Genomic DNA, 57,671 nt, shown 5'->3' with positions numbered 1-57,671 from the left:
TTAGAAAACGTTCCTTTGAAACGATCAATAAAAGCGCGATTTTCTGCAATCATTTTTTGTTGCTCATCGTATGCTTTCTGCTGATGAATTCTACGATCTTTTCTCAATTCTAAATAATGAGAATATTTTGCTTTGTAATCGTAAATTCTTCCCATCGTAACTTCGATAGTTCTGTTTGTAATGTTATCTACAAACGCTCTATCGTGCGAAATTACCACAACTGCTTTTGCTTGAGTCAATAAGAAATCTTCTAACCATTGAATACTTTCAATATCCATGTGGTTGGTTGGCTCATCCAGCAAAATTAAATCTGGCTTTCTCAATAAAATTTTAGCCAATTCAATACGCATTCTCCATCCTCCTGAAAATTCAGAAGTTTGACGTGTAAAATCTTCACGTTCAAATCCAAGACCCGTTAATACTTTTTCAACTTCAGCTTCGTAGTTAACTTCTTCAATTGCATAAAATTTTTCGCTTAAGTCAGAAACTCTTTCGATCAATTTCATGTATTCGTCACTTTCATAATCTGTTCGAACTGTCAATTGCTCATTGATATTATCGATTTCAGCTTTCATTGTAAAAATCTCACTGAACGCTTTTGATGCTTCTTCCATAACCGTCGCACCATCTTCAGTAAGTAAATGCTGCGGCAAGTAAGCGATTACAGCTTCTTTTGGAGCAGAAATGCTTCCGGTTGAAGGTTTGTTTGCACCAGCAATTATTTTTAAAAGTGTCGATTTTCCTGCACCATTTTTACCCATAAGGGCAATTTTATCATTTTCATTAATAGCAAAAGAAACATCGCTAAAAAGTGTAGTTCCGCCAAACTGAACCGAAATATCGTTAACTGTAATCATTTGTTCTTGTTAATTTGTTTAATCGGTTAATCGTTTATTTGACTACCCATTTTTTTTCGTGCTGCAAAGATAGATTTAATTAGATAATGTCCCAATTTGATAATTAGATAATTTTGAAAATGTGCTAATTAGATAATTTCTTTTATGCCAAAGATTAAAGGATTTTAACTGATTATTTTTTTTAAAGAATCCATATTCTAAAAAAAAATCTTTTTAATCTTTTAATCTGTGGCAAAAAAAAAAAAGAAGCTTGATTGATTTTTAAACCTGACCAGATTTTCCAATTTCAAAATTTTAGCCTTAACTTGTACTATAATTTTAAAAATCAGCAAAATATGAGATCGAAATTAAAACTGACTATTTACTTAATTGCAGGATTAATATTTGGACTTTCTGCAAATGCACAAAAAACTGTAATTAAAAAAGAAGCTTTGCCAGCAAATGCTCAAGCTTTTTTAAAAACCCATTTTGGATCAAAAAAACCAAGCTATATATTAGAAGACAAAGAAATTCTTTCTACAGAATACAAAGTTAAGTTTGGCAATGAAATTGAAATTGAATTCGATAAAAAAGGAAACTGGAAAGAAGTTGACGGCAATAACTCTAAAATTCCAAAATCTATTGTTCCTAAAAAAATTGCTTCGTACATAAAAGAAAATTTCCCGAAAGAAAAAGTAACTAAAATCGAAATTGGAAGTTCTGGTTATGAAACGAAACTTACAAACGGTTTAGAATTAAAATTCAACTTAAAAGAAAATTTTATTAAAATAGACAAATAAGTAAAATGAGAAAATGTGTTAATTAGAAATTCTCAAAACCTTAAACACAACAAAACCCGACAGACTTTAAAAAACCTGTCGGGTTTGCTATAATTATCTAATTTTCAAATTGACTAATTATCTAATTAGTCTTTTCTCCATTTTTTTGTTTCTTCAAAAATATGCTCCATAATAGCAGCTTCAGTTGCATCAAATTCGATATTTCTTCGACTCATCACTAACCTTGCAGTTTCAAAAGCTTTTTTAGTTACATAAGTTGTAAATCCTGCTGCGCCGCCCCAAGAAAAACTCGGAACAAAATTGCGAGGAAAACCAGATCCGAAAATATTGGCGCTTACACCAACAACTGTTCCTGTATTAAACATCGTATTGATTCCGCATTTACTGTGGTCTCCCATCATTAAACCACAAAACTGAAGTCCGGTTTTTGCAAAACCTTCTGTTTCGTAGCTCCATAATTTTACCTCTTCGTAATTGTTTTTCAGGTTAGAATTGTTTGAATCTGCTCCAATATTACACCATTCACCTAAAACAGAATCACCTAAAAATCCTTCATGCCCTTTGTTTGAATTAGCAAAAAGAACTGAGTTTTTTACCTCACCGCCTATTCTAGATCCAGGACCAACAGTCGTTGCGCCATAAACTTTAGCAGACATTTTCACCATAGCATTTTCGCATAAAGCAAATGGTCCACGAATAACAGTTCCTTCCATGATTTCAGCATTCTTACCTATATATATAGGACCTGTTGAAGCATTTAAAGTTACAAACTCTAATTTTGCTCCTTCTTCGATAAAAATATTTTCTGGCGAAATTACATTTACGCTTTTTGGAATTGGCTGTGACGTACGATCTTCAGTTAGATATTTAAAATCTTGACGAATTGCTGCATCATTTTTAGAGAAAATATCCCAAGTATGTTCAATCGTTATACAATCTTCATTGTATTGAATAATTTCGTAAGTATCAAAATCGACTTCTTCTTGGTTTTCATTTGTAAAAAATGCAATTACATCTTCACCTTTAAAAATCGCCTGATTTTCTGTTAAATTAGAAATCATCTCAGCAAGAGTATCATTTGGTAAATACGCTGCATTGATCATTACGTTTTCTTCCATTTCAACCATTGGAAATTTTTCAGACAAATATTCCTCTGTAATAGTGGTAATTGTAGAACCAAGATATTTTTCCCATTTCTGGCGAATCGTCATAATTCCAACTAGAATATCTGCAACTGGTCTCGTAAAAGTAAAAGGTAATAAAGCATTCCGAACGGGGCCGTCGAAAAGAATGTAGTTCATAAATAATTGAGTTTATTAAAAATTAGTTTGGTTACCTGCCCCAAAGTTACAAATATTTATCTGGTTTCTTAAAATGCCCTTTTAATGATAAGCATAATTTAACGCATAAAAAAAGCCTTCCAGAGTGGAAGGCTTTTGTATTTAAAGAAAAACAGCTATTATTTTTTAGCGTGTTTTGCATATTTAGTTTTGAATTTATCAATACGTCCTGCAGTATCGATAAGTTTAGATTTACCAGTATAAAAAGGGTGAGATGTTCTAGAAATCTCCATTTTTACAACTGGATACTCAACTCCGTCAACTTCAATTGTTTCTTTTGTATCTGCAGTAGATTTAGTGATAAAAACGTCATCATTAGACATGTCTTTAAATGCAACTAATCTGTAATTTTCTGGGTGAATTCCTTTTTTCATCTTTTCTTTTATTTATTGTTTTAGAGCATTTTTATTTTGAAGCTTTCTCATGGTTAGAAAAAGGTGTAAACAACTCTACTCTTTTTTTGTTTAAAAATTTAATTATTTTTGAGTGTGCAAATTTACAATTCTTTTTTAATAAACAAATACTTAGCTCACTTTTTTTTAGTTTATTTCGAAAAGCTTTTTTTATATCCGATTATAGTGGGAATTACTATATTTGTGGATTAATTTTAAACATATAGAAAATATGATTAATGAAGTTATAAAAAAGAATGGAGTTACATACGGTGTAATGATCGGAATTGCATCTGCTTTGGTTACCGCTACAATCTATGCTGTTGATTTAAACTTATTTACAGCTTGGTGGATGGGAATACTAGGAATCGTAATAAGTCTTACAATTAGTATCATTTTACTTTCTAAAACTAAGAAAGAATTAAATGGTGTTTTTCCTTTTAAAGATGCTTTTACTACTTATTTTATAGCTGCAGTAATTGGTATTTTAATATCTACAACTTTTAACATTGTACTTTTTAATGTAATTGATCCGGGCGCAAAGGAGACTTTGAACGAAATTATGATCAAATATACTGTTGGTATGATGCAGAAATTTGGCACACCAGCCTCAGCAATTAATGAAGCTGTTGCTAAGATGAAAGAAAGCAGTCCTTATTCTACAATCGAATTATTAAAAGGATCTATTTTTGCAATCGTAATTAGTGCCATTTTTGGATTAATTTTCGCAGCATTTTTCAAAAGCAAATCTACACAAGAATAAAACTATAAATGAATTTATCTATACTTATACCGCTTCTAAACGAGGAGGAATCACTTAAAGAACTCTATGCTTGGATCATTAAAGTGATGCAATCTAATAATTACTCTTATGAAATCATTTTTGTAGATGATGGTAGTACAGATAGTTCTTGGCAAATTATTGAAGGTTTTTCTAATGAAAATCCGAATGTAAAAGGCATTCGTTTCATGAAAAACTTTGGTAAATCTCAGGCTTTGCATGCTGGTTTTGCAAAAGCAAAAGGTGATGTTATTATCACAATGGATGCCGATTTACAAGACAGCCCAGACGAAATCCCTGAATTGTATGAAATGATTACAGCTCAGAAATATGATTTGGTTTCTGGCTGGAAAAAGAAACGTTACGATTCTATTGTGGCTAAAAATCTTCCTTCAAAATTATTTAACTGGGCGGCTAGAAAAACTTCTGGCGTTGAATTAAATGATTTTAACTGTGGATTAAAAGCTTACAAAAATGTCGTAGTTAAAAACATCGAAGTTTCTGGTGAAATGCACCGATATATTCCTGTTTTGGCTAAAAATGCTGGATTTGGAAAAATTGGCGAAAAAGTAGTCATTCACCAAGCTAGAAAATATGGAGAAACTAAATTTGGAATGGAGCGTTTTATAAACGGTTTTCTGGATTTAATTACCATTTGGTTTTTATCGAGATTTGGAAAAAGGCCAATGCACTTATTTGGTTTTATTGGTTCAATAATGTTTATCATCGGTTTTTTATCGGCTGGATATATTGGGGTATCAAAACTATACCATATGTATAATGGAATGAAATATAGTTTGGTTACCAATAACCCTTGGTTTTACATTGCATTAACAACAATGATTTTAGGAACTCAGCTTTTCTTGGCTGGATTTTTAGGAGAAATTATTTTAAGAACCAAAAACAATGAAGAACGATATAAAGTAGCACGCGAAGTAAATTTTTGACACCAATCAGGAAAAAAAAATCTTTTTGAGTCAAATTAACCTTTGCTGAAAAACTATCTTTATTAAAACATAAAAAACAGTAAAAATGAACATAGCACCTAATATTTTAAGCGCTGTAAACGAATGGCTGACACCAACTTTTGATCAAGAAACGCAGGCTGCAGTTAAAGAATTAATGACAACTTCTCCAAAAGAACTTGAAGAAAGTTTCTATAAAAACTTAGAATTTGGTACTGGAGGAATGAGAGGAGTTATGGGCGTTGGAAACAACCGAATTAACAAATACACACTTGGAAAAAACACTCAGGGATTATCTGATTACCTGCATGAAGTTTTTCCAAATGAACCTTTAAAAGTTGTTATTGCTTACGATTGCCGTCACAACAGTAACACTTTAGCAAAAGTGGTAGCTGATGTTTTCTCTGCAAATGGAATTCAAGTTTATTTATTTTCTGATTTAAGACCAACACCTGAATTATCTTTTGCTCTTAAATATTTAAAATGTCAATGCGGAATAGTTTTAACAGCTTCTCATAATCCGCCAGAATACAATGGCTACAAAGTATATTGGCAAGATGGCGGGCAAATTGTTCCTCCGCAAGACAAAGAAATTGTCAATGTAATTGAAGCTTTAAGCTATGACAAAATCAAATTCAGCGCAAACGAAAGTTTAATTCAATATATAGACACTGAAATTGACAAAGCTTTTATAAAATCATCAATCGAAAACGCAAGTTTCAATACTCCTACTGAAGCAAAAGACAATCTTCATATTGTTTTCACTTCATTACACGGAACTTCTATTAAATCTGTTCCAGACGTTTTAGCGCAAGCTGGTTATAAAAACGTTCACATTGTACCAGAACAAGCAGTTCCAGATGGAGATTTCCCAACTGTAAAATCGCCAAATCCAGAAGAACCAGAAGCTTTAACAATGGCTTTAGCCTTAGCTGACAAAACAAATTCTGATATTGTTGTTGGAACAGATCCTGACTGTGACCGTTTAGGTGTTGCCGTTCGTGATAACGACGGTAAAATGATTTTGCTTAACGGAAACCAAACGATGGTTTTAATGACTTCTTTCCTTTTGAAACAATGGAAAAAAGCAGGAAAACTTAATGGCAAACAATTCGTTGGTTCTACAATTGTATCGACTCCAATGATTATGGAATTAGCAACAAGCTATGGCGTTGAATGCAAAGTTGGTTTAACAGGATTTAAATGGATCGCTAAAATGATCAAAGATTTTCCTGAACTTCAATTTATCGGAGGTGGTGAAGAAAGTTTCGGATTCATGGTTGGAGACGCAGTTAGAGATAAAGATGCCGTTGCTGCTACTTTATTAATATGCGAAGTTGCTGCTCAAGCAAAAGCTACTGGAAGTTCAGTTTACAAAGAACTTTTACAACTTTATGTTGAGAACGGTTTCTTTAAAGAATTCTTAGTTTCTTTAACTAAAAAAGGAATGGAAGGTTTAGAAGAAATCAACCAAATGATGGTTAATTTACGTGAAAACCCTCTGAAAGAAATCAACGGACAAAGAGTGATTATGGTTGAAGATTATCAATCATCTACAGCTTTGAATTTATTGACAAACGAAGAATCGATAATGGATATGCCAAAATCTAATGTATTAATTTATTATACAGAAGATGGTTCTAAAATTTGTGCAAGACCAAGCGGAACTGAGCCTAAAATTAAATTCTACATCAGCGTAAATGCTGAAATCGAATCGGTTTCGGATTTTGATGAAGCAGAAAAATTCTTAGATCAAAAAATACAAAATATCATTGCAGATATGCAATTGAATTAAAATCTGAATATATGCAATTTTGCAGATTGTACGCAAAATTAGCAAGTTCGATATCTTTGAACTCTGATTTACAATCTTGAAAGTAAATCAGAGTTTTTTTTATAAAAAAAACTAAAAAGAAATTGAAAACACCTCAATTGGATTAATTTTGTGCAGTAAAAATTGCGTGCTCAAAATAATTTCAATACCGAGAAACGCCATCGCATTAAAAGAAAATAATATCAAAAAAATAAATGAGTAATTTCAAAAAAATAGTTCCTTTTATATATCCGTATAAAAAATACGCATTCTTAAATATCTTTTTTAATATTTTGTATGCGCTTTTCAGCACACTTTCGTTTGTTGCCTTAATACCAATGCTTCAGGTATTATTTGAAAAAGGAAAAAAAGTAGAAATAGAGCCAGTTTACCAAGGTATTTTTAAAATTAAAGAATACGCCGAAGACTATTTAGCCTATTATATTACAACTGCGCAGCAAAACCATGAACCGGGTTATGTTTTATCTGTAATGGTAACCATCATCATTTCTATTTTCTTACTAAAAAACTTAGCCGATTATTTGGCAATGTTTTTTATCAATTTCTTGAGAAATGGTGTTTTAAAAGATATGCGAAATGCCTTGTATAAAAAAACGCTAGAGCTTCCTTTGGCTTTTTATTCTGAAAAAAGAAAAGGAGATGTGATTTCAAGAATTTCTGCTGACGTAAACGAGGTTCAAAACTCATTTTTAGCCATCTTAGAGCTTATTGTAAAAGAGCCTTTAACAATTATTTTTACGATAACCACTATGCTTATCATCAGTGCTAAGTTGACTTTGTTTGTTTTCATTTTTATTCCAGTTTCTGGATATATCATTTCATTGATTGGAAAACAGCTTAAAAAACAATCAACTAAAGCTCAAGAAGAGCAAGGAAGATTTCTATCTACAATTGAAGAAACAATTGGAGGTTTAAAAGTTGTAAAAGGATATAATTCTGAAAACTATTTTAATACTGTTTTTAGAAACTCTACAGAACGCTTTTTTACTTTATCAAATAGTATTGGAAACCGCCAAAATTTAGCTTCTCCTGCCAGCGAATTTATGGGAATTACTGTAATTGCTATTTTGCTTTGGTACGGAGGTCAAATGGTTTTGATTGATAAAACTTTACAAGGCGCAGCGTTTATTGCTTACATGGGATTAGCATACAACATTCTAACTCCTGCAAAAGCCATTTCTAAAGCTTCTTACGGAGTAAAAAGAGGAAATGCTGCTGCAGAACGTGTTCTTGAAATTTTGGAACAAGAAAACACTATTGTTTCTAAAGAAAATGCAATTGAGAAAACAACTTTTGATCACAATATCAGCGTTCAAAATGTAAACTTTAAATATGAAGAAGAAACTGTTCTTAAAGATTTTTCTCTTCAAATTAAAAAAGGACAAACTGTTGCACTTGTTGGACAATCTGGAAGCGGAAAAAGTACAATTGCCAATTTATTAACTCGTTTTTACGATGTTAATGACGGTTCTATTTCGATTGACGGAATCAACATTAAAGACATGAATCTGCAATCGCTTCGTAGTTTGATGGGATTGGTAACGCAAGACAGCATTTTATTTAATGACACGATTAAAGCAAACATCGCTTTAGGAAAATTAGACGCTACTGATGACGAAATTATCGAAGCGCTTAAAATTGCTAATGCTTATGAGTTTGTAAAAGATCTTCCGCAAGGAATCTATACTAATATTGGAGACAGCGGAAACAAACTTTCTGGAGGTCAAAAACAACGTTTATCAATTGCTCGTGCCGTATTGAAAAATCCACCGATTATGATTTTAGATGAAGCAACATCGGCTTTGGATACAGAAAGCGAAAAATTTGTTCAAGTTGCTCTTGAAAACATGATGCAAAACAGAACTTCAATCGTAATTGCTCACCGTCTTTCAACAATCCAAAAAGCAGACGTCATTGTTGTAATGCAAAAAGGAAAAATCGTTGAACAAGGAACGCACGAAGAATTAATCGCACTGAACGGAACTTACAATAAACTGGTAACAATGCAGTCTTTCGAATCGTAAGAAACGCATCCACCCAAATTAATTTACACAGATTAAGGAAATATTAAAACTCAGTTTAATTTCTTTAATCTGTGTTTATTTTTATAACTTTAGGTTAGTTAAAGAATAAATCATTTAACCTCACAAAAATGTATCTTAACAACCCAAACATCACACTTCCTGACAACCCTGATACCATTGTCTGGAAATATCTGGATTTATCAAAATTTTTGGATTTACTGCTTTCGAAGAAATTATTCATGTCACGTTCAGACAAGTTTGAAGATCAATACGAAGGCACTTTCAGCGAACCTACTTATGAAGAGATCAAAAAACTTGCTATTGATAATCCGGACTTTTTGAATTACTACAAAACACATCGCGAACAAGTTGCTATAAGCAGCTGGCATATTAATGAATATGAATCTTTTGCGATGTGGCAGATTTTCACACAAAATAGCGAAGGATTAGCAATTCAATCAACTATTGGAAGATTACAGAAAGCATTAAAGCCAGAAAATAATTTTGACCAATATATTGGTGAAGTAAATTACATCGACTACAAAAAAGAATATATTCCGTTTGATGATTTGTTCTTTCCCTTTTTATTTAAGCGAAAAAGCTTTCAATACGAGCGCGAAGTCCGTATTATTACCGACACTTCAAAAAGTGACATAAAACTAAACGACGGATTAAAAATCAATGTCGACATCAATCAATTAATTGAAAAAATATACATTCATCCAAAATCTGAAAACTGGTATAAAAAACTCGTAATCGAATTAGTTGAACGTTTGGATTTTGGTTTCGAAATCGAAAAATCAGATTTAGAAAGTGACATATTAATTTAAAGGCGCTAAGGTTCTGAGATGCTAAGACACAAAGTTTCTAAGTTTCTAAGTTTCTAAGATTCTGAGACACTAAGATTCTAAGTTTTTTTTAGCCAAAGATTGTAAAGGTTTTCTTTCCAGTATCTGATCATGTTCCGTAGGAACATTTCATCGGTAGCAAAAAAAAAATATTGTTATGGTTAATTTTACGTTCCGTAGGAACGTTTGATTTTGACATTTTTTTTGACAATCCGACACATCAAACGTTCCTACGGAACGTAAAATTATCGTCCACCTTTTTTTGTTACCGATGAAACATTCCTACGGAATGACAACTTGATATAAAAACAGAAAACGCATTTTTATAAAAATAATTAAAAAAGAAAGGTTGTCTCAATAAATCAAGACAACCTCTTTCTTAAAAAAATCCTTTATCTGTAGCTAAAAAAACTTAGAATCTTAGTGTCTCAGAATCTCAGCAACTTAGATAGGTTTATAACTCTTCACTTCCCATTTTTTAGAAGCTAAATCTATATAATTGTAGTGCAGCACATCGCTTTTATCAAACTGCCCATTTTGGTTAGTATCTTCAATCGTTCTAAAATAAAGACGGTTTTTAGACTCAATTAAACTCCAATCTACCAATTCTTCTAAATCGGCTGAAACTTTTGTGAAATTTTCTCCGCTAATATCGCTCAAATACAACGTTTTAATATCACTTGTATCTATTTTGCCATCTTTGTTCGTGTCAGAATCTGTCAGTGTGTAAACCATCACATTATTATGAGTTTTATCTGCAACAGGTTTTAAATAAGTTGCTGTTAAAATCAAAATTGGTTTATCCGACAAAGGACGAATAGAATCTGAATCTACTTTTTGGAATTTTAAATTCTGAAGATATCCCGTAATCTCATATTCGCCTAAATTAGAAATCGTAAAGCTTACATCATTCACACTCGAAGAACCAAATCTAGCTTTAGAACCTCTTTCATAAACTCTTAAATCACCAACTGGATGAATTAAATAATTTGTCCCTTCCAACTGAATCGGCAAATCGGCGATTTCAATTTGAGTCGTATCTGTTTTAGTAATACTTACTTTATTTGAAGCACCGTAGCTTACTTTTGGTTTTTGAACTTCTTCTCGGCAGCTAATTACTGTTCCGACAAGTATTAGGGCGATATATTTAAAATACTTTTTCATCTACAATGGTTATATACGATTATCAAATATACTATTTTTGATTGTATTTTTTGTTTTTATTGAATTTTACTAGTTCATTAGTTCATAACGAAACAAATTACAATCTCGCATTTAACTTAACGTTAAAAACTCTCGAAGTCATATAATTTGGAATCGCATATTGATTTTTAGAATACACATCACGAACCCAAGTATTAGTAATCGCGTTTTGATTATTGAAAAGATTAAAAATTTCTAGTCCTAGCGATAATTCTTTAAAGTTTTTCAGCCAACCCGTTTTTGTGTTTTGTGTACTGCTGTCTACAAAAACTTTTGCAAAACCAATATCTGCTCTTCTATAATCATTCAATCTATTTTGATATAAATATGGATCTGAGTAAGCCGGTGCACCACCTGGCAAACCAGTATTGTAGACTAAATTCAAATATACTTTCACACTTGGAATGTTCGGCATATAATCCTGAAACAATATAGCAAATTTCAAACGCTGATCTGTTGGACGTGCAATATAACTTTTGTCTTCGTAATTTTCCTCGGTTTTCAAATAGCCAAAACTCACCCAAGATTCTGTTCCAGGTACAAATTCGCCGTTCAATCTAAAATCCAGACCTTGCGCATACGCTTTTGCATTATTATTCGCAACGTAGCGAATGCGGACATTATCGATCGAATACACGTTGACATCTGAAAGTGATTTATAATACAATTCCGTAACCCATTTAAAAGGGCGATTCCACATTTTGAAATTATAATCATTTCCTAAAACGATATGAATTGCTTCCTGTGCTTTCACATTCGGATTTACAACGCCGTCTAAATCTCGTAATTCTCTATAAAACGGTGGTTGATGGTACAATCCTCCTGAAATCCTGAAAACCATATCACGATCCCAATCTGGTTTTATAGCAAACTGAGCTCGCGGACTTACTACAAATTGTGTTTTTCCTTCTTCTAAAGCTCCAGAAACATTCCAGCCTTGAAAACGAGCTCCTAAATGATACCAAATTCGGCTTGAGCCAATTTCAGATTGTTTGTTCCATTGGGCATAACCAGAGAATCTATTTATCGTATTAAAGTTTGTTGCGCGTATATTTTGATAAGGCAAGAGCGGACCTGTATAAGGTGTATACGGCTGATTATTTTCTGGTAAGATAACTAAAGGTGGATTTATCGAAAATCCTGCAGAATCGATTACTTCCCACTCCACTACTCGATCTCGAATAGATTCTCTTGTATATTTTAAACCAAATTCTAACTGGCTTTCTTTCCAATCTTTAGTTCCTTTCAATTCGATATTAGCAATTAAAGCATCCAAATCATTTCTTGCATGATTTAATTGAGAACCAATTCCGCGAGTAAAATCAACTGAAGATGCATCTCCTGAATCCTCAAAATTTATATTACCTAAACGATATTGCGCCAAAATATCAAAATGTTCTTTTTCTGTGGTATGAAATAAAGAACCAATTAATTTTAAAGTAAGTGTTGGCGAAGCTTTATAAGTAGTTTTTAAAGCTCCAAAATAAGTATCGTATTGATCTTTTTCCTGTCCGTCATAATAAACTGCAAGTGCCATTGGCTGATCTAAAGTCCCAAAATTAGTCTGGCGAACCAAAGGCTGATAAGAATATTTATTTTGAGAAATATTTCCTAAAAAGCTCATTTGCCATTTTTCAGAAATATCATAATTGACATTAGTCTGAACATCTGCAAAAGTTGGTTTGTAATTTGTCTGAGTATCTTGACTATTTACCAAAAGACTATTATTTCGATAACGGACTCCTGTTACCGCAGACCATTTTTTATTTTTCGAAACCAAATCGACCGCAGCGCTTCCTCCTAAAAAACTTGCTTCAAAAGCAGCGCCAAAATGAGTTGGTTTTCTATAAGTAATATCTAAAACAGAAGATAATTTATCACCAAATTTTGCTTGAAATCCGCCAGCAGAAAATTCAACGTTTTGAACTAAATCTGTATTGGTAAAACTCAAACCTTCTTGCTGTCCTGAACGAATCAAAAACGGACGATACACTTCGACTTCATTTACATAAACTAGATTTTCATCATAGTTTCCGCCACGAACCATGTATTGTGTACTTAGTTCGTTATTTGAATTTACACCTGGAAGTGTTTTCAAAACATTTTCAATTCCGGCATTAGCACCAGGAATTTTCTTTATCGTTTCTGTGTCAATAGTTGCAATTCCTTGAACTCTTTTTCGATTACCCGAAGAAACAAAAACTTCTCCCATTTGCTCTTGTGAATTATTCATTATAGGGTTAAAAACAAAAACTTCATTTGTTTTCAAGCTAACCGTCAAACTCATCATTTTTAAAGAAACGTGGGTAAATATCAGCGAAACTTTTTTGTTTGAAGGGACTTCAATTTCATAAAAACCATTCAAATCTGATTGCACTGATGTTCCTTGCGAAGAAATATTCACACTCGGAACAGGATGTTTTTCTGCATCTAAAATCACTCCTTTTATGCGAGCATTTTGAGCTAGTACAATACAGCTAAAAAACGAAAAAAGAAAAACGAATATAAACCTATTATAATTCAAAGATTTTGGGTTTTATTTTTGTTGACTCCTAAAAAAACGAGTTTCAAAGATAGTAGTATTTCCTACATTATCAACCACCTCAATTTTTAAAAAGTTTTCGCCTTCAGCCAAATATTGCGGATCAAAAGTATGGGTAATTCTTCTTGCTTTACTTTCATATTCAAACAAAACCCAACTTCCGTTTAAATATCCGTTATAAGATTTTATTCCAGACAAAGAATCGCTGATTGTAAAATCAATTTTCTTTTGATCGCTAATCCATTTTCCTTCAATTGGTTTAGCAATTTTTATGACAGGCGGAATTGTATCTAAAACTAAACCATATTGCCCTAAAATTTTTGCCTTAGCAGTAAAAACATTATCTTTTCTAATAGTTCCATTGTAGCTAGTGCCTTTTCCTATATAAAGTTTATCACGTAAATTTTCAGGATAAGAATCATCTTTTACCGTAATTGTAAAATTAGAATGCACTGGAACTGTATCATCATGAATATAAATCTTGTTGTTTCGAACATCAAAATTCATATTAAAATCTTCATAGAAAGTTCCAGCTGGAAAGAAAACAGACATATTATCTTTCTCAAAATTGGTATCTCTATTGTATTTTACAAAATATTTCGAAGTGATTGGTTCCGCTTCTACAAAAGGAGTTGCATCATCAAATTCAATTGGAACGGTAACAGAATTTAGATTTCCGAAATAATCAGAAACTTCAATTCTATAAGAAGAAGCCAAATTTGGTTCAGTCTTTATGATACCTCTAAGAGAATCTGTTTTAATAATGCTTAAAGCAAAAGGCGTTTTCATAAAAAGTTTCTGTACACGCTGTCCTGTTTTTTTATAACGCTGATAATCTATGAAAGCATTGATGTAACGCATTTCATCAAAAGAATAAGTATTAAACTGGTAATTATAATTTGGATTACCGTTTAAAAAAGTAGTAACATTAAAAACACCATTTTTATTAAACGAAACATCATCAGTATCTACAGCATTGATTCCGAAACCAATTTTTCCGTTTGCTTTCACTTTAGAAGCCAAATAAGTTCCGTCTTTTTGAAGCGCCATACTTAACAGCAACGGCTGTTTAGACTGATTTACGGTTGCATTATCTAAAGGATAAACGTATAAACTAGACAAAGTTGGCTTTTTTGTATCTTTTATATTTTGGTCAAAGCCAAAGAAAATCGGGTTTATAACAAATTCTGTTTTAGTATCTCTAATTTCAAAATGAAGATGTGGCCCTTCTGAAGAACCTGTATTACCTGAAAGGCCAATAATATCTCCTTTTGAAACAGGAAGTTCTCCAGGTTTTGGAAACATTTCGATTTCGTATGCCTTTTCTTTATAGTGCGTCGCTTTTACATAATCTAAAATTGGCCCAACTGGAGTCTGCAAATGTCCATAAACAGAAGTATATCCATTTGAATGTGTAATGTAAATACATTTTCCATTTCCAAAAGTCGAAATTTTAATTCTTGAAACATAACCATCTGCAATTGCATGAACGCTTAATCCTTCTCTTTGATTGGTTTTTAAATCAAAACCAGCATGAAAATGGTTGGGTCTTAACTCTCCAAAATTGCCGGAAAGTTGCATTGGAATATCTAGTGGAGGTCTAAAATAATCTTTAGGATATTGCGTCTGAGCAAATATAAAATTACAAATCAAAAGGGTAAGTACGGAAAATCTCATAAGCAACATTTTTGCTAAGATAACGAAAAATAAACCAATAAAAGCAAGAAAAAAGCTTCAAAAACACAATTAATTGAAATACACTTATTTATCTATTTTAATGTAAAAAAATCGATAAAAAATTGCATTAATAAAAAGGAATATTAACTTTGTAGGATTAAGTAATGAATAGGATGTATAATGAGTGTAATTGCCGAAATAATTGATACTCTTGAATATAAAGTCGAAAAGCTTTTTGAAAAATCAAAAGGCTTGGAGAAAAACAATCAAGTATTACGATTAGAATTAGCCAAAGCTGCGCAAATTATCCAGAAACAATCTGAGGAAATGGAGGCTTTGAAAAAGCAAAATGAAACACTTAAGATAGCCAATTCGTTGCTCGGCAGCGACAATAACAAGAGAGAGACAAAGCTTAAAATAAATTCATTAATTCGCGAAATTGATTACTGTATAGCACAATTATCAGATTAGTAATATGGACGGAAAGCTTAAAATTAAAATATCAATTGCCGATCGCGTTTACCCACTTACGGTTGAACCCGCTCAAGAAGAAGGACTTAGAAGTGCTTCAAAAAAAATTGATGCCATGATAAAGCAATTCGAAGAAAATTACGCTGTTCGCGACAAACAAGATGTTCTAGCAATGTGCGCATTACAATTCGCATCGCAAGTTGAACAAAAACAAATTGATAACGCAATCGATGGAGAAGAGACTATCGAAAGAATTAAAAGATTAAATACGCTTTTAGATCAATATCTCGAAAAATAAACGTTCTTTACAGAAACTAAGATACTGCCTACATTAGTTCACAATTGGTAAACTCAACACTAACAATTTAGAATGAGCAAATCGTCGCTACTATAGTATGCCCTCCTTTTGGCTGGGAAACTTGAACAGTGAGTTAGCTCAAAACTTGTCTTTACGAGTTTATACAAGCAATTAATGTAGGCTTTTTTTATATATAAACCCTAACAAACATGGACATCATAACGATCATTATTGGTATTGTAGGTATTGCGGCGGGATTTGCAATAGCTAAAATTATCGAGAAAAGTAATATTTCAAACCTAATCAAAAATGCTAAAAAAGAAGCTGCTTCAATTTTGAAAGATGCTAATTTAGAAGCTGAAAATATTAAAAAAGATAAAATTCTTCAAGCAAAAGAACGTTTTATCGAACTTAAATCTGAACACGAACAAGTTATTTTAGCAAGAGATAAAAAAGTTGCTGAAGTAGAAAAACGCGTACGTGATAAAGAATCTCAAGTTTCGAACGAACTTTCAAAAGCTAAAAAAGTAAATGACGAGTTTGAAGCTAAAACGGCTGAATACAATAACAAAATTGAAGTTTTAGACAAAAAACAAGCTGAAGTTGACAAACTTCACAAAAGCCAATTACAGCAATTAGAAGTAATTTCTGGACTTTCTGCTGAAGAAGCAAAAGAGCAATTGGTTGAAGGTTTAAAAGCTGAAGCTAAAACCAAAGCGATGTCTCATATTCAAGAAACTATTGAAGAGGCAAAACTTACTGCACAGCAAGAAGCTAAAAAAATCATCATCAACACAATTCAAAGAGTTGGAACTGAAGAAGCTGTTGAAAACTGCGTTTCTGTTTTCAATATCGAATCTGACGATGTAAAAGGTAGAATTATCGGTCGTGAAGGTCGAAACATTAGAGCTCTTGAAGCTGCAACTGGAGTTGAAATCATTGTTGATGATACACCAGAAGCTATCATTCTTTCTTGTTTTGATCCTGTTCGTAGAGAAATTGCTCGTTTGTCTTTACACAAATTAGTAACTGACGGACGTATTCACCCTGCAAGAATTGAAGAAGTTGTTGCTAAAACAGCAAAACAAATCGATGACGAAATTATTGAAGTTGGAAAACGTACTGTAATCGACTTAGGAATTCACGGTTTACACCCAGAATTGATTAAAGTGGTAGGTAGAATGAAATACCGTTCTTCTTACGGACAAAACTTATTACAGCACTCAAGAGAGGTTTCTAAACTTTGCGGTATCATGGCTGCAGAATTAGGATTAAATGTAAAACTAGCTAAAAGAGCCGGTTTATTACACGATATTGGAAAAGTGCCAGACACAGAGAGTGATTTACCACACGCACTTTTAGGTATGCAATGGGCTGAGAAATACGGTGAAAAAGAAGAAGTTTGCAACGCAATTGGAGCGCACCACGATGAGATTGAAATGAAATCTTTATTGTCCCCAATTATTCAAGTTTGTGATGCTATTTCTGGAGCAAGACCAGGCGCTAGACGTCAAGTTTTAGATTCTTACATCCAGCGTTTGAAAGATCTTGAAGATGTAGCTTACGGATTCAGCGGAGTTAAAAATGCATATGCCATTCAAGCTGGTAGAGAACTTCGTGTAATTGTAGAAAGCGAAAAAGTTTCTGATGACAATGCAGCAAACTTATCTTTTGAGATTTCACAAAAAATTCAAACAGAAATGACTTATCCTGGACAGGTAAAAGTTACAGTTATTAGAGAAACAAGAGCTGTAAATATTGCTAAATAATCTAAGGAAACATAAATAAAAAAGGCTGTCAATTGACAGCCTTTTTTATTTATGTTTAAATTTTACATATCATTAAAAACGATTTTAAAGCTTGTTCCCACTCCTACTTCACTTTCCACTTCAACTGTTCCTTTCATCGCTTCAATTTGATTTCTGGTAATATATAATCCAATACCTCGGGCTTCCTCGTGTTTATGAAAGGTTTTATACATTCCAAATAATAAATCACCATAAACTTTTAAATCAATTCCGAGACCGTTATCTGTAATCTTAAGAGATTTATAACCTTCACGCTCAATTGCAAAATCAAAAGTAATTACTGGATCTCGATCTGGATGCGCATATTTAATCGCATTTGTCGTAAAATTCAACAAAACACTTTCCATGTACGCAGGATTAAAATTAATCGTCAGATACTTCGGAACGTTATTTACAATGGTTACATTTCGCTGTTTATCATATCCTTTAATTGTCGAAATAGTTTTTTCGATATACTCGCAAAGCTTTAAGGGAACTACTGCAATATTGATATTACTTTGCGTTTTTACAATTTGCGTAAGATTTGAAATGGTTTCATTCAAATCATTGGAAACAGTACGCAAATGTTCCAGCATTTCTTCTACAGTTTGTCTATTAACATCAGCATCAATAAAATCTAAAATCGATTTTATATTTCCCGCTTGCGTATTTAAATTATGAGAAACAATATGCGAAAAGTTCAATAAACGGCTATTTTGATCACTATATAATTTCATGGTTTTCATAAGCTCAAGTTCTTTTTCTTTTTGAGCCGAAACATCTGTATGAGTTCCAATCACACGTAATGGTTTTCCATTTTCATCACGTTTAATTACTTTTCCACGATCTAAAATCCATTTATAATTACCACTCGACGTCATTACTCGATGATAGTTTTCATAATATGGGATTTTATTATCAAAATGCTCATGGATATCCGAATAATATTTTGGAAGATCATCTGGATGCACAATTTTATCCCAGCGTTCAGGATCATCAAAAATATCTGCAGAGTCAAGCTCCAAAATTTTAAGAGATAAAGAAGAGTAAAAAACGCTATTTGTAACCATATCCCAATCCCAAATACCAACAGTTGAAGCATCGAGTGCAAATTGAAAACGTTCTTCGGATATTCTTAGTTTTTCTTCTTTATCTTTTAATTCTGTGATATCCGAAACGTGACCATAAAAAATTACATTTCCATTTATTCCTGATTCTGTTTTGGAAGATATTTTAAACCAGCGAATTCCTTTTTGAGGAAGAGTAGCTCTAAACTCAATTTCCCAAGGTTTTATTTCTTTTCTGGCTTTGATTAAAGATTGAAAAAAAAGTTCACGATCCTGTGGCACAATTCTATCGTAAACTATAAGCTTAATATCATTATTAAAATCTACTTCAGAAAGTTCAAATATTTCATCTGCCGATTTACTTATTAAAGGAAACGAGTAATTATTATCAGCATCGATAACAAACTGAAAAAGTAAGTCGGGCATTTCGGCTAACAATTTCTTATAAAAATTATTTACCTCTAAGCAATCTTCATTCCCATATAAATCAAAAACCATATACTACCTTTTTATGTAAATAAAAAATCCTAAGCTTTCACTTCAAAAAAGAGAGAAAAATCACAACATTATGCTTTTTTGTTTTTATTGCAACAATATTTTAACACAATATATTAATTTTTGCAATAATAAATATAAAATTCCAAAAAATTATTTTCTTGGATGAAAACTATGCATCACTTCTTTTAAAAAACGTCTATCCAAATGAACATAGATTTCTGTAGTTGTAATAGACTCATGCCCAAGCATTAACTGAATTGATCTGAGATCTGCTCCGTTTTCTAATAAGTGTGTTGCAAAAGAGTGACGAAGTGTATGTGGACTGATATTTTTTTTCAATCCTACTTTTTGAGCAAGATCTTTAATGATCGTAAAAACCATAGCTCGAGTTAATTGATTTCCTCTTCGATTTAAAAACAAAGTATCTTCGGCTCCTTTTTTAATATTCAAATTAATACGCACTGCATTTCGATAAATATCAATATATTTTTGAGTTAAAGAACCAATTGGAACAAAGCGTTCTTTATTTCCTTTACCCGTTATTTTAATAAAACCTTCATCAAAAAACAGATCAGAGATTTTGAGCGAAATTAATTCAGAAACACGAAGTCCGCAGCCATATAAGGTTTCGAGCATTGCGCGGTTTCGTTCACCTTCATTGGTGCTTAGATCAATTGTTTCAATCAAAGTATCAATTTCCTGAAGCGATAAAGTATCAGGCAATTTTCGGCCCGTTTTTGGTGCTTCGATTAATTCTAAAGGATTGTCGTTTCTGTAATCTTCAAAAACCAAATAATTAAAAAAACTTTTTAATCCAGAAATTATCCTTGCCTGAGATCTCGGATTTACCTCTTTAGCTACCGAATAAATAAATTGCTGTAACGTTTCATCAGAAATTTTTATTGGAGAAACATCTATTTGATTGGTTTCTAAAAAAAGACATAAACGCTCAATATCAAAGCCGTAATTTTCGATTGTATTTTTAGACAAACCTCTCTCAATCCTTAAATAGGACTGATAATCTTTTATATATCTGCTCCAATTCATATCTACAAAGTAAGTGATTTTTTGGCATAAAAAAACCTTCCTGGTTTAGGGAAGGTTTTTGAAATATTTTAAAAATTCAGATTAGAATTTATATGCTGCAGAAATCTGGAAATTACCATTTTTTGCACTATCATACAAATCTCCTGAGTCATCAATATTATCATCCCAAATAGGAGATAATCCCACCGTATAACGAAGACCAACTGAAAAATTATCAGTAAAACTATAACCTGCTCCAAAGTTAAAACCAAAATCTACTGATTTCGCATCACCGTCAAAATCAGAATTATCCCATTTTTCTGACAACAAAAAACCAAGTTGCGGACCAGCTTCTACGCTAAATCTTTTATCAACGATATAATATTTTGCCAGAACAGGAATATTTAAATAGTTTAATTTTATATCTAAATCATTTCCAAAACCATTATCAAATTTCGCTCCTTGTGTAGAAAACAAAACCTCTGGTTGAATATAAAACTTTTCTACTACATGGATTTCAGCTAAACCACCAATGTGAAATCCTACTAACGCATTAGCATCTCTCACATCACCACCAACAATACTTGAAATATTAAGACCTCCTTTTACTCCAAATCTTGTTTGCTGTGCATTTGTAAATGCAAAAGCCATAATTGCAATGGCAGATAAGATAATTTTTTTCATTCTAATTTGTTTTGGGTTAAATTAATTAGATCAAATATAAAAATTTTCTTCACAAATCTATATTAGGAATTTAACAAATAAAATAGTAAATAATACCCTAATTGTTAATTTTAAATTAAGCCCATTTAAAAATTAGAATTATCAACATAAAAAAAGCCTCTTCATTTTACTGAAGAGGCATTCAAAAAACACTTTTTATTAACTAAATCTTAGAAGTGTAAAGCGAAACCAATGTTGAATTGGAATGCACTCTTATAATAATCGTCATTTAATGAAACATTATAGCGAACTCCTGGTTCAACAGAAACATTTTTTCCAACAAACCAAGCATAACCTCCTTGCAATCCCAAATAAGATGGATTTTCATCAGCCCCTTTGTAGCTAACACCATTATAAGAAACTTCTAGTGGAAATTTATTTGCTACATAATATTTAGCTCCAAGTTTATAAGCAAAAGTGCTAGAATCGTGACCTTCGTCACCATATCCTAAACCAACTTTCACTGCTAGATTATCAGCTACAAAATATCCTCCTTCTGCCCCAATGTTCCATTGAGTTTCGCCATCTGATGATGCTAAACCAAAACTAGTACTTCCAACACCAGCACCAAAACCAGTATTAGCTTCAATTAACCATTTGCCTTTTGCAGTTTGTTCTTGAGCATTTGCCCATCCGAAAGTCAATACTGCAATAGCAGCTAAAACAATTTTTTTCATAATTTTTTTAAATATTAATTTGATTTAATATTTACAAAACTAAGATTAGGACTACAAAAATTACTCCCCAATAAGTTCAAAAAGTATTAAAATAAGACAGAAAAAAATTACGAAAAACAAGACTGATAATCAGAATTTTAAAATATAATTAGTAGCTTTTTTCGCTTAAAAATCGCATTTGAGTGGGAATTTTAGTAATTATTTAATCCAAAATATAATGCAATAAAATCCTAAATATGTAGTTTTGAACTTTAGATAACATTTAAAATACCAATTTTAAAAACCTTTTTATGAAAAAAATAATTTTAGCAGCTGTTATGTTTATTGCGACATCGGCGGCAGTAAACGCACAATTTGTACAAATCGGGGTTAAAGCAGGGGTTAACTTTGCGAATCAAACTGGAGGTTCTGATTTTAATGGAATTTCTGTTGATAAAGAAGGTATTACAAGTTACCACGCAGGTCTTGTAGCAGAACTTAAATTATTAGATAAATTCTCAATTCAGCCAGAGCTTTTATATACTACACAAGGAGCAACTTATAAAAATGCTGTTTCTGAATTTAAAAATGAAATGGGGTATATTGCTATCCCAGTAATGGCTAAAATCTACATGACTAAATCTCTTAGCTTAGAGCTTGGTCCACAGGCATCATTCCTTGTTAGCAATAAAAAAGAATTTGATGTCGCAGATCCAAAAACATTTGACTTTTCTCTTAATGCAGGTTTAGGATTAAAAGTTGTTGGAGGTCTTTTTGTTCAAGCTCGTTATGGCATAGGTTTGACAGAAATTTCAAAAGAAGCTGACTTTAAAAACTCAGTATTCCAACTTTCAGCTGGATACATGTTCTAAAAATATATCACATACTTTTATAAAAACCGCTCTATTTATTAGTGCGGTTTTTTTATTTTTACAAAGTACAATGACAATTGTAAAAATCAATAGCAATGTCAATACCTCAAAATAAAAAAAATACATATGAAAATCTGCATTATCAACGGACCAAACTTGAATCTTTTAGGCAAACGTGAACCAGAAGTTTACGGAAGCCAAACTTTTGAAGATTATTTTGAAACGTTGAAACAAAAATTCCCAAACATTGAACTTTCTTATTATCAAAGTAATATTGAAGGCGAATTAATTGGTAAAATTCAAGAATGCGGTTTCACTTTTGACGGAATTATTTTAAATGCAGGCGCATACACGCATACTTCTATTGGTTTGGGCGATGCAATGAAAGCCGTTACAACTCCTATAATAGAAGTTCATATTTCTAATACTTATGCACGCGAAAGTTTTAGACACCAATCTTATTTGTCTGGAAATGCAAAAGGCGTCATTTTAGGCTTCGGACTTAAAAGTTACGAATTGGCAATTCAATCTTTTTTGTAATTTTTATAAACAAATATCATCCTGAGCGTAGTCGAAGGCTAATGGAAACAAGATGAGGGCTTCGACTTCGCTCGGCCTGACAAACAAGTCAGTAGTTTCTTATTGAATTTAACAAATTATTAATAAGCTCAGATTTAACTTATTCTATTTTTGTAAGATATACCACCTTACATGAGAAACTTTACTTTAATTGCCTTTCTATTTTTTTCAATTTCAAACTTTGCTCAAATCAAAGGAACAATAACAGATGATAAGGGAAATCCACTGCCCTTTGTTTCGGTTTTTGAAGAAAACACATACGCAAGTACTACGTCAAATGAGCAAGGAAAGTATCAGCTGAATGTAAAAGAAATTGGAAAAAATAAAATCACTTTTCAATATTTAGGTTTTAAAACGCAAAAAATAGCCGTTGATTCGGGATCAAAAACGATCACTTTAGACGTAAAGCTTCAAGAAGAAAGTTTTGCTTTAAACGAAGTTGTCATCGATCCTAAAAACAATCCTGCAAATGCTATTATTAGAAGCGCTATTGCAAACAAAAAAGAAAACTCAGATAAAACAGGAAGATATACCGCCGATTTTTATTCGAAAGGAATGTTCAAAGTAAAAGATCTTCCTAAAAAAATACTTGGACAAAAAGTAGATTTAGGCGAAGACATGGCGTCAAATTTAGATTCGACAGGAACAGGAATTTTGTATTTATCTGAAACTATTTCGAAAGTTAGTCTTGAAAAGCCAAACAAGTTTAAAGAAAATATTATAGCTTCTAAAGTTTCTGGAAACAACCGCGGTTACAGTTACAACACAGCAGCATTATCAAATTATGACTTTTACGACAATACTTTGGATTTTGATGTGAAAATGATTTCTCCTATTGCAGACAATGCCTTCAGTTATTACAAATACAAATTGGAAAGTACTTTTTATGACGATAATAATCAGCAGATTAATAAAATTAAAGTAACTCCAAAACGTGATAAAGAGCCCGTTTTTGAAGGCTACATTTATATTGTAGATGATAGTTTTGCAATTTATGCCATCGATTTAGATATCAAAGGCTATAGAATGAAAAATGAATTTACTGAAATAATGAATCTAAAACAGAGTTTCAGTTATAACTCCAAAAATAAAATCTGGTCCAAAAATGCGCAGACACTTTCTTTTAATGCAGGCATTTTTGGCGTAAAGTTTTCTGGAAATTTCAATTATGTTTATTCCAATTATGAATTTCCAGCGTCGTTTGACAAGAAAACGTTCGGGAATGAACTGGTGGCTTTTGACCTCAATGCGAATAAAAAAGATGATGCTTTCTGGAATGAAATTCGTCCGATTCCGTTAACTATGGAAGAAAGCAGTGATTACGCCAAAAAAGACAGTCTTCAAACCATTAGAAAATCAAAAAAATACACCGATTCTATTGACGCAAAAAACAATAAATTTAAAGTTTGGGATGTTTTAATGGGTTACGATTATAAAAACACTTTCAAGAAATATTCTTTTGAATATAAAGGTTTGCTAAATATTTCTTCTTTAAGTTTTAATACCGTTCAAGGTTTTAATCTCGATACTGGTTTCTCTTTTAGAAAATGGAATGAAGAGGAAGGAAAAAGCACTACAATAAGCACGACTTTTAATTATGGTTTTTCAGACGAACGTTTTCGTACAATTGGCGAATTCAGCCATCGCTTCAACAATATCAATTATGCTACAATTTGGGGCTCTGGAGGGACAAAAACAGCGCAATTTAATGGTGCAGAACCCATAAGTAAATTTATAAATTCTATAAGTTCTTTGTTTTTTAAGGATAATTATATGAAGTTGTACAATCTAGAATTTGTACAAATCAATTACGGACAAGACATCGCAAACGGAATAAATCTTACTGGAAGAATTGGTTACGAACAGCGCAAACCGCTTTTTAATACAACCGATTATTCTTTCTTTAAAAAAGATGATATTTATTCGTCTAATAATCCATTGGCGCCAGACGATTTTACAACTCCAGCTTTTGATCAGCACCATTTATTTAAAGCTCTTGTAACATCAAGAATTAATTTTGGAAACAAGTATATTTCAAGACCAGACGGACGATTTAATTTTAAAGATGATAAATATCCGACAGTGTATCTATCATTCGAAAAAGCATTCGCGGCAAGCGAAAAAAAGTACGAATATGAAAGAATCGGCGCTTCTGTGCTTTACGATTTATCTCTTGGAAACAAAGGTATTTTAGGAACCAATTTTAGAGCTGGAAAATTCTTTAATGCAGAAAATATTTCGTTTATCGATTACAGACATTTTAACGGAAATCAAACTCACATTGGAACAAGCGAACGTTATTTGAATGTTTTTAACATGCTGCCATATTATTCAAACAGCACAAACGATAGCTATTTCGAAATGCATACTGAATACAATGACACAGGTTTTGTAATGAATAAAATTCCGTTATTAAATCTTCTAAAATCTACAATGAATATCGGATTTCACGCTTTAGCAATTCCTGATCGAAAACCCTATTCTGAATTTACTGTTGGTTTAGATAATTTAGGTTTTGGAAAATTCAAATTATTCCGTGTTGATTATGTGCATTCTTATCAAGGTGGAATTCAGCAAAATGGTGTTGTTTTTGGATTGAAGATTTTGAATGCGTTAGACTAAGATTCTAAGGTTCTGAGATGCTAAGATTCTAAGTTTTTTTCTTTGTCAAAGTTTTAAACTTTGACAAAGATTAATTTAAAAATCTGCTTAATTTATAATCTGGTTTTAAGTAGATTATAAATTAAGCAGATTTTTTTGAATTTTGAAAACCTCCGCGTGGGCTTCGACTTCGCTCAGCCTGACAAAATAAGTATTAGGTATTAAAAAAAAACTTAGAATCTTAGTATCTCAGAACCTTAGCATCTTTAACAATGATAATCATCCGGTTCAATATGAATCAAGACATTTCCCAACTGCGGAATTTGTTCTTTTAAAGTATCTTGAAGTTTATGAGACAAATCGTGTCCTTCTTTTACTGAAATTTTTGCCGAAACAATTGCATGAAGATCTACGTGATAACGCATTCCTGCTTTACGAATAAAACATTTTTCGGTTCCAAGAATTCCAGGAACAGTCAAAGCGACAACACGAATTTCTTCTACTAAGTCGTCGTTTAGATTTTCATCCATAATTTCGCCAAGTGCTGGCCTGAAGATTTTGTAACTATTATAAAGAATAAAAAAAGCAGCAAAAAGTGCAGCCCAATCGTCTGCAGATTCGTAGCCTTTTCCCATAATCAATGCAATCGAAATACCAATAAAAGCCGCAACAGAAGTTATAGCGTCGCTTCGATGATGCCATGCATCGGCTGCAAGAGAAGAGCTGTTTGTTTCTTTACTTCGTTTCATAACCAAACGATACGAGTATTCTTTCCATAAAATAATTGTTCCCAAAACATAAAGGGTCCAAGATTTTGGCAAATCATGTGACGATTGAATATTGGCAATACTTTCATAACCAATAATAGTAGCCGAAGTAATTAAAAATCCAACAACCAAAAACGTAATTAAAGGTTCTGCACGACCATGACCATAAGGATGATTTTCATCAGCAGGTTTATTAGAATATTTGATTCCGAATAAAACCAAACACGACGAAAATATGTCTGCCGTCGATTCGATCGCATCAGCAATCAAGGCATAAGAATTGCCAAAAAAACCTGCCAAACCTTTTATCAAGGCCAAGCAGGTATTTCCAGCTATACTAAAGTATGTAGCTTTTATAGCTTTTTGTTCATTTGTCATTTAGCGACATTTATTTTTTTCTGCCACGAATTACACAAATTACACGAAGACTAACATTGTGTTTTATTACACTAATTTAAAAGCTAATTCGTGTAATTGAATTTCAAAAATTAAAAATTAGTGTAATTTGTGAAATTCGTGGCTAACTTTTATTTACGCTCTCACGATTTTTGCGCCGATTGCTCTTAAACGCTCATCGATACGCTCATATCCACGATCGATTTGCTCGATATTCTGGATTGTACTAGTTCCTTTTGCAGAAAGCGCCGCAATCAATAATGAGATTCCCGCACGAATATCTGGAGAAGACATTGTTGTTGCTTTCAATTGAGATTCAAAATTATGTCCCATAACCACAGCTCTGTGCGGATCACATAACATAATTTTTGCTCCCATATCAATTAGTTTATCCACGAAGAATAAACGGCTTTCGAACATTTTTTGGTGAATTAAAACGTCTCCTTTTGCTTGTGTTGCCACAACTAAAACGATACTTAATAAGTCAGGTGTAAATCCTGGCCAAGGTGCATCGGCAATAGTTAAGATAGAACCGTCGATATCTGTTTTCACTTCATATCCGTCTTTGTGAGCAGGAATGTAAATATCATCGTTACGTTTTTCGATTGTAATACCCAATTTTCTGAAAGTGTTCGGAATCAAACCTAAATTTTCCCAGCTTACATTTTTGATCGTGATTTCGCTTTTTGTCATAGCCGCAAGACCAATCCAAGAACCAATTTCGATCATATCTGGTAAAATTGTATGCTCGCATCCTCCAAGGCTTTCAACACCTTCAATAGTCAATAAGTTAGAACCAACTCCAGTGATTTTTGCTCCCATAGAGTTTAGCATCTTACACAATTGTTGTAAATATGGCTCACAAGCAGCGTTGTAAACTGTAGTTTGTCCTTTTGCCAAAACTGCAGCCATTACAATATTTGCCGTTCCAGTTACAGAAGCTTCATCTAGAAGCATATCTGTTCCTTGAAGCCCTTCTTCTGGAGATTCTACTCCGTAAAAATGATCTTCTCTATTGTATCTGAATTTTGCTCCAAGGTTGATAAAACCTTCAAAGTGTGTATCTAATCTACGACGCCCAATTTTATCTCCACCCGGTTTTGGAATATATCCTTTTCCGAAACGAGCCAAAAGCGGACCAACAATCATAATAGAACCACGAAGCGCTCCACCTTCTTTTTTGAAAGCTTCAGTTTCTAAATATCCAACATTAACTTCGTCAGCTTGAAAAGTAATCGAACCTGGTTCGTTACGTTGAATTTTTACACCTAAATTACCCAACAAAGTAATTAATTTATTGATGTCAATAATATCGGGAATATTATTAATTTTTACTTTATCCCCCGTTAGAAGCACGGCACATAAAATTTGTAATGCCTCGTTTTTTGCTCCTTGCGGAGTGATTTCTCCTTTTAAAGGAGTTCCTCCTTCGATTTTAAAAATTCCCATAGATTTCTTTTAAGGTTCTAAGGTTCTGAGATTCTAAGGTTCTAAGGTTAAGCTAAAATCTTAGCACCTTAGCTGCTTAGTATCTTAGCAACTTCTTCTATTTTTGATTATTGTTTTTTTGAAATGTCTTTTTTTGACCGCCTTTGTTATTGTTATTCTTGTTGTTATTCTGAATTTTTGGCTGTACACCAGAAGCCGTTTTATTAGACATACGTTTATTTGTACGCATTAAATCCGTTGTATTCAACAACTCTTCTGTGCTATGTAATAAATTAATTTTACCTCCAGACAATTCATATAAATGCTCGAAAATCACATCATCTTTTACTGTGTCTTTGTTCCAGCTCAAGAACGATTTTTTCATGTGATTGGCAATTACCATCACCAAGGCATTTTTCATTTCGCCATCTTCCCATTTATTGGCAACATCAATCATATATTTGATGTTGTTACCATAAAATCTATATTTTGGAAAGTTCTGCGGATACTGCAAAGCGTCTGGTTTTAGCTCCAAAACTTCTCGTGACGGAATTGGGTACGGAGATTCAACATTCAGTTTAAAATCAGACATAATAAAAAGCTGATCCCAAAGTTTATGCTGAAAATCTGGCACGTCACGCAAATGCGGATTTAGGCTTCCCATAACCTGAATGATATATTTCGCGGCTTTATTGCGCGTTTCATCATCTTCGATTGCAGTTGCCTGATCGATCAATTTTTGTAAATGACGACCATATTCTGGGATAATTAAACGCTGTCTTTCAGAATTGTATTCTAAATTATACACAACGTCGCTTGCGGCTTCTCTTTTATATTTTTCGATCATAAGTTTATAATGAAACTATACCTTCTATTGTAGAAACTTCTTTGTATTTACTAATCACATCATCTGAGCTGTGCATCGTAACATCTACAGAAACACTGGTAAATTTACCTGTTTTAGATTTTGTTGTTTTAATAACCGCTCCCATTCTATCAAAAGCTTTTTCAACACGCTCTACATTATCACCTACAGAAGGCACAATAAATTTATACAAATATTCTGCTGGCCAAGTGTTTGCGTTATCAAGTTCTACTTTTAATCTTTCGTAAAATTCGGCGGTGTTTTTTTCTTTATCGTTCTCCATTCGTAATTAAAAATAAACGCAAATATACGGTTTTTGAATTTAGATTTTTTATATTTTTTCTTCGAAAAAAGGTTCAAAGTTACAAAGTTACAAAGGTGCAGAGAAAAAACCTCTAGAAGATTATTTCATTGTATTTTTTACGCTTATATTTGAGAAAATAATCCACCGAAAACTCTCGCAAATTAGAGCGCTTTTTTCGTCATTTTGTCATCCTGAGGAACGAAGGATCACACTAGAAACTCGACAAAGGTTGGAGAATTTCTGTGCGGAGCTACTTGTGTGATCCTTCGTTCCTCAGGATGACAAGTTTGCGTTTAAAATTTGCGAGATTAAAACACAATGCAATGAAAAAACTCCTTTTACTTTTTATCGCTCTTACACTAAATTCAGTTCAAGCGCAGGAAGTTAAAACGCTAACGTATTTCCAAAACGACACTTTAAAACTAGATTTAGATTTATATCTGCCAAAGAAAAAAGCTGGCGAAAAAATTCCGTTAATAATGTTCGCATTTGGTGGCGGATTTTCAGGTGGAGAACGTACAAGTGAAAAAGATTTCGGGAAATTTATGGATCAAAATGGTTATGCTGTTGCGAGTATTTCGTACAGTTTATATATGAAAGGAAAAGATTTTGGCTGTAAAGGAACTTTGACCGAAAAAATAAAAGCAATCCAAATTGGCGTTAGCGATATGTGGCAGGCAACGGCTTTCTTAATTGAGAATGCAGATAAATACAATTTAGATACTTCAAAAATCTTTATTTCTGGAATTAGTGCGGGTGCCGAAATTGGTTTCCATGCTTCTTTTTGGGATTATAAATTGATGAATTTATACAAAAGCAATCTCCCAGAAAACTTTAAATACAAAGGTTTTATTGGAGGTTCGGGAGCAATTCAGGATATTAATTTGATTACAAAAGAAAAAGCAATTCCGATGTTATTGGCTCACGGAAATAATGATGACACGGTTCCTTATGCAGCAGGTTCGCATCGCTCCTGCCCTACAAACGCTTCTGGCTGGCTGATTCTTTTTGGTTCTTATGCGGTTTACAATCAAATGAACGATTTACACAAAGACATCGAGCTGATTACTTTCTGCGGTGGTGGACATGAATTTTCAGGCTACCTTTTTCATGAAGGTCAAAAGTATGTTTTAGATTTTGTGAATGATGTTTTGAATGGCAAAAAATTCCAATCGCATTTGATTGTTCCTTCTAATAAAAAAGGAAAGGATTCTGGAAAATATTTGTTTTGTGAATAAATTTTAAAAATATGTTTAGAATATTCCTAATCATTATACTAATTGCAAATACTGCCTTTAGTCAGAAATTAAAAGAAACTCCTCAAAGCAAATATTACAATTTTTGTAGAAGTGATTTAAGCAAAATAGAACGAATTCCACAATTCCCCTTTTTTCCAACCGAAGAATTATGTTCAATAAAAAAGTGTTTTCGAAGTATCTCTTATAAAGAAATCAATGAAGTTATATATAATCGATTAATTGAAATAGCTCAAAAAAATTATAGTGATGGAATACTTCTTTACTTACTAGAAGGTGATGGAAGTGCAGAAGAAGCTGATAAAAAAAACAAAAAGACAAACAACAATAAATTTATTTATGTCAGTATAGATGATTTTATTAATTCAGAAGAAATTTCAAAAGGCAAAGATTTGTATAACAACGAGACTAAAAAACTTATGAATAAAATATAATATTCAGATAAGTTTTAAACTGCTCCAGCGGAGCAAAATATTTATAGCAATTCAATTTCACACCAATCAAAAGCTCCAGCGGAGCGACATATAAATCACGCAAAATATGTCGCTCCGCTGGAGCTTTTGATTTATTGTGTCCAATTTTTCTATAAATATGTCGCCTCTATAGGGACTTTTCACTTTGCTAAAACATAACCATTTCCCTTCCTCAATCAGTAACTTTTGTTTATTAAAATATCAAATCTTTCGTTTCTGATAAATATTCTTTTTAATTACAAATAAGTTTAGGTAAATTTGCGCTTTATTTTTAGAATAGTGCAAAAAGAAATTATTGTCTTGCTTGGCGGACCTGGTACTGGAAAATCAACACTTATTAACGAATTGGTAGCTCGTGGCTTTTGCTGCTATCCTGAAATCTCTAGACAGGTTACCATGAAAGCACAGGAACAAGGCATTGAACAGCTGTTTCTAGAACAGCCGCTTTTGTTTAGCGAAATGTTGTTGGAAGGACGTATTGAACAATATAAAAATGCTGTTAACGAACCTGATAATGTGGTTTTTATTGACAGAGGAATTCCAGATGTGGTAGCCTATATGGATTATATTGGCGATGAGTATCCAGAGCATTTTACCAAAGCATGCGAAGATTTCAAATATTCTAAAACCTTTATTTTACCGCCTTGGGAGGAGATTTACCAAAGTGATTCTGAGCGTTATGAAAATTTTGATCAGGCAGTAAAAATTCAGGAGCATCTTGTTGAGACTTATAAAAAATATGGTTACGAACTGATTGAAGTTCCTAAAGATACAGTTGAAAACAGAATTCTTTATATCTTAGACAAAATTTAGCGGTATGGTTTAAAGTTGTAAAACTAGAAACTGTTTTCTAAATTTTTAACTTTAAAACCAAGGCAATGCTCGGAGCACAGGATATTCTTCTAAAATACTGGAAACACGACAGTTTTAGACCGTTGCAAAAAGAAATTATCGATTCTGTTCTTGAAGGACAGGATACTTTTGCAGTACTTCCGACAGGAGGTGGAAAATCGATTTGTTTTCAAGTCCCCGCTATGATGCAGGAAGGCATTTGTTTAGTTATTTCTCCTTTAATTGCCTTGATGAAAGATCAGGTAATGAATCTACAAAAAAGAGAGATTAAAGCAATTGCTCTTACTGGCGGAATTCACACTGAAGAATTGATTGATCTTTTAGACAATTGCCAGTACGGAAATTATAAATTTCTCTACTTATCACCAGAACGTTTACAATCAGATTGGATTCTGGAACGCATTAAAAACCTACCTATAAATTTAATTGCTATTGACGAAGCGCATTGTGTTTCGCAATGGGGTCATGATTTTAGGCCAGCGTATCTTAAAATTTCAGAACTAAAAAAATTCTTTCCTAAAATTCCTTTTTTAGCTTTAACCGCAACAGCAACTCCAAGAGTTATTGAAGATATTAGAACGCAATTAGAATTAAAAAACCCGAATCATTTTCAACAATCGTTTGAGCGAAAAAATATCGCTTACATGATTTTTGAAGTTGAGGATAAATTATACCGTACAGAACAAATTCTGAAAAAGAATCCGCAACCTTCTATTATATATGTACGAAATCGTAAAGCGTGTTTGAATATATCTTCGCAATTGCAATCGTTAGGTTTTACGGCAACGTATTATCATGGTGGACTTTCTGCAAAAGAAAAAGATAAAAACATGCAGTTGTGGATGTCGGAACAAGCGCAAGTTATTGTGGCTACGAATGCTTTCGGAATGGGAATTGACAAAGACAATGTAAAAACCGTTATTCATACGCAGCTTCCAGAAAACTTAGAAAATTATTATCAGGAATCTGGACGCGCGGGACGAAATGGCGCAAAAGCTTTTTCGGTTTTACTTTATAACAATTCTGATTCCGTTCAGACTGAACAGCAGTTTTTAAGCGTTCTTCCTGACAAAAAATTCTTGAAAACGATGTACAACAAATTGTGCAATTATTTTCAAATTGCTTACGGAGAAGGTTTAGACGAATCTTTCTCATTCAAACTAAATCATTTCTGCAATAAATATGAATTCCCAACTTTGAAGACTTATAATGCTTTACAGTTTTTAAATCAGCAGGGAATTATTACGATGTCTCAGGAATTCTCAGAAAAAATCAGCATTCAGTTTCTGATTGAATCTAAAGAAGTAATTCGATACATGAGTTTGAATCCAAATGATGAAGAAATCATTTTGGCTATTTTGAGAACTTATCCCGGAGTTTATGAAGTGAAATCTAATTTGAATTTGGGATTAATTGCAAAAAAATCAAATCGCCCTGAAGAGCAAATTATAGCGCTTTTAGAAAAATTAAAAGAAAAAGAAATTATAGAATATAAGTCTAAAAATAACGACGCTACTATTTTGTTTAATGAAGTTCGCGAAGATGATCACACTATAAATAGAGTTTCGAAATATTTAGAAAAACAAAACGAAGTCAAAAAAGAACAGCTTTTATCTGTTTTGCATTATATAAAAGACACTAAAACCTGCAAAAACAGATTGGTGCTAGATTATTTTGGTGAAGAAACAAACGAAAACTGCGGTATTTGTTCGTACTGCATTACACAAAAAGGAAAAATCACTGAAGCCGATTCGATTGCAGACAAAATCCTTTCTTTACTAAAAACAGCTTCGTTGACTTCGAGAGAAATTGAGAACCAAATAAAAATGGACACAAAAGACATAATTTCGGTTCTTCAGGAGTTACTCGAAAACAATCATATCATTATACAAGCGAATAATAAATACACTTTAAAATCATAATGGAGAAATTGAGAATTATATTTATGGGAACTCCAGAATTTGCCGTTGGCATTTTGGACACCATTATTAAAAATGACTACGATGTTGTCGGTGTGATTACAGCTGCAGATAAACCAGCTGGACGCGGACAAAAAATAAAATATTCGGCTGTTAAAGAATATGCACTTGCTAACAATCTTACTTTATTACAGCCAACCAATTTAAAAGACGAGAGTTTCTTAGCAGAATTAAAAGCTTTGAATGCCAATTTACAAATCGTAGTTGCTTTTAGAATGCTGCCAAAAGTAGTTTGGGAAATGCCTTCATTTGGAACTTTTAATCTTCATGCTTCTTTATTGCCAAATTATCGTGGCGCCGCTCCAATTAACTGGGCTATTATTAATGGAGAAACAAAAACTGGTGTTACCACTTTCTTTATTGATGATAAAATTGATACTGGTGCAATGATTTTAAATTCTGAAATCAATATCGAGCCAGAAGAAACTGCGGGACAATTGCACGATCGTTTGATGCATTTAGGAAGCACAACTGTAATTGACACTTTAAAAGTTATTGAAACTGGAAATGTTACCACAACAATTCAAGAAGATAACGACGATATTAAAACCGCTTACAAATTAAATAAAGAAAACTGCAAAATCGATTGGACAAAATCTGGAGCAGAAATCAATAACTTAATTCGAGGATTAAGTCCTTATCCTGCTTCTTGGTGTTTTTTGAAAGACCAAAATGAAGAATTGAACATCAAAATATATGAAGCTAAATTAATCTCAGAATCACATTCTTACGAGACTGGAAAGTTAATTAGCAGTAAAAAAGAAATCAAGATTGCAATAAAAGAAGGGTTTATTCAGTTATTAAGTCTACAATTTCCAGGAAAAAAGAGAATGCTTGCTTCAGAATTATTAAATGGAGTGACTTTTTCCGAAGCTGCAAAAGTGTATTAACGCCAGTAAAACAGGGGTTTGTACCTGTTTTTTATCGACGAACAACACTCTTTATGAACAAAAAAAGCAAGTTATTAACAATTTTTGCTAAAAATAAAGAAAACACTTGCACGCAACGGATTTCCTACTAAATTTGTGTATTAACAATTTTTTTTAACCAACAATTAATAACTAATTATTATGAACAAATCAGAATTAATCGATGCTATCGCTGCTGATGCAGGAATTACAAAAGCTGCGGCGAAATTAGCTTTAGAGTCTTTTTTAGGTAATGTAGGAACAACTTTGAAAAAAGGAGGAAGAGTTTCATTAGTAGGTTTTGGATCATGGTCAGTTTCTTCTAGAGCTGCTAGAGACGGTAGAAACCCACAAACAGGAAAAACTATTAAAATCGCAGCTAAAAACGTTGTAAAATTCAAAGCTGGAGCTGAATTAGAAGGTGCAGTGAACTAAGTAAGAAAGTTCTCTAAACTTATAATATAATTAAAACCTTCCATCTGGAAGGTTTTTTTATGCGGTTTAACGATTTTTTTTGTGATTTTAATTTTTTTATGATTAAATTTAATAAAAATTGTAACCGTATGATTTCAGAAAAATTAAAAAAAGGACACCTGCTTATTGCCGAGCCTTCAATAATTGGAGATTTATCTTTTAATAGATCGGTAATTTTATTAGCAGACCATAACAAAGAAGGATCAATAGGTTTTATAATTAATAAGCCATTAAAATACACTATTAGTGACTTAATACCCGAAATTGATGCTAACTTTAAGATATATAACGGAGGCCCTGTAGAACAAGACAACCTTTATTTCATTCACAATATTCCTGAGTTAATCCCAAATAGTGTTGAGATTTCGAACGGGATTTATTGGGGAGGTGATTTTGAGTCAACTAAAGACTTAATAAACAGCGGAACTATTAGTAAAAATAATATTCGCTTTTTCTTAGGCTATACCGGTTGGGACGAAAATCAACTCGAAAATGAGATGCAAGGAAACTCTTGGATTATTGCTGATAATAATTATAAAAATAAAATTATCGGAAAATCTACTACTCACTTTTGGAAAGAGCAGATTATTGAGCTTGGCGGTGATTATCTTATTTGGTCTAACGCACCTGAAAATCCATATCTGAATTAATTTTCAGAGATGGATTCATTTAGCTTCTGCACTAGTAAATGAGCCAGATTCGTTGTAAACTCCTTTTTTCGATATTTAGTTATCGGCTGTATTCCCATGATTACATTAGTCAGGAATAATTCGTCTGCTTTTTGAAGATCAAAAGGCGAAATTATCTCTTCTACAACTTCTATGCCTTCAACTTTTTTGGCCAATGCCAAAATTTGCTTACGCATAATTCCGTTTAATGCACCTTCTGAAACTGGAGGTGTAATAAGCTTATTTCCTGTAACCATAAAAATATTTCCCTGAAGCGCTTCTACAACATTTTTACTGTCATTCAGTAAAATACAATTAGCAAGATCATTTTCATTTGCATAAATACTTCCTGTTATATTAATCATCTTGTTTGTTGTTTTCAGAGATGATAATAATTGTTTTGTTACATAGAAGTCTTTATACAAATCTACTTCGTATTCGTTTGTATTTAAAGAGTAAGCTTTATTTCCAAGAGAAATAGCGTTGATTAAGAATGAAATATCATTACTTTTAGGAAGATACAAACCGCCATCGTTTCTAAAAACGGTAATTCTAGCTCTTGCTGAAGATGCAATATTCAATTGGTTAACCAAATTAAGAATCTGCTCTTCAAAATATTCCATTGTAAAATCCATAGGAATCATCATTCTGACCACACGCATTGAAGCCATCAGTCTAAAATAATGATCTTCAAGAAACAAGATTTTTCCGTTGACAATTTTTACTGTTTCGAATATTCCGTCACCATACAAAAAGGCGCGGTTAAGAGTTAGTATATTATCTTCCTGCCCTATGTTTCCGTTAAAATTAATCATAAAAAAACCCTGAATTTTGTTCAGGGCAAATATAAGGTATAAAATAGACTTTTACTAAACAGATCCTATAAGATGTTTTAAGTCTGAGATTTGATTCTCCCACAATTGTTTAGCTTCGCCTAATTCTTCTTTATCGGCAAAATCAACCACCATAAGTGACACATCTTTAGTCAATTCATCAACTAAAATATGAAGTTCAAAAAAGTACTCAGTGTCTTTACTGCTTTCGTCAACCCATTTGAACTTTACTTTTTCGCCAGATTTTTTTGAAGCCAAGCGAGCTTTTTCCTGCGAATCATTCCAGATGAAAGTAAAAAATTCACCTCTTGAATTAACATTGTCAGCAAACCATTCTTGTAAACCTGACGGCGTTGATATATATTGATACAATAATTGTGGCGAAGAATTGATCGGAAACTCGATTTCGTAACGTATTTTTGAATCCATGTGCTACTTTAATTTTTTTCGAAATATAAGAATATATGTCCAAAAACAATGCATAATTAAAAATATTTTTTTTTCTTCATTTTATGCTTGCGCGCTTTAATATTATTTCTATCTTTGCACCCGCAATCAGGAATTCATGATAGCAGTCCAGGCGAGGTAGCTCAGTTGGTTAGAGCGCAGGATTCATAACCCTGAGGTCACGGGTTCAACTCCCGTCCTCGCTACTTAGAAGGTAAAACCCTTAAACAGAAATGTTTAAGGGTTTTTTATTATTTTTAAATAAAAAACAGTCCTAATTTTATGGAAGGCGAAATAAATTTAAATACGATTTTAGAGAATCTCAATCCTGTTCTTAATACAGGAAAATATGTTTTTACAAAAGTAGATTCTCTAGAAAAGGTTCCTTTTTCAAAGATTTTGTTTCTATTTAAAGAAAAAGAAGGGATTACTGTAGTATTAGAAAAACATTTTGCAGAAGAACTTAATCTTCATTTCTCTTACATTGCTTCTTGGATTACTTTAGAAGTTCATTCTTCTTTAGCCGCTGTAGGTTTGACTGCTGCATTTTCTCAAGCATTAGGAAAGGCCAATATTAGCTGCAATGTAATTGCCGCATATTTACACGATCATATTTTTGTTGATGAAAATGACGCTGTGAAAGCAATGGATATACTCCTGAAATTAAAACAAGAGAATAAAAATTCTTTGTAATTAAAAAATCAAAAAATAACCATAAAAACTGCCATTAAAATAGTTATTTTGCAGAGGTAATTTTATAGCATATGGATATAGTCAAATTTAAGATCACATCAAAAACGATAAAAGTCGAAGTACGCAATTCGAATAATTATGTTTTTAATTTCAATACCGCTTTAGATATTGCCAAAGAAGACAAAGATGTTTTATTAAAATTGTACAATGCCTTAGATCTTCTTTTTAAGAAAGAACAGATTACCGAAAACAAAAATTACATTTCGCCAAATCAGACCAATATCTTAGATCAGATTTCTGCTGCAGATTTGGAAAAGGAGGATAATTAATTTTATCCTGAGGCCCTTTTTTTTAAAATCAAAAACCATTTCCAGTTAATTCTTTTAACCAATATCAAATGGATAACAAAATCATTTCCGAAAGAATAATTGAGTTGAAAAATGCTGATCTCAAATTGAGAAACAAGCTTATTGAAAACAAAAAACTTTTTGAAGGATATGATGAAGAAATGGAAAAGCTGCATAAACAAAATGCAATAATCTTAAATGAAATCATAAACACAATCGGTTATCCGACGATTGATAAAGTTGGGAAAGAAGCTAGCGAAGCTGCTTGGCTAATCATACAGCATTCTATTGGATCTCCAGATTTTATGAAACGCTGTGCGGAGCAATTGCAAAATGCAGTCAAAGAAAATCAAGCAGACCCTATTAATCTTGCCTATTTAACAGATAGAATAGCTACCTTGGAGGGAAAGCCACAACTTTACGGAACTCAATTTGATTGGGATGAAAAAGGAAATTTAAGTCCAAATTTATTCGATGACCTACAAATGGTAAATCAAAGAAGACAATCTATCGGACTCAACTCTCTGGAAGAGCAAACCGAACTTATTCGAAATCGAATAATACAAGAAAATCAATTACCTCCTGAAGATTTCGAAAAACGAAAACAAGAAGCACTTGAATGGAGGAGAAAAACAGGATGGATAAAATAACTTCAAATCCAACTGTAATTCCCAATTAATTCCTCCTACTATAAAAAGTCTTCCACAGTTTTTACCGACTCGAATAAAAACAGTAATTTTATCTGTACCCTTAAAAAAATATTTTTCTGTATCTGTATCCAAATCTTTAAGAGCAATAATTTTGCTAAAAAAAGACATGGAATCTAAAACAGCAACACAGAAAAAAATAACTTTTAGAGAGGTATATATATTTGACATGGAGATTTTACAAATCATCTTCAATAAAAATATTAATGTGAAAGCTGAAGATAAAATGCTTTTTGGAATACCTTTTCTTCTTTGCGAAAAAAACAATAAAATCAATTCGTTTGCTAGTTTAATATTAGATGAAAAGAACGAAATCATATTTCAAATTTATGATGACGGAAGTTTGACTAATGAAGATAAAGCAATGTTTAATGAATACATTCAAAATTTTCTAACGAAAAAGAGAAATGCTAATTTCAATGACGTCGAACAATTAAGGCAAAGTACAGAACAGTTTGTTCACTGTCTTAGCTTTTAAGCGCATAACGAAAAAGAAAAAATGAAAAATCGCGAAACATTATATTTAAAAATTGCCCAAATTATTGAGGATCAAATTCACAATGAAACTCTTTCGCTTGGCGACAAACTGCCTTCTGTTAGAAGCGCGCAAAAGCTGTATAATGTTAGCTTAAATACCATTAAACAAGCGTATTTAGAATTGGAAAGCCGTTCGCTTATAGAATCTCGCCCAAAAACGGGATATTATGTGAGTAAAAGTTCGCAGCGCACAACTGCACTTCCTACGATCGCAAGTATAGATAACCATGAAAAAGAAAATACTCCAGAAGATTTAATTGATAAAGTTTTCAGCACAATCAATAAATCGGATGTGACACAATTTGCACTTGGATTGCCTGGCAAAAATTTCCTTCCAGTTGCCAAACTAAATAAAGGCATTATTAATGCGGTTCGAAAAAGAAATGATGCTGGCACCGATTACGAACCTGTTCAAGGACCAGAAGAACTTCGACGCGCTATTGCCAAATGGGCGCTTGTCATGGAAGGAAAAATTACCGAAGACGATCTTGTCATTACATCTGGCGCAATGCATGCGATTTACAATGCACTTATGGCAGTTACATCCCCGGGTGATAGTGTGGCTGTAGAAAGTCCTGCTTATTTTGGGATACTTCAAGCGATTAAAGTTTTGGGCTTAAAGGCAGTTGAAATTCCGACTCATCCTTTGTATGGATTAGATCTTGATGTTTTAAAAAAAGCGCTTCCAGAAATAAAAGCCTGCTGTTTTATTACCAATTTCAATAATCCGATGGGATTTCAAATGCCCGACGAAAACAAACGAGAATTGGTAAAATTAATAACGCAATATAATGTTCCGTTAATTGAAGATGATATTTATGGCAATTTGTACTTTGGCTCGGAACGTCCTAAACCTTGTAAATTTTATGATGAAGCAGGTTTAGTTTTATGGATCGGATCAGTTTCTAAAACTCTTGCGCCGGGATATCGAGTCGGTTGGATTGCGCCAGGAAAATTTAAAGACAAAATCATTCGTCAAAAACTGGTTCAGACAGTTTGTAATTCTTCATTGTATTCCGATGTTATTACAGATTTCTTAGAACACGGACGTTATGATCATCATTTGAGAACTTTTAGAAATAAACTTTATACCAATTATCTCCAAATTAATCGCGCTGTAGAATCTTATTTTCCAGACAACACCAAAATTGCACAGCCAAAAGGCGGTTTTATGTTATGGCTTGAACTAGATGAAAGAATTTCTACAACAGAATTATACAACCCTGCTTTAGCTCAAAAAATCAATTTTGCCCCGGGAAGAATTTTTTCGCAGTACAATCAATACAACAATTGCATGAGATTATCTTATGCTTTAGAATGGAACGAACGCGTAGATTCTGATTTGGAAAAATTAGGCAGAATAATAAAAAATAGTATTTAATAGAATCATGAAAAATAAAGATCAAGTAGAAATAGTAACTTATAACCACAAATATCAAAAAAGTTTTAAAGATTTAAATATCGAATGGATTTCAAATTATTTTGAAGTTGAACCAAATGACATAAAAGCGCTAGATCATGCCGAAGATTATATTATAAACAAAGGCGGAGAAATTTTTTCTGCTGTTTTAAATGATGAAGTTTTGGGCGTTTGCGCTCTAATCAAAAGTGATGGAAAAGATTATGATTACGAATTAGCAAAAATGGCTGTAAGTCCAAAAGCGCAAGGAAAAGGCGTTGGAAATTTATTGGCGGAATCGGCTATAAAATGGGCTACAGAAAAAGGAGCTTCTAAAATTTATTTGGAAAGCAATACCAAACTTCAACCTGCCATTAAATTATATGAAAAATTAGGTTTTAAAGAAATAACAGGAATTTCTTCGACTTATAATAGAGTTGATATTCAAATGATGCTTATTGTTAAATCCTAAATAAATTTATTAAATTCTAAAACTTAACATTAAATAAAACACAAAAAAAGAATCATTTTTTTAAACTAAGAATCACATTTTTTTACCACTTACACATAAAGATCGGATTAATATTATTAAAATATTATTATTTTTTATTAAACCATCAAAAAATCAATGCTCATTATTAAATTAGCTGCAAATGTTTTATATTAATATTTTTACCTTTTTAACATGCCTAGTTTTAAATTACAAATAATTGCACTAATCCTTTCTTGTTTTGTTTATTCTTCTTGTTCCAAAGATTACATACCTGAAAAAAGAATTATTTCCGATTTTGAATCCACTAATGGAGTGGATAATATAGATTTGACCAAAGAATATGATGTTGTAATTTATGGCGCAACTGCAGCAGGAATTATAGCTGCTGTCGAGGTTAAAAAATCTGGCAAAAGTGTACTTTTAATAAAACCTTCAAATACTGCTTTAGGCGGAATGTCTACTAATGGGCTGGGAATAACTGATATTCATGACACCAATATTTTAGGCGGACTTACAAGGACATTCTATCATCGTATTAAAGAATATTACAGTAGTTCACAAAATTGGTTTGTTGGTAGTGCTGGTGGTTACAAAAAATATTTTCAAAACGGAGATATAATGCTTTGGTTTGAGCCTAAAGCAGCGCAGTTTGTTTTTCGTGATATCATCTTAGAAAATCAAATTCCAATTTTAAACAATGAAAGACTCGATTTGCAAAATGGCATTTTAAAAAACAGCATTCATACAATTGAGTCTATTAGAATGGAGTCGGGCCTTAAAATCAAAGGAAAAATATTTATAGACACTAGTTATGAAGGAGACCTCATGGCTAAATCAGGTATTTCATATACTTATGGAAGGGAAAGCAACTCTCTTTATAAAGAACTTTTTAATGGAGTACGCAGAATGTCAAATAATGATCGCAACCAATTCCCTGAGGGCGTTAAATATCTTGGCAATGGTCTACCATCTTATATATCTGGAAATGGTACTGCCGATAAAAAAATACAAGCTTTCTGTTTTAGAATGTGCTTAACTAATGTTGACCATAACAGACGAGACATAGAAAAACCTTTTGATTATAATGAAGAGGACTATCATCTTTTATTCGAATATCTAAAAACCCATGATGCCAATACCTTTTTTGACCTAATGCCTTTACCAAATGGTAAAACTGATTCGAATAATTTGGGTCCGATTTCAACGGATTATGTAGGACAAAATTATAATTATCCTGATGGAGATTATGCCGAAAGAGAATTAATTGTTGCCAACCATAAGCGATATCAAATTGGCCTTCTATGGACTCTTGCAAATCATCCAAAAGTGCCCGAAAAAATACGTGATTTTTACAAACAATGGGGACTTTCAAAAGATGAATTTGTAGAGAATAATAATTGGCCAAATCAGCTATATATTAGGGAAGGCAGAAGAATGATTAGCGATTATGTCATGACTGAAAACAACTGTACAGGAAAAGTTATAGCTGAAAACCCCATAGCATTAGCAGATTATGCAATGGACTCACATATAGTGCAACGTTATGTAGATACAAATGGCAATGTTAAAAATGAAGGACGTTACATGCTCGAAACCCCAAACCCATATCCAATTGATTATCGATCTATCGTACCTAAAAAAAGTGAATGCACTAACTTACTGGTCCCTATTTGTTTATCTGCTTCCCGTGTAGCATATAGTTCAATAAGAATGGAACCCGTTTATATGACATTAGGACAAGTTTCTGCGGTCGCAGCAATTCTAGCCTTAGATAATAATATACCTGTACAAGATTTATCATACGATACTTTACGAAATACACTATTAGAGAAGAAAATGGTCGTGGGACAGAAATAATACCATATACTTCAATATCTTTAAACACTACAAAAAATCCCTTTACAATATGCATAATTCATAATCAAATCAATGAGTAATGCGTATTTTCTATTTCTAAATAAAAACGTGTATCGATATGTAACATTTCTTCAACAAAAGCGTCAAATCTTAAATTTAATTACGGTTCTTTGCAACTTATTACATTCATGATTTGAGATTGCCTCAATTTTTGGATACAATAATATTGACACCAATGAGTTTAGACTAGGTAAAAGCTAGTCACGATATTTTCGTTATGGACAATAAAGAGTTTATTTTAAGTTTAAAAAAAGGTAATGAAGCAGCTTTTAAAGAAGTTTACTTCAGCTACTACGATAAACTGATAAATATTGCCAAACGATTTAATTCTTCTGTATTTACTCCCGAAGACTTTGTTCAGGAGACTTTTATAAGACTTTACAATAAAAGAGAACTGCTTAACGAAGAGGTGCTGTTTGACAAACAGATATTTGTTATCTGCAAGAACATTATTCTTAATCATGTTAACAGAGAAAACAAAATAGTGCAGCTTGATCCTTCTCAAGTTGAAATGCTAGATGATGAAGAAACTGACTTAGGAATTTTTGAAGAAAGACAAGAAAAACTACAAAACTTCATTAATCAGCTTCCAGAACAGCAACAAAAAATATTCACTTTACATAAACTGGAAAACCTTAGCTATAAGGAGATTGCAGAAATAACGGATCTTTCTGAAAAGACCATTGCCAATCATATTTATCTCGCCAGTAAATTTATTCGAAAAAAAATCGAAAACCATTAGGAACTTTTTAGTTCTCGTTTGTTATACTAAAAAACAAGAACTAAAAATGCACATTGAAGCGTATAAAACTAATGTTAAAACAAAGAAAGACGCAAGTTTACTTGTGGCTTATTTACAGTTTATCATTTCTGATTGTATCATAAAGTTCGATCATCAAGGACAAGAGAATATCCTTAAAATCGAAACTAACCGAGACATTAAAGAAATGGTTTACGGTGTTTTTAACAAACAAGGTTTTCATTGTCAAATCATTTAATATCTAGAAAAGATGGATCAAGAAAAATTTGACGAGGAATTTAAAAAGTTATGGGAAGAGTCTCCCCTTTCTCATTCGGATAACGAAAAAGAAGCTTCGTGGGAACAATTCCATGCCAAAACTTTTGCCCAAAAGAAACGAAGATCTAGGCCTTGGCACTATTATTCGGCCGCGGCTGTCTTACTTTTCGTTTTAATTGGAACTGGAATTTATTTCAATACCGAATCTTCAAATGAAAATGCTGTTGTAACCGAAAATGTGATTGAAAACCTAACTTCAAAAATAAAACACGTCGTTTTACCAGACAGCTCAAAAGTAGAATTAGGTCCGAATTCTAAAATTATTTACGGAAACAATTTTGCTTTAAACAGAAAAATAGAAATTGATGGTGAAGCTTATTTTAAAGTTAAAAAAGACAAACAGCATCCTTTTCAAGTATTTTGTGATGAAACTACAACTACAGTTTTAGGAACTTCTTTTACTGTTAAAGAATCTGAAAATGAAGAAATAACAGTTGAACTTTTCGAAGGAAGCGTTCAAATGAATATAAAAGGCCAAAACCAGAAATGGATTTTGAAACCTGGAGATAAATTCACTTACGCAAACCAAATGGCTTCAATAACAGAATTCAGCAGATTTATAGATTTTGATAACGAAAAATTGTCGGTTATCAGTAATTATATTGAAAAAAACTACGGTTATAAAGTCAATATTCCTGAAGAAAATCTGGGTCAGAAAATTACAATCCGAATCAATAAAAAAGAAGATTTAAAGACAATTGTACAATTAATATCAGAAATGTATAACCTAAAATTTGAAATAAATGAAGATTTAAAACAGATCACTTTTCAATAAAAACAGGAAAAGGATGTAAGCCGCGAAACTCCACATCCTCCTAATATTCAGGATAACACGAGGTTATTCCATTTAATAATATTCAAAAATACAAAATTTCATGAAGCATATAATTTCAGCATGCTTTTTTTTATTCAGTTTATGTATGTCAGCTCAGAGCGTTACAGTAACTGTAGATCAAAATACGACATTAAAAGAATTCTTCAAGCAGATTGAAAGTCAAACCGATTTTAAATTTGCTTTTACAGATCAAATTGATACAAATAAAAAATATTTTACAAAGAAAAGCACTTTTACGACTATCGAAATTGAGAAGCTTATTTCTGAATTAAATCAAACTTCTATTGTACAGTTTTCTATAGTGGGCAATAATATTTTTGTGAAACAGAAATCTCAAACTCAGAAACCAGCTAAAAAAAAAAACAAGCTGACAGGTCGCATTTTTGATGATGAAAGACAACCCGTTATTGGCGCCAACGTTTTTATTAAAGAATTGGAAACAGGTGTTGTAACAGATGTTAATGGAAATTATAGCATTGAAGTTCCCGACGGAAATTATACGGTTCAAGTGAGTTATGTTGGATTTAAAAATGAGGAAAAACGAGTTTCTGTTACAGATGATAATAAAGTCAATTTCAACATAGATCCAGATAGCCAGCAATTAGGAGAAGTTATTGTAATGAACAATAAAGCTGCTGATATTAAAGCAACTCAAATGAGTGTTAACAAGCTTTCGATGCAGGAAATTAAAAAAATTCCTGTTGCAATGGGTGAACCAGATCCTTTAAAATCAATTTTGACTCTTCCTGGAGTTACCAATGCTGGAGAAGCTTCTTCAGGTTTTAATGTTCGAGGTGGTGCTGCCGATCAGAATTTGATTCTTTTAGATGGTGCTCCTGTTTATGCAGATTCACATATGTTTGGATTCTTCTCTATTTTCAATGCTGATATTGTTAACGGTTTAGATTTATATAAAGGAGGAATTCCGTCAAAATTTGGAGGACGTGTTTCTTCTGTTTTAGATGTAACACAGCAAACAGGAGATTTTGAAGAATATAAAGTAAATGGAGGAATTGGAATTATCTCAAGCCGTCTTTTAGTTCAAGGTCCGCTAGAAAAAGAGAAAGGTTCTTTTATTCTTTCTGGGCGTGCTTCTTATGCACATTTATTTATGAAATTGGCAGATAATAATAACTCAGCGATGTTTTATGATTTGAATGCTAAATTAAATTATCGTTTTAATGCCAAGAATACGCTTTCGTTTTCTGGTTATTTCGGAAATGATTTATTCGATATTAACGATCGTTTTGCAAGTACGTACGGAAGTACAATGGGTATTTTAAACTGGAAACATAAATTTACTGATCGTTTAAACAGCAATTTATCAGTTTTCTACAGTGATTACAGATTCAATCTAGAAATTCCAATTGAAAGTTTTAAATGGGACAGCAATATTGCGAGTTACGGATTGAAATACAATTGGAACTTCCAACAATCTGAAAAGTTTAAAATCAATTACGGAATTGATGGTTTGTATTATAATTTCAACCCTGGAGTTGTAAAACCTACTTCTTCGGATTCGCAGTTTAATTATATGCAGCTGGATAAAAAATACGCTTTAGAATCTTCTGCTTTTGTTGATTTTGAAAATCAGATTACAGAAAAACTGACTTTTCGCTACGGACTTCGTTATAGTATGTTTTTACGTTTAGGAGACGAAACCATCAGTACTTACGAAAATGGTCAAGCAGTAGTCTACAATCCGCTTTATAAAATTTATGAAGAAGGGACGCCAAACGGAAGCATTTCGTATGGAAAAGGAAAAACAATCAGCAACTTCAATAATTTTGAACCAAGAGCGGCCTTATCTTATGCTTTTAACGACGAAACTTCTATAAAAGCAAGTTACAACAGAATGGCTCAGTACATTCATATTTTATCAAATACGCAATCTCCACTTCCAATGAGCATCTGGACACCAAGTGGGCCTTTCACAAAACCTCAGCTTTTGGATCAATATGCGATGGGTTATTTCAGAAATTTCAAAGACGGGGATTACTCTTTAGAAACCGAATTATTTTATAAAAATGTTCAAAATCGTATTGACTATATTAACGGCGCTGATATTTTGGCTAACAACAACATTGAACAGGTTATTCTAAACGGAAAAGCCAGATCTTACGGAATGGAATTATTATTTAGAAAAAATACGGGTGTTTTCACAGGATGGGTTTCCTATACTTTATCTAGAGCAGAACAAAAAACGCCAGGAAGAACTCCAGAAGAACCAGGGGTTGCAAACGGTGACTGGTATTTATCTGGTTATGACAAATTGCATAATTTAAGTATTGTGGGGAGTTATGAATTGAATCCGAAATGGTCTTTTAATGGAAATTTCACTTTACAGTCTGGACAGCCAGTAACGTATGCAAATGGATACTATGAAATGGGAGGCATTCATATTCCGAATTATTCTTTGAGAAACGAAAATAGATTACCGCTTTTCCATCACTTAGATGTTGCGGCTACATACACGCCAAAACCAGACAAAAAGAAAGGATGGCAGAGCTATTGGGTATTTAGCCTTTATAATATTTACAACAGAAAAAATGCGGCTTCTATGAGTTTTACAACCAATGAAGATACAGGAGCAAATGAAACCAGAAGGCTTTCGATTTTCGGAATTGTTCCTGGAGTTTCTTATAATTTTAAATTTTAATGCTATGAATAAATTGAAAAAATATACGGTAATGAATAGAGTGCTAGCATTAATAAGTCTTCTTTTTGTTTTTTCTTTCGCTTCTTGCGAAGATGTAGTCAATCTGGATCTGGAAACTGGCGAAACCAAACTGGTAATAGATGCAGAAATCATTTGGAAAAAAGGAACTGACGGAAAAGAACAAACCATAAAAATCAGTAAAACGGCTCCTTATTACAACAATTCTACGCCAAAAGTTTCAGGGGCGCAAGTGAGAGTAGAAAACAGTAACGGAGATGTTTTTACTTTTAACGAAACTGAAACTGGAGTTTACAAATGCACTGATTTTGTTCCTGTAATTGATATGGATTACACACTTTTTGTAGAAGCAGAAGGGCAAAGTTTTACAGCTGTTGAAAAACTGACTTCTGTAACTCCAATTAATAAAGTTGAACAGAAAATTGTTCCTGATTTTGACGGAAAAGATATAATCGAATTGACTTTTTATTACAACGATCCTGCAGATCAAACTAATTTTTACGTGACCGATTATCAAAGTGAATTCTTGATTTACCCAGAATACGAAATCACAAATGATGAATTCTATAACGGAAATGAAATCAGTACAAGATATTCCCATTCAGAGGACATGAAACCAGGAAACACGGTTACAATTACACATAGAGGTGTTTCTAAAAACTTCTTTAATTATTGGAAATTAATTTTGGAAGCTTCGAGTTCTAATCCGTTTTCTGTTCCACCTGGAAATATTAGAGGAAACATTGTCAATACTACTGATGCTAATAATTTCGCTTTTGGCTATTTTAGACTGTGCGAAGCCGATCAGGTTCCTTACTTGGTACAATAAAAATGGTTATCCATAAAAACACAAAAGCCTTAAACGAGAATGTTTAAGGCTTTTGTGTTTTCCAATCTTTTTTATCAATCTGATAAACAAAATTCAATTTTGGTTTTTCGCCAAAATAAGCAACTTCTTCTTCGGCAATTTTGTTTGCTCTCACTCTTGAAATTGCGATTTGCGAACGGATATTTTCGGCACCAATATGAAATCTAACTTTAGAAACATATTCAAAAAGATAATCCAACATTGCCTTTTTTACACTTAAATTAAAACCTTTTCCCCAGCAAGAAACAGCATAAAAAGTATAGCCAATAAAAACACAATCTTCTTCTTGATTGAAATCGTAGAATCTTGTGCTTCCTATAACTGCTCCATTTTCTTTATTTATAATTTTAAAAGCGCCTTTGCTTTTGATTGCTCCTTCAAAAAACTTTTCAAAAACTTCTTTTTGCCATCGGTCTTTGTTTGGATGCTGTTCCCAAATTTTAGGATCGGAAGCGACTTGGTACAAATCATCAAAATCATTTTCTTCTAAAGGAGATAGAATACAAAAATCATTTTCTAAAACGAGTTGTAAATTAAAATTCATCATTCTTATTTTTATAAAACTAATTCTTCAAAAATTGGATCCATTAAAAGCGAGGCATACAAAGATTCTATCGAATTTTTGGAACCATGTATCTGCCATTCTAAAGTAACATGATCCACATTACGACGCTGTGTGATCAATTTTGATTTTACGCCAGAAGTCGAAAAAAGTTCTTTACATCTTGCATGACCATCATCGGAACGTTTGAAGGTTATTCGGAGAATTTTATGCTCGTTGATGAGGTCAATTTTATCTTGAAGAACCGTTAGCATCGTTAGAATAACAATGATCATAATCGCTGCACAAGCCGAAGCAAAGTAATAACCCGCTCCTACTCCCATACTAACTGCCGCAACCGACCATATTGTCGCCGCGGTTGTAATTCCCGTAACATGATTATCTGATCTAAAGATGACTCCCGCGCAAAGAAAACCTAAACCAGTTACAATATTAGAAGCTATTCTGTCTGGATTTCCTGCTCCACCGATCCATTCAGACATTAAGGTAAAAAAACAAGCTCCAACAGAAATCATTATTGTGGTGCGAAGTCCTGCAGCTTTTCCTTTGTATTCTCTTTCGGCTCCAATTAAAGCTCCCCAAAATGTTGCTAAAAGCAATCTTATGATAATTTCTACTTCCATTAAAACATTATTTAACCATTCTTAAAGCGCATTAAAAGAAAGTTCTCCTATCTTTTACTAAGATCAAGCATTGCTTTTGCCACAGCTTTAGTTGATTTATCATAATCCTCATGTCCATAATTATACTTTTCATTTAATTCATAAAAATCACGATAAATATCAAATGGATTTTGTGATTCGCCAACCCAGTTCACAATAATATCTAAAATCTCATTCATTACTGGTTGATATGTCATTCTTCCATCTGATTTTCTAGTACCGTTATTATCAGATTTCTTCTTTCCCAAATTTAAAAACACATTCTTTTCATCATAAATTATGTTTCTTATTTGTTTATAATCCTTTCCTTTAGGTAAAAAATCTATCAGTAATTTTCTAATACCTCTATAATAAAGATTATACTTCTCTTCTGGATTTTCAAAATCTTTATCAATTAATTCTTTTAATTCGTTGAATTCTTCTAAGTTACCTGACTCTGAATTAATTGTCAACTGTTTTCCAACCTTCTCATTTGCTTTTTGTAAAAGCTCAAATCTCTCAAGATCAGCCTGACTTAGACTTTGGTCTTTTATTTTTTTATTATTTTCCATAAATTATTACTTTATTTCTAAAACGGATTTTATCTTTTCACTCGCTTCTTTTAAACTCGTTTCATTCCATGAAATTGGATTAAGTCTTTTAATTGCACTAAAATAATCTGGATAATGTTCCTTATATGCAGCATGATAATTTTTTCCATATAGTTTTTTTTGATACCAAGTAAAAAAAGAATAAATTATTGATGGATGTATCTCATTTTCAATAGCAAACTTTGATACCAAATAAGGATTATTTATATATTTTTTTATGTAATTAAATTTATCTACAGAAAAAAAGAAATCTCTTGCAAAATTATCTGCTTTATCTTCAATTAGAAATAAATCATCTTCACCAGACAAATGAAAACTACTTGATTCAATTGTTTCATAATCGAAAAGTACGTGATTAAGCTCATGTAAAAGCGTAAACCATAATGTTGGATACATTTTATTAAAATCAGTAATTACTATAGAAGGTTTTCCAGCAATTATAAAAGTGGCTCCCCTAACTTGGGTAGTCGATAAATAATTTTGAAAAATAACTGTAACTCCAATATTGTATAGTGCTTTACAAACAGTGAGCAATCCGTTCTCCACATCCTGAGAATAAGGTTTTATTTTTACAATTAATTCTTTTAATCTGTCTCTATCATATTCATTCGGGTTATTTATTATTCTAAAAGTCTGATAAGCGGATTTAACCCAAAAATCCTTCATCTTATCCGAGTGGTTCTTTTTTACTCTACTATAGAGTGGCTCCTCCAATTGATGTTCAAATTCATAAGTAGATTCATATCCAAAATAACACAGTATCTTATCAACTAATTTATTTGTATCATCAGATCCATCAAAAAATCCAAGCTTCGTTAATGTCTTTACATCAAAGTTTTTCACAATGAAAGTCGCCTTTCTGGCATTTTCAATAGACGAAATATTTTCTGTGCTTTGATTTCTTAGAACCAATTTAATAAAGCTGTTAATTTCAAAATTTAAAAATTCAGCAATCTTCACTATATTTATTAAGTTAGGTTGCTTAGCGTTACCGCTAATTATTTCTTCGAAAACATCTTTATCAATATTAAGAAGCTTCAATGCTTTTGTTTTACTTAAATTATATTCAAGCAACTTTGCATCAAAAATCTCTTTTATATTTACTTCATCATCAGTAAATATTGAATTCAATAGAGAACTAATATTTAATTTTTCCATAAAAAGGGTATTTACCTTTGCAAATATAAATAAAAAACTATTTAAAAAACAAAATAAAGGGTAATTACCCTTTATTTTGTTTTTTAAATCTATTCCATAACTTTTATTAAAATTATTTTAATAAAAAAGAGACTTATTTTAAGTCTCTTTCAATGTTTATCTTTCAATAGCTTTTCTAAATATTCGATTTTATCTTTTTCAGCTTGCAGAAGGCGTTCGTAAAGCTTTTTATTTTCTTCAACAGATTCTATTAATTTATCTAATGGATTAAATGTACATACATTATTACTTCCAAAATTAGTTCCCTGACTATGGCTAAAATCATTTTCTGTAAAAGTATTAAAATAATTAATTACTCCTTCCTCAGAAAAATTCTTTATAGCTTCAACAGTTACTCCCAAAGCTTTTGCAATTTCTATTAATTTTTGTTCATCGACAGCTTCACTATTTTCAATAGCAGAAATAGCTTGTTGGTTTGTTCCTAATGCCTGCGCTAATGCTTCCTGTTTCATATCTTTCAGTTCACGAATGCGGCTAATTTTTCTCCCGATGTGATTTGGTCTTGTTAATGTGCTCATAATTCAAAGATAATAATTACGACTTTAAAAATAAGAAATATGTAGATTACATAATTTGTTCTGTACGATACTAAAAAACGATTTGATAGAATATGTATTTACATTATTTTTTATCGCCCCAAAAATACAACTTTTCAGACAAAAATTAATTAGAAAATCTCGTAAATAAAAATGACTTTGAAGACTTTTTCACTTTATTCTAACTTACTTATATTCTTCTTCTTTTTGTTTGTACCAATCTTTCATTACATAAAAAGCTTTCTTTTTAATTCCTTGATCTGAAACTAAACCTTTACGATTGAAGAAATCCTGAATATTTGGCAATTGTCTTCTTGGCGACCTGAAATCAACTAGAATCCAAGGCGAAACTCCTGCTAGACCTTCAATGCGATTGAACATCTGTGTGTTCTGAATATACAATTCTTCCTGATATTCTTCGTTCCAGCGTTCTTTTTTATCGCCATGTAAACCTTGCAAAGCTTCACCACCAAATTCGCTTATAATAACGGGTTTGTTATACGGAATTACCCATTGCATGTCTTTACAAGATTCGTTAGTTCCTCTGTACCAGCCTAAATATTGATTAAAACTCACAATATCTACATATTCATTCATATTGTCGTGAAGTGTATTGATATTGTTGGAGCTCGAAGTAACTTCCATCGCCATACTGATTAAACGAGAATTATCTTGTGTTCGAGCGTATTTTGCCAATTTGCTTAAGAAAACATCTCTATCATCGCCATGCGGAGTTTCATTCGCAATTGACCAAATTACAATTCCGCAACGGTTTTTATCTCTGTAAATCATATCGTGCAATTGGCGTTCGGCATTGGCATAAGTATCGGCATTTGTCCAAGAAATAGTCCAATAAACTGGCACTTCAGACCAAATCATTAATCCCATTTTTTCAGCTTCTCTTACCATATTTTCGTTGTGCGGATAATGCGCCAAACGAACATAATTACAGCCTAATTCTTTTGCCCAAGTCAACAACGTGATCGCATCATTTTGAGACCAAGCTCTTCCGGATCTAAAAGGCGCTTCTTCGTGAATGCTGATTCCGCGTAAAAAGACTTTTTTTCCGTTTAACAGAATTTCTTTGCCTTTGGTTTCAATGGTTCTAAAACCAATTTGATCGGCAATATTTTCATCTGCTTTACTTATGGTTACGTCATACAATTTTGGCTTTTCAGGCGTCCATAAAACTGGATTGGCTTTGATTTCAAAATATGCCATTCCTTTAGTATCGGTGGTAACGCTTTTTTTAATTTTCAATTCTGGAATAGAAACTGAAACCGTTTGATTTCCCGTTTCTGTATTTAGTTTTATCCAACCAGAAATTTTCCCTTTTTCTTTTTTATCCAATTGAACCAAATAATCTTCGATATACGTATTCGGAACTTGGGCCAAAGTCACATCTCTTGTGATTCCGCCGTAATTCCACCAATCCATGTTTACAGTTGGTACGTTGTCTTTATGGCGTTTGTTGTCGACTTTTACTACTACGAAGTTGTTTCCATCAACTAACAAATCGGTTACATCAAAATTAAAAGGCGTATAACCACCAACGTGAGTTCCTGCTAGTTTTCCGTTTACATAAACTTTCGCATCATAATTGACCGCTCCAAAATGAAGAATGCCTTTGGTTTTAGCATCTTTTTTATAATTGAAATCTTTCTGAAACCAAACCGTTCCTTCATAAAAAAACAATCTTTGATCTTTCGAATTCCAATCTGACGGAATATCCATAACTGCTGAGGTTACAAAATTATATTCGCTTAATTCTGTGGTGTTCCATTTTTTATTTTCGAAAAATCCATTGTTTTTAAAAGGCTCTAAACGGTAATTATAATATCCGTTTTCGAGAGGATCTACAATATATCTCCATTTTCCGTTTAATGTAATATTGTTTCTGGCTGAAATATTAGATAGTAGTGGAATTTCCTGTGCCATTGCTTTTCCAATAAACAGAAAAGTACAGCACAGCATTACAATTTTCTTCATAGTTAAAATCATTTTGGTTTCAATAGTTAATTAGTTTTTCATTAAAAATGAAAGCTATAAAGTTAAAAAGTTTCTTTAAAGCATTATTAACTCAACCTCATCCATTTCTTTAAAATACCCCATCAAATACTTATCAGTTTTATGTTAGAATAAGTATTCTTGCTGTTTTTGAGCTGTATTTATAAAAATAATATACCTAAATATGATTTACATGTCGCTCCGCTGGAGCTTTTTGAATTTGCGGATTTGAATTATGCTACAAATATTTTGCTCCGCCGGAGCAACTTCCTAAAAAGACAAAAGCCACTTCAATTAAGAAATGGCTTCTGATTCTTTTATCAATCCCAAAATTTTTCCATAAGCAATTGCTGCTTTATGAACTTGAACCGTCCAGTCTTCGGCGGCATTATCATCGGCTCCATCAGAAATATATTTTAAACTTAAAAACGGAATATTTTCCTTCATGGCAATCATGGCTAGAGCATAAGCTTCCATATCAACCACATTGTAGGCATCTGAACAATGTTCCATTTCGAAGTTATCGCCTGTTCCGCAGATTCCTTCTTTTAGATTATCCATCAATAAACCGTATTCTAAAATTGGAGGTAAATTAGAAAGAGGTGTTTCGTATAATGCAAATCCCAAGCCTCGAACATCCATATCTCTTTGTATAAATTTGGTACAGCAAATTACCTCACCTTTTTGAAAACAGCTGCTTCCTGCCGAACCTAAATTTATTATCACAGAAGGTCTTTTCTTTTGAATCGCCTTTGTCAATTCATAAGTTGCGTTTACTTTTCCAATTCCGGTAAATAAAACATTCTGTCCTTTAAAAACTTCTGCTGCTTCAGATTCAAGAGCAAAAGAGAATAATATATCTTCGAGAGCAAAAGATGCCGTCTGATTAATTTGTATCATGTATAATTTATTTTCGGTTTACAAAAATACGCTTAAAAATTTACTCGGCTTTAACCAAAGTTTAAAATCTAAAAAGCACGTTAAATTCTATTTTCTATGCTAGATTTCATTTCAGAAAAAATACTTTTGTTAGAAACAAAAAAAGAAGAATTTCAATCCCTAAATACCAGAAAGAAAAACTGCATGGATAATGAAAAATTTATTTTCTGCCTTGAAGGCGTCAAAGATATAGACGATCATACCCCAACTAATGTGGTAAAATGTTTGGAAGAATTGGCCATTGACCAAGGAATTTCAAGCATTCATAAAACTTGTGATACAATCGAAGGTTTGGAAGAAAGTTTGAATATTTTACTTTACGAAGATCATAATTTCAAAGATTATGAAATTATTTATCTTGCCATGCCAGGTCAGGAAAACAATATTTGTCTTCACGATTACTATTACAGCATCGAAGAAATTGCTGAATTGTTTGAAGGAAAAATGAAAGGCAAAATTATTCATTTTGCGAATCTGAAAGTTTTAGATTTAAATGAAGAAGAAGCACAATATTTCTTAGACATAACTGGAGCGAGAGCAATTTCTGGCTACGGATCGACTTATAATAAAATTGCAAGTTGCAGCACGATTGATAAAGCTTTTTTTAGTTTGTATCAGGAAAACGATAATTTATTTGAAGTTGTCGAAGATCTTTATGCCAAACATTACAATCTATGCAAACTGCTTGATTTTAGATTATATTATTAAAAATGAAAAAGAAGCAGGCAGAAAAAATAAAAACCTATGGTCCAAAAGGATTTCGAGAAAAGTTTTTAGGAGAGGACAATCCTATTCATTTGCTTTTCAAGTCGAATTCTGATCATTTTTTCTGTCTTGAAATAGAAGAAATGATGCAGATGCAGCATCCTGTTCCGCCTTCTAAACATTCTTGCCATACTTTAATTTTTATTTCTTCAGGTCAGCATGTTATGAAATTGGGTTATCAGGAACATATCACAACTGATAACGAAATGATAATGGTTCCGGCTGGGCAGATTTTTTCGCTTGATAATATTAATAACATTCATAAAGGCTATATCTGCCAGTTTCATCCTGATATTTTAATTCGAAAATACGGAAGCCGCGAACTGCTGAATGATTTTGATTTTTTAAAGATTTCAGGAAATCCGAAAATTAAACTCGCTCCTGAAGATATTACACCAATTACTAATATCTTGGAACGATTGAAAAAGGAATATTCAGAAACCACAATTACAGATTTGAATATTGTGCAATCGTATCTTATTACGTTGTTTTATGAAATGAATAAAAATGCGGTAAAAACTTCTAAAAGCATTTCGGCAGCAGAAGTAATTACGGGAAAATTTAAAGAGCTGATTCATGATCATATAAAAGTCCAACACCAAGTTAATTATTATTCCTCGCTATTAAATGTCACTCCAAACCATTTAAACAAATGTGTCAAAACTGTAACTGGAAAATCGGCGGTTAAATGGATTGACGAAAACATATTATTAGAAGCTAAATATTTACTGTTTCAAACTACTCTTTCTGTAGGTGAAATCGCAACGCAAGTAGGCTTTGAAGATCAATCTTACTTTAGCCGATTTTTTAAAAAAGCAGAAGGAATCTCTCCTATTCGATACCGAAAAATGATTGATAAGTCCTAATTATTGATTATAGAATCCTAACAAATATGTGGGTGTTTTTCAGAAATTTGCTTCCTCAAAAATGCAAATTATGATTTATGTTTTTAAAACTTCCGTTGATAATAAGGCCAAATTTGAATCGGCTTCTGTATTTCTAAATGAATTATTACCTAATTCTGAGTGGAATTTTGACCTTGAAGACTGCGACAATATTCTAAGAGTTGACAGCGAATTGAATGTTGCGGAAATACTTCAAAACAATACTATTTTCGATTGTATCGAATTAGAATAAAACTTTATACGCTTTTTTAAAATTTATATGGAATCAAAATTATATCAAAACCGAACTTTTGAATCGATCGATTATTCGGATCAAAGTTTAGCCAATACCGAATTTGTTAATTGCGAATTCATTAACTGTAACTTTTCTAAAAGTGATTTGAGTCATAATGACTTTCTAGATTCTACTTTTAAAAACTGCAATCTTTCGCTGGCTGTTTTAAAAAACACTGGGTTGAAAAACATC

At 32.3% G+C, this 57,671-nt stretch carries 58 protein-coding genes and 1 tRNA gene (2 of these 59 cut by a window edge); 36 read left to right on the top strand and 23 right to left on the bottom strand.

Annotated elements, in window-relative coordinates:
- Positions 1-857 carry the 5' portion of an ABC-F family ATP-binding cassette domain-containing protein gene (locus DM444_RS09220; RefSeq protein ID WP_111285866.1) on the bottom strand. It extends 781 nt beyond the left edge of the window, so the window shows 857 of its 1,638 coding nt (coding positions 1-857); the start codon lies at positions 855-857; its stop codon lies beyond the left edge, outside the window.
- A 335-nt stretch (positions 858-1,192) separates the two neighbouring features.
- On the opposite strand from DM444_RS09220, the gene DM444_RS09215 reads away from it, so the two are divergent.
- Positions 1,193-1,636 carry a PepSY-like domain-containing protein gene (locus DM444_RS09215; RefSeq protein ID WP_111286034.1) on the top strand — a complete coding sequence of 148 codons (444 nt, stop codon included), beginning with the start codon at positions 1,193-1,195 and terminating at the stop codon, positions 1,634-1,636.
- 125 nt (positions 1,637-1,761) lie between these two features.
- On the opposite strand, the gene DM444_RS09210 is transcribed toward DM444_RS09215, so the two are convergent.
- Positions 1,762-2,937 (bottom strand): GlmU family protein, encoded by a 1,176-nt coding sequence (locus tag DM444_RS09210; RefSeq protein WP_111285864.1) that lies wholly within the window; start codon positions 2,935-2,937, stop codon positions 1,762-1,764.
- Positions 2,938-3,095: 158 nt separating this feature from the next.
- On the bottom strand, positions 3,096-3,350 hold the full coding sequence (locus DM444_RS09205; RefSeq protein WP_011921626.1) for a type B 50S ribosomal protein L31: 255 nt from the start codon (positions 3,348-3,350) through the stop codon (positions 3,096-3,098).
- A 250-nt stretch (positions 3,351-3,600) separates the two neighbouring features.
- Here DM444_RS09205 and DM444_RS09200 point away from each other — a divergent pair, with 250 nt between their 5' ends.
- The 5 genes from DM444_RS09200 (at position 3,601) to DM444_RS09180 (ending at position 9,802) form a co-directional block, all read left to right on the top strand.
- Positions 3,601-4,131 carry a DUF4199 domain-containing protein gene (locus tag DM444_RS09200; RefSeq protein WP_111285862.1) on the top strand — a complete coding sequence of 177 codons (531 nt, stop codon included), beginning with the start codon at positions 3,601-3,603 and terminating at the stop codon, positions 4,129-4,131.
- An 8-nt stretch (positions 4,132-4,139) separates the two neighbouring features.
- Entirely contained in the window at positions 4,140-5,096 is a 957-nt protein-coding gene (locus DM444_RS09195; RefSeq protein WP_111285860.1) for a glycosyltransferase family 2 protein, read from the top strand.
- Between the two features lie 85 nt (positions 5,097-5,181).
- Positions 5,182-6,909 carry a phospho-sugar mutase gene (locus DM444_RS09190; RefSeq protein ID WP_111285858.1) on the top strand — a complete coding sequence of 576 codons (1,728 nt, stop codon included), beginning with the start codon at positions 5,182-5,184 and terminating at the stop codon, positions 6,907-6,909.
- Positions 6,910-7,142: 233 nt separating this feature from the next.
- Positions 7,143-8,972, top strand: a complete 1,830-nt coding sequence (locus DM444_RS09185) for an ABC transporter ATP-binding protein (RefSeq protein WP_111285856.1) — start codon at positions 7,143-7,145, stop codon at positions 8,970-8,972.
- 128 nt (positions 8,973-9,100) lie between these two features.
- Positions 9,101-9,802, top strand: coding sequence for a DUF2971 domain-containing protein (locus DM444_RS09180; protein ID WP_111285854.1), 702 nt, complete (start codon positions 9,101-9,103; stop codon positions 9,800-9,802).
- 462 nt (positions 9,803-10,264) lie between these two features.
- Here the strand turns inward: DM444_RS09180 and DM444_RS09175 are convergent, their stop codons facing one another.
- From DM444_RS09175 to DM444_RS09165, 3 genes are all read right to left on the bottom strand, one after another.
- A complete protein-coding gene (locus DM444_RS09175; RefSeq protein WP_111285852.1) occupies positions 10,265-10,984 on the bottom strand; it encodes a CREC-EF hand family protein in 720 nt (239 codons plus the stop codon).
- A gap of 97 nt (positions 10,985-11,081) precedes the next feature.
- Entirely contained in the window at positions 11,082-13,547 is a 2,466-nt protein-coding gene (locus tag DM444_RS09170; protein WP_111285850.1) for a TonB-dependent receptor, read from the bottom strand.
- Between the two features lie 12 nt (positions 13,548-13,559).
- A complete protein-coding gene (locus DM444_RS09165; RefSeq protein ID WP_111286032.1) occupies positions 13,560-15,242 on the bottom strand; it encodes a M23 family metallopeptidase in 1,683 nt (560 codons plus the stop codon).
- 180 nt (positions 15,243-15,422) lie between these two features.
- Here DM444_RS09165 and DM444_RS09160 point away from each other — a divergent pair, with 180 nt between their 5' ends.
- The 3 genes from DM444_RS09160 to rny all read left to right on the top strand — a co-directional run bounded on the left by DM444_RS09160 (position 15,423) and on the right by rny (position 17,780).
- Entirely contained in the window at positions 15,423-15,713 is a 291-nt protein-coding gene (locus DM444_RS09160; protein ID WP_111285848.1) for a hypothetical protein, read from the top strand.
- 4 nt (positions 15,714-15,717) lie between these two features.
- Entirely contained in the window at positions 15,718-16,011 is a 294-nt protein-coding gene (locus tag DM444_RS09155; protein ID WP_111285845.1) for a cell division protein ZapA, read from the top strand.
- A 209-nt stretch (positions 16,012-16,220) separates the two neighbouring features.
- The gene (rny, locus tag DM444_RS09150; protein WP_111285842.1) at positions 16,221-17,780 is read left to right on the top strand and encodes a ribonuclease Y; all 1,560 of its coding nucleotides are present in this window, start codon (positions 16,221-16,223) and stop codon (positions 17,778-17,780) included.
- Positions 17,781-17,842: 62 nt separating this feature from the next.
- Here rny and DM444_RS09145 read toward each other — a convergent pair whose 3' ends face one another.
- From DM444_RS09145 to DM444_RS09130, 4 genes are all read right to left on the bottom strand, one after another.
- Positions 17,843-19,363, bottom strand: a complete 1,521-nt coding sequence (locus tag DM444_RS09145) for a sensor histidine kinase (protein WP_111285832.1) — start codon at positions 19,361-19,363, stop codon at positions 17,843-17,845.
- A gap of 150 nt (positions 19,364-19,513) precedes the next feature.
- Positions 19,514-20,410: a site-specific tyrosine recombinase XerD gene (gene xerD, locus DM444_RS09140; RefSeq protein WP_111285818.1), complete on the bottom strand. Its 897-nt coding sequence runs from the start codon at positions 20,408-20,410 to the stop codon at positions 19,514-19,516.
- A gap of 81 nt (positions 20,411-20,491) precedes the next feature.
- The gene (locus DM444_RS09135) at positions 20,492-21,073 is read right to left on the bottom strand and encodes a porin family protein (RefSeq protein ID WP_111285816.1); all 582 of its coding nucleotides are present in this window, start codon (positions 21,071-21,073) and stop codon (positions 20,492-20,494) included.
- Positions 21,074-21,282: 209 nt separating this feature from the next.
- Positions 21,283-21,789, bottom strand: a complete 507-nt coding sequence (locus tag DM444_RS09130) for a porin family protein (protein ID WP_111285814.1) — start codon at positions 21,787-21,789, stop codon at positions 21,283-21,285.
- Between the two features lie 290 nt (positions 21,790-22,079).
- Here DM444_RS09130 and DM444_RS09125 point away from each other — a divergent pair, with 290 nt between their 5' ends.
- The 3 genes from DM444_RS09125 (at position 22,080) to DM444_RS09115 (ending at position 25,841) form a co-directional block, all read left to right on the top strand.
- On the top strand, positions 22,080-22,640 hold the full coding sequence (locus tag DM444_RS09125) for a porin family protein (RefSeq protein ID WP_111285812.1): 561 nt from the start codon (positions 22,080-22,082) through the stop codon (positions 22,638-22,640).
- Positions 22,641-22,766: 126 nt separating this feature from the next.
- Positions 22,767-23,180 carry a type II 3-dehydroquinate dehydratase gene (gene aroQ, locus DM444_RS09120; RefSeq protein ID WP_111285810.1) on the top strand — a complete coding sequence of 138 codons (414 nt, stop codon included), beginning with the start codon at positions 22,767-22,769 and terminating at the stop codon, positions 23,178-23,180.
- Between the two features lie 171 nt (positions 23,181-23,351).
- Positions 23,352-25,841, top strand: a complete 2,490-nt coding sequence (locus tag DM444_RS09115; RefSeq protein WP_111285808.1) for a DUF5686 and carboxypeptidase regulatory-like domain-containing protein — start codon at positions 23,352-23,354, stop codon at positions 25,839-25,841.
- A 245-nt stretch (positions 25,842-26,086) separates the two neighbouring features.
- Here the strand turns inward: DM444_RS09115 and DM444_RS09110 are convergent, their stop codons facing one another.
- From DM444_RS09110 to DM444_RS09095, 4 genes are all read right to left on the bottom strand, one after another.
- Positions 26,087-26,965, bottom strand: coding sequence for a cation diffusion facilitator family transporter (locus DM444_RS09110; RefSeq protein ID WP_111285806.1), 879 nt, complete (start codon positions 26,963-26,965; stop codon positions 26,087-26,089).
- A 153-nt stretch (positions 26,966-27,118) separates the two neighbouring features.
- Positions 27,119-28,432, bottom strand: coding sequence for a UDP-N-acetylglucosamine 1-carboxyvinyltransferase (gene murA / locus DM444_RS09105; protein WP_111285804.1), 1,314 nt, complete (start codon positions 28,430-28,432; stop codon positions 27,119-27,121).
- Positions 28,433-28,529: 97 nt separating this feature from the next.
- Positions 28,530-29,258: a DUF4290 domain-containing protein gene (locus DM444_RS09100; RefSeq protein WP_111285802.1), complete on the bottom strand. Its 729-nt coding sequence runs from the start codon at positions 29,256-29,258 to the stop codon at positions 28,530-28,532.
- Positions 29,259-29,262: 4 nt separating this feature from the next.
- Entirely contained in the window at positions 29,263-29,559 is a 297-nt protein-coding gene (locus tag DM444_RS09095; RefSeq protein ID WP_111285800.1) for a DUF493 family protein, read from the bottom strand.
- A 344-nt stretch (positions 29,560-29,903) separates the two neighbouring features.
- On the opposite strand from DM444_RS09095, the gene DM444_RS09090 reads away from it, so the two are divergent.
- From DM444_RS09090 to DM444_RS09060, 7 genes are all read left to right on the top strand, one after another.
- Positions 29,904-30,818, top strand: coding sequence for an alpha/beta hydrolase family protein (locus DM444_RS09090; RefSeq protein WP_111286030.1), 915 nt, complete (start codon positions 29,904-29,906; stop codon positions 30,816-30,818).
- 11 nt (positions 30,819-30,829) lie between these two features.
- Positions 30,830-31,270: a hypothetical protein gene (locus DM444_RS09085; RefSeq protein WP_111285798.1), complete on the top strand. Its 441-nt coding sequence runs from the start codon at positions 30,830-30,832 to the stop codon at positions 31,268-31,270.
- Positions 31,271-31,588: 318 nt separating this feature from the next.
- Entirely contained in the window at positions 31,589-32,122 is a 534-nt protein-coding gene (locus DM444_RS09080) for an AAA family ATPase (RefSeq protein WP_111285796.1), read from the top strand.
- 65 nt (positions 32,123-32,187) lie between these two features.
- A complete protein-coding gene (locus DM444_RS09075) occupies positions 32,188-34,083 on the top strand; it encodes a RecQ family ATP-dependent DNA helicase (RefSeq protein WP_111285793.1) in 1,896 nt (631 codons plus the stop codon).
- Positions 34,083-35,030 carry a methionyl-tRNA formyltransferase gene (gene fmt, locus DM444_RS09070; RefSeq protein ID WP_111285791.1) on the top strand — a complete coding sequence of 316 codons (948 nt, stop codon included), beginning with the start codon at positions 34,083-34,085 and terminating at the stop codon, positions 35,028-35,030. Before DM444_RS09075 ends, fmt begins: the two co-directional genes overlap by 1 nt.
- Positions 35,031-35,210: 180 nt before the next feature.
- Positions 35,211-35,483 carry an HU family DNA-binding protein gene (locus tag DM444_RS09065; RefSeq protein WP_008464760.1) on the top strand — a complete coding sequence of 91 codons (273 nt, stop codon included), beginning with the start codon at positions 35,211-35,213 and terminating at the stop codon, positions 35,481-35,483.
- A 128-nt stretch (positions 35,484-35,611) separates the two neighbouring features.
- Complete coding sequence (locus DM444_RS09060; RefSeq protein WP_111285789.1) at positions 35,612-36,172, top strand: YqgE/AlgH family protein; 561 nt, start codon at positions 35,612-35,614, stop codon at positions 36,170-36,172.
- On the opposite strand, the gene DM444_RS09055 is transcribed toward DM444_RS09060, so the two are convergent.
- Positions 36,169-37,005: an aminotransferase class IV gene (locus DM444_RS09055; RefSeq protein WP_111285787.1), complete on the bottom strand. Its 837-nt coding sequence runs from the start codon at positions 37,003-37,005 to the stop codon at positions 36,169-36,171. The genes DM444_RS09060 and DM444_RS09055 overlap by 4 nt on opposite strands.
- A 54-nt stretch (positions 37,006-37,059) precedes the next feature.
- On the bottom strand, positions 37,060-37,452 hold the full coding sequence (locus DM444_RS09050; protein WP_111285785.1) for an START-like domain-containing protein: 393 nt from the start codon (positions 37,450-37,452) through the stop codon (positions 37,060-37,062).
- Between the two features lie 150 nt (positions 37,453-37,602).
- Here DM444_RS09050 and DM444_RS09045 point away from each other — a divergent pair.
- The 13 genes from DM444_RS09045 (at position 37,603) to DM444_RS08985 (ending at position 48,982) form a co-directional block, all read left to right on the top strand.
- A tRNA-Met gene (locus DM444_RS09045) sits at positions 37,603-37,676 on the top strand.
- A 76-nt stretch (positions 37,677-37,752) separates the two neighbouring features.
- Positions 37,753-38,163 (top strand): ACT domain-containing protein, encoded by a 411-nt coding sequence (locus DM444_RS09040; RefSeq protein ID WP_111285783.1) that lies wholly within the window; start codon positions 37,753-37,755, stop codon positions 38,161-38,163.
- A 71-nt stretch (positions 38,164-38,234) separates the two neighbouring features.
- Positions 38,235-38,492 carry a hypothetical protein gene (locus DM444_RS09035; RefSeq protein ID WP_111285782.1) on the top strand — a complete coding sequence of 86 codons (258 nt, stop codon included), beginning with the start codon at positions 38,235-38,237 and terminating at the stop codon, positions 38,490-38,492.
- Between the two features lie 68 nt (positions 38,493-38,560).
- Positions 38,561-39,160, top strand: coding sequence for a DUF6624 domain-containing protein (locus DM444_RS09030; RefSeq protein ID WP_111285781.1), 600 nt, complete (start codon positions 38,561-38,563; stop codon positions 39,158-39,160).
- A gap of 166 nt (positions 39,161-39,326) precedes the next feature.
- Positions 39,327-39,695 carry a hypothetical protein gene (locus DM444_RS09025; protein ID WP_111285780.1) on the top strand — a complete coding sequence of 123 codons (369 nt, stop codon included), beginning with the start codon at positions 39,327-39,329 and terminating at the stop codon, positions 39,693-39,695.
- A 21-nt stretch (positions 39,696-39,716) separates the two neighbouring features.
- Complete coding sequence (locus DM444_RS09020; RefSeq protein WP_111285779.1) at positions 39,717-41,135, top strand: aminotransferase-like domain-containing protein; 1,419 nt, start codon at positions 39,717-39,719, stop codon at positions 41,133-41,135.
- A 7-nt stretch (positions 41,136-41,142) separates the two neighbouring features.
- A complete protein-coding gene (locus DM444_RS09015; RefSeq protein WP_111285778.1) occupies positions 41,143-41,625 on the top strand; it encodes a GNAT family N-acetyltransferase in 483 nt (160 codons plus the stop codon).
- A gap of 213 nt (positions 41,626-41,838) precedes the next feature.
- Entirely contained in the window at positions 41,839-43,503 is a 1,665-nt protein-coding gene (locus DM444_RS09010) for an FAD-dependent oxidoreductase (RefSeq protein WP_111285777.1), read from the top strand.
- A 277-nt stretch (positions 43,504-43,780) separates the two neighbouring features.
- Positions 43,781-44,305: an RNA polymerase sigma factor gene (locus tag DM444_RS09005; RefSeq protein WP_111285776.1), complete on the top strand. Its 525-nt coding sequence runs from the start codon at positions 43,781-43,783 to the stop codon at positions 44,303-44,305.
- 46 nt (positions 44,306-44,351) lie between these two features.
- Entirely contained in the window at positions 44,352-44,561 is a 210-nt protein-coding gene (locus DM444_RS09000; protein WP_111285775.1) for a hypothetical protein, read from the top strand.
- Positions 44,562-44,573: 12 nt separating this feature from the next.
- Positions 44,574-45,416, top strand: coding sequence for a FecR family protein (locus tag DM444_RS08995; RefSeq protein ID WP_111285774.1), 843 nt, complete (start codon positions 44,574-44,576; stop codon positions 45,414-45,416).
- A 100-nt stretch (positions 45,417-45,516) separates the two neighbouring features.
- Positions 45,517-48,135, top strand: a complete 2,619-nt coding sequence (locus tag DM444_RS08990; RefSeq protein ID WP_111285773.1) for a TonB-dependent receptor — start codon at positions 45,517-45,519, stop codon at positions 48,133-48,135.
- A 4-nt stretch (positions 48,136-48,139) separates the two neighbouring features.
- A complete protein-coding gene (locus tag DM444_RS08985; protein WP_239455637.1) occupies positions 48,140-48,982 on the top strand; it encodes a DUF4249 domain-containing protein in 843 nt (280 codons plus the stop codon).
- Positions 48,983-49,025: 43 nt separating this feature from the next.
- Here DM444_RS08985 and DM444_RS08980 read toward each other — a convergent pair whose 3' ends face one another.
- The 7 genes from DM444_RS08980 to DM444_RS08950 all read right to left on the bottom strand — a co-directional run bounded on the left by DM444_RS08980 (position 49,026) and on the right by DM444_RS08950 (position 55,496).
- Positions 49,026-49,565, bottom strand: a complete 540-nt coding sequence (locus DM444_RS08980) for a GNAT family N-acetyltransferase (RefSeq protein WP_111286028.1) — start codon at positions 49,563-49,565, stop codon at positions 49,026-49,028.
- An 11-nt stretch (positions 49,566-49,576) separates the two neighbouring features.
- Positions 49,577-50,206 carry an MgtC/SapB family protein gene (locus DM444_RS08975; protein ID WP_111285769.1) on the bottom strand — a complete coding sequence of 210 codons (630 nt, stop codon included), beginning with the start codon at positions 50,204-50,206 and terminating at the stop codon, positions 49,577-49,579.
- 47 nt (positions 50,207-50,253) lie between these two features.
- Positions 50,254-50,796 (bottom strand): hypothetical protein, encoded by a 543-nt coding sequence (locus DM444_RS08970; RefSeq protein WP_111285767.1) that lies wholly within the window; start codon positions 50,794-50,796, stop codon positions 50,254-50,256.
- Between the two features lie 6 nt (positions 50,797-50,802).
- Entirely contained in the window at positions 50,803-51,993 is a 1,191-nt protein-coding gene (locus DM444_RS08965; protein WP_111285765.1) for an ImmA/IrrE family metallo-endopeptidase, read from the bottom strand.
- A 149-nt stretch (positions 51,994-52,142) separates the two neighbouring features.
- On the bottom strand, positions 52,143-52,571 hold the full coding sequence (locus DM444_RS08960) for a helix-turn-helix domain-containing protein (RefSeq protein ID WP_111285763.1): 429 nt from the start codon (positions 52,569-52,571) through the stop codon (positions 52,143-52,145).
- Between the two features lie 204 nt (positions 52,572-52,775).
- Positions 52,776-54,578, bottom strand: coding sequence for a glycoside hydrolase family 2 protein (locus DM444_RS08955; RefSeq protein ID WP_111286026.1), 1,803 nt, complete (start codon positions 54,576-54,578; stop codon positions 52,776-52,778).
- A gap of 312 nt (positions 54,579-54,890) precedes the next feature.
- A complete protein-coding gene (locus DM444_RS08950) occupies positions 54,891-55,496 on the bottom strand; it encodes a 5'-methylthioadenosine/S-adenosylhomocysteine nucleosidase family protein (RefSeq protein ID WP_111285761.1) in 606 nt (201 codons plus the stop codon).
- Positions 55,497-55,679: 183 nt separating this feature from the next.
- Here DM444_RS08950 and DM444_RS08945 point away from each other — a divergent pair, with 183 nt between their 5' ends.
- From DM444_RS08945 to DM444_RS08930, 4 genes are all read left to right on the top strand, one after another.
- Positions 55,680-56,243 carry a DUF6642 family protein gene (locus tag DM444_RS08945; protein ID WP_111286024.1) on the top strand — a complete coding sequence of 188 codons (564 nt, stop codon included), beginning with the start codon at positions 55,680-55,682 and terminating at the stop codon, positions 56,241-56,243.
- A 2-nt stretch (positions 56,244-56,245) separates the two neighbouring features.
- Positions 56,246-57,166 (top strand): helix-turn-helix domain-containing protein, encoded by a 921-nt coding sequence (locus tag DM444_RS08940; protein WP_239455636.1) that lies wholly within the window; start codon positions 56,246-56,248, stop codon positions 57,164-57,166.
- A gap of 70 nt (positions 57,167-57,236) precedes the next feature.
- On the top strand, positions 57,237-57,437 hold the full coding sequence (locus DM444_RS08935; protein ID WP_111286020.1) for a hypothetical protein: 201 nt from the start codon (positions 57,237-57,239) through the stop codon (positions 57,435-57,437).
- 27 nt (positions 57,438-57,464) lie between these two features.
- Positions 57,465-57,671, top strand: partial view of a pentapeptide repeat-containing protein gene (locus DM444_RS08930; protein WP_111285759.1) — the beginning only. The gene runs 366 nt beyond the window's last position; the window shows 207 of its 573 coding nt (coding positions 1-207); its start codon is at positions 57,465-57,467; its stop codon lies beyond the right edge, outside the window.

The sequence above is a fragment of the Flavobacterium ginsenosidimutans genome, assembly GCF_003254625.1.
GTDB lineage: Bacteria > Bacteroidota > Bacteroidia > Flavobacteriales > Flavobacteriaceae > Flavobacterium > Flavobacterium ginsenosidimutans.
Note: the sequence above shows the minus strand (reverse complement) of the source record. Positions and strands in the feature narration are given on the sequence as shown.

Coding starts and splice junctions, on each gene's coding strand:
- DM444_RS09215 (WP_111286034.1), top strand. CDS start 1,193: ATGAGATCGAAATTAAAACTGACTATTTACTTAATTGCAGGATTAATA.
- DM444_RS09210 (WP_111285864.1), bottom strand. CDS start 2,937: ATGAACTACATTCTTTTCGACGGCCCCGTTCGGAATGCTTTATTACCT.
- DM444_RS09205 (WP_011921626.1), bottom strand. CDS start 3,350: ATGAAAAAAGGAATTCACCCAGAAAATTACAGATTAGTTGCATTTAAA.
- DM444_RS09200 (WP_111285862.1), top strand. CDS start 3,601: ATGATTAATGAAGTTATAAAAAAGAATGGAGTTACATACGGTGTAATG.
- DM444_RS09195 (WP_111285860.1), top strand. CDS start 4,140: ATGAATTTATCTATACTTATACCGCTTCTAAACGAGGAGGAATCACTT.
- DM444_RS09190 (WP_111285858.1), top strand. CDS start 5,182: ATGAACATAGCACCTAATATTTTAAGCGCTGTAAACGAATGGCTGACA.
- DM444_RS09185 (WP_111285856.1), top strand. CDS start 7,143: ATGAGTAATTTCAAAAAAATAGTTCCTTTTATATATCCGTATAAAAAA.
- DM444_RS09180 (WP_111285854.1), top strand. CDS start 9,101: ATGTATCTTAACAACCCAAACATCACACTTCCTGACAACCCTGATACC.
- DM444_RS09175 (WP_111285852.1), bottom strand. CDS start 10,984: ATGAAAAAGTATTTTAAATATATCGCCCTAATACTTGTCGGAACAGTA.
- DM444_RS09165 (WP_111286032.1), bottom strand. CDS start 15,242: ATGAGATTTTCCGTACTTACCCTTTTGATTTGTAATTTTATATTTGCT.
- DM444_RS09160 (WP_111285848.1), top strand. CDS start 15,423: ATGAGTGTAATTGCCGAAATAATTGATACTCTTGAATATAAAGTCGAA.
- DM444_RS09155 (WP_111285845.1), top strand. CDS start 15,718: ATGGACGGAAAGCTTAAAATTAAAATATCAATTGCCGATCGCGTTTAC.
- rny (WP_111285842.1), top strand. CDS start 16,221: ATGGACATCATAACGATCATTATTGGTATTGTAGGTATTGCGGCGGGA.
- DM444_RS09145 (WP_111285832.1), bottom strand. CDS start 19,363: ATGGTTTTTGATTTATATGGGAATGAAGATTGCTTAGAGGTAAATAAT.
- xerD (WP_111285818.1), bottom strand. CDS start 20,410: ATGAATTGGAGCAGATATATAAAAGATTATCAGTCCTATTTAAGGATT.
- DM444_RS09135 (WP_111285816.1), bottom strand. CDS start 21,073: ATGAAAAAAATTATCTTATCTGCCATTGCAATTATGGCTTTTGCATTT.
- DM444_RS09130 (WP_111285814.1), bottom strand. CDS start 21,789: ATGAAAAAAATTGTTTTAGCTGCTATTGCAGTATTGACTTTCGGATGG.
- DM444_RS09125 (WP_111285812.1), top strand. CDS start 22,080: ATGAAAAAAATAATTTTAGCAGCTGTTATGTTTATTGCGACATCGGCG.
- aroQ (WP_111285810.1), top strand. CDS start 22,767: ATGAAAATCTGCATTATCAACGGACCAAACTTGAATCTTTTAGGCAAA.
- DM444_RS09115 (WP_111285808.1), top strand. CDS start 23,352: ATGAGAAACTTTACTTTAATTGCCTTTCTATTTTTTTCAATTTCAAAC.
- DM444_RS09110 (WP_111285806.1), bottom strand. CDS start 26,965: ATGACAAATGAACAAAAAGCTATAAAAGCTACATACTTTAGTATAGCT.
- murA (WP_111285804.1), bottom strand. CDS start 28,432: ATGGGAATTTTTAAAATCGAAGGAGGAACTCCTTTAAAAGGAGAAATC.
- DM444_RS09100 (WP_111285802.1), bottom strand. CDS start 29,258: ATGATCGAAAAATATAAAAGAGAAGCCGCAAGCGACGTTGTGTATAAT.
- DM444_RS09095 (WP_111285800.1), bottom strand. CDS start 29,559: ATGGAGAACGATAAAGAAAAAAACACCGCCGAATTTTACGAAAGATTA.
- DM444_RS09090 (WP_111286030.1), top strand. CDS start 29,904: ATGAAAAAACTCCTTTTACTTTTTATCGCTCTTACACTAAATTCAGTT.
- DM444_RS09085 (WP_111285798.1), top strand. CDS start 30,830: ATGTTTAGAATATTCCTAATCATTATACTAATTGCAAATACTGCCTTT.
- DM444_RS09075 (WP_111285793.1), top strand. CDS start 32,188: ATGCTCGGAGCACAGGATATTCTTCTAAAATACTGGAAACACGACAGT.
- fmt (WP_111285791.1), top strand. CDS start 34,083: ATGGAGAAATTGAGAATTATATTTATGGGAACTCCAGAATTTGCCGTT.
- DM444_RS09065 (WP_008464760.1), top strand. CDS start 35,211: ATGAACAAATCAGAATTAATCGATGCTATCGCTGCTGATGCAGGAATT.
- DM444_RS09060 (WP_111285789.1), top strand. CDS start 35,612: ATGATTTCAGAAAAATTAAAAAAAGGACACCTGCTTATTGCCGAGCCT.
- DM444_RS09055 (WP_111285787.1), bottom strand. CDS start 37,005: ATGATTAATTTTAACGGAAACATAGGGCAGGAAGATAATATACTAACT.
- DM444_RS09050 (WP_111285785.1), bottom strand. CDS start 37,452: ATGGATTCAAAAATACGTTACGAAATCGAGTTTCCGATCAATTCTTCG.
- DM444_RS09040 (WP_111285783.1), top strand. CDS start 37,753: ATGGAAGGCGAAATAAATTTAAATACGATTTTAGAGAATCTCAATCCT.
- DM444_RS09035 (WP_111285782.1), top strand. CDS start 38,235: ATGGATATAGTCAAATTTAAGATCACATCAAAAACGATAAAAGTCGAA.
- DM444_RS09030 (WP_111285781.1), top strand. CDS start 38,561: ATGGATAACAAAATCATTTCCGAAAGAATAATTGAGTTGAAAAATGCT.
- DM444_RS09025 (WP_111285780.1), top strand. CDS start 39,327: ATGGAATCTAAAACAGCAACACAGAAAAAAATAACTTTTAGAGAGGTA.
- DM444_RS09020 (WP_111285779.1), top strand. CDS start 39,717: ATGAAAAATCGCGAAACATTATATTTAAAAATTGCCCAAATTATTGAG.
- DM444_RS09015 (WP_111285778.1), top strand. CDS start 41,143: ATGAAAAATAAAGATCAAGTAGAAATAGTAACTTATAACCACAAATAT.
- DM444_RS09010 (WP_111285777.1), top strand. CDS start 41,839: ATGCCTAGTTTTAAATTACAAATAATTGCACTAATCCTTTCTTGTTTT.
- DM444_RS09005 (WP_111285776.1), top strand. CDS start 43,781: ATGGACAATAAAGAGTTTATTTTAAGTTTAAAAAAAGGTAATGAAGCA.
- DM444_RS09000 (WP_111285775.1), top strand. CDS start 44,352: ATGCACATTGAAGCGTATAAAACTAATGTTAAAACAAAGAAAGACGCA.
- DM444_RS08995 (WP_111285774.1), top strand. CDS start 44,574: ATGGATCAAGAAAAATTTGACGAGGAATTTAAAAAGTTATGGGAAGAG.
- DM444_RS08990 (WP_111285773.1), top strand. CDS start 45,517: ATGAAGCATATAATTTCAGCATGCTTTTTTTTATTCAGTTTATGTATG.
- DM444_RS08985 (WP_239455637.1), top strand. CDS start 48,140: ATGAATAAATTGAAAAAATATACGGTAATGAATAGAGTGCTAGCATTA.
- DM444_RS08980 (WP_111286028.1), bottom strand. CDS start 49,565: ATGAATTTTAATTTACAACTCGTTTTAGAAAATGATTTTTGTATTCTA.
- DM444_RS08975 (WP_111285769.1), bottom strand. CDS start 50,206: ATGGAAGTAGAAATTATCATAAGATTGCTTTTAGCAACATTTTGGGGA.
- DM444_RS08970 (WP_111285767.1), bottom strand. CDS start 50,796: ATGGAAAATAATAAAAAAATAAAAGACCAAAGTCTAAGTCAGGCTGAT.
- DM444_RS08965 (WP_111285765.1), bottom strand. CDS start 51,993: ATGGAAAAATTAAATATTAGTTCTCTATTGAATTCAATATTTACTGAT.
- DM444_RS08960 (WP_111285763.1), bottom strand. CDS start 52,571: ATGAGCACATTAACAAGACCAAATCACATCGGGAGAAAAATTAGCCGC.
- DM444_RS08955 (WP_111286026.1), bottom strand. CDS start 54,578: ATGAAGAAAATTGTAATGCTGTGCTGTACTTTTCTGTTTATTGGAAAA.
- DM444_RS08950 (WP_111285761.1), bottom strand. CDS start 55,496: ATGATACAAATTAATCAGACGGCATCTTTTGCTCTCGAAGATATATTA.
- DM444_RS08945 (WP_111286024.1), top strand. CDS start 55,680: ATGGATAATGAAAAATTTATTTTCTGCCTTGAAGGCGTCAAAGATATA.
- DM444_RS08940 (WP_239455636.1), top strand. CDS start 56,246: ATGAAAAAGAAGCAGGCAGAAAAAATAAAAACCTATGGTCCAAAAGGA.
- DM444_RS08935 (WP_111286020.1), top strand. CDS start 57,237: ATGATTTATGTTTTTAAAACTTCCGTTGATAATAAGGCCAAATTTGAA.